The sequence below is a fragment of the Pseudarthrobacter sp. genome, from assembly GCF_036675385.1.
Taxonomy (GTDB): domain Bacteria; phylum Actinomycetota; class Actinomycetes; order Actinomycetales; family Micrococcaceae; genus Arthrobacter.
In genome coordinates this window covers 1-53,970 of sequence record NZ_JAKFFD010000136.1, presented here as the reverse complement: position 1 = coordinate 53,970, position 53,970 = coordinate 1, and the positions used below count along the sequence as shown (strand labels likewise).

The following is a 53,970-nucleotide window of genomic DNA, read 5'->3' as shown; positions in this document are numbered from 1 at the left end:
TCCTGCAGCTCGACGTAGGCGCTCATGCCTTCACGGGCGTAACCGTGGGCGAGATCGAACATCGAGTAGTTCAGGGCGTGGAAGCCGGCCAGGGTGATGAACTGGAACGTGAAGCCCATGGCGCCGAGTTCACGCTGGAACTTGGCGATCGTGGCGTCGTCCAGGTGCTTGCGCCAGTTGAACGACGGCGAGCAGTTGTAGGAGAGCATCTGGTCCGGGAAGTCAGCCTTGACGGCCTCGGCGAACTTGCGGGCCAGCTCCAGGTCCGGGGTGCCCGTCTCCATCCAGATGAGGTCGGAGTACGGTGCGTAGGCCTTGGCGCGGGCGATGCAGGGTTCGATGCCGTTGCGGACCTTGTAGAAGCCTTCCGGGGTGCGTTCGCCAGTGACGAATTCCTGGTCGCGGGGATCGACGTCGGAGGTGATCAGCGTGGCTGCCTCGGCGTCGGTGCGGGCGATGACCACCGAGGGGGTGCCGGCGACGTCGGCCGCCAGGCGGGCGGCGTTCAAGGTCCGGACGTGCTGCTGCGTGGGGATGAGGACCTTGCCGCCGAGGTGGCCGCACTTCTTCTCCGAGGCGAGCTGGTCTTCCCAGTGCACGCCTGCCGCGCCGGCCTGGATCATGGATTTCATGAGCTCGTAGGCGTTCAGCGGGCCGCCGAAGCCGGCCTCGGCGTCGGCAACGATCGGCACCATCCAGTCCTCGACCGTCTGGATGCCTTCGGAGAATTCGATCTGGTCCGCACGGAGCAGGGCGTTGTTGATGCGGCGCACCACAGTCGGAACCGAGTTGGCCGGGTAGAGGGACTGGTCCGGGTAGGTGTGGCCGGAGTTGTTGGCGTCGGCGGCAACCTGCCAGCCGGAGAGGTAGATGGCGCGGAGGCCGGCCTTGACCTGCTGCACGGCCTGGTTGCCGGTCAGGGCGCCCAGGGCGTTGGTGTACCCGCCGGTCTTGTGCTCTTCGGTGAGCTGCTTCCACAGCTTCTCGGATCCGCGGCGGGCCAGCGTGTGCTCTTCGGAGACGCGGCCGCGGAGCTTGACGACGTCCGTTGCCTTGTAGTCACGGGTCACACCTTCCCAGCGGGGGTTGGCGGCCCACTCAAGCTCCAGGGCGGCGGCCTGCTGTTCGGGCGTCTGCTGGGTGGGCTCAAATGCTGCAGTCATCGTTGTCTCCTTGATTGAGCTCCGGGTGTTTATCGGCCGGCCGAAGCTGCTTCCTTGCAGCTCCGACCAGCTTCCCGGTGCGGTGTTTCTTTCCGTGATTACTACTTTTCAGCACTTCACAACACTTCTCTAGGGGAAAACCATGGAAAGAAATGCATTTCTTCGCGTATGCTCAAGAAATGACGCCTGGAAGCTGGAACCGCGAAGTCGCCCTACCGCCGTCGTCCGCTGCCTCCCCGGAACTGGACGTCATCAGCCTGGGCCGCCGCGTGCGGCATCTGCGCAAGCAGGCCGGGTACACACTCGATGACCTGGGCGCCGCCGTCGGGACGGCCCCCAGCCAGTTGAGCCTGATCGAAAACGGCAAGCGGGAGCCCAAACTTTCCCTGCTGCAGGGGCTGGCCGCGGCCCTGAACGTGAGCATCGACCAGTTGCTTGGCGCCGAGCCGCCGAGCCGCCGCGCGGCCCTGGAAATTGAGCTGGAACGCTACCAGCGCGGGCCCCTGTACGAGTCCCTTAATCTGCCCAAAATCCGCATCAGCTCGCGGCTTCCGGTCGATGTGTTGGAGGCGCAGGTGGGGCTGCTGCATGAGCTCGAACGCAAGTTGAACGAGCAGGTGGCGACGCCGGAGGAAGCCCGCCGCGCGAACGGTGAGCTGCGTGCCATGATGCGTGAGCGCGGCAACTACTTCCCGGAGTATGAAGCCGAGGCCCAGAAGGTCCTGGGACTGGTGGGGTACACGGCCGGGCCGCTGAGCCAGCACGTCATCGCCGACATCGCCGAGAAGCTCGGATTCACCCTCCATCACGTGAGCGATCTGCCGCATTCCACCCGTTCAGTGACGGATTTGAAGAATCACAGAATTTACCTGACGCAGAGCCAGCGGCAGGACCACGACCCCCGCTCGGTGCTATTGCAGGCGCTGGGGCACTACGTCCTGGGGCACGAGACGCCGAAAAACTACGGCGACTTCCTCGGCCAGCGGGTGGCCACCAACTACTTCGCGGCCGCGCTCCTGCTGCCCGAGCAGGCCACCGTGGACTTCCTGCAGAAGGCCAAGGCGGCCAAGGAAATCGCGGTTGAGGACATCCGGGATGCCTTTGCCGTGTCCTACGAGACCGCCGCGCACCGCTTCACCAACCTGGCCACGAAGCACCTGGGCATCACCACCCACTTCCAGAAGACCCACAAGAGCGGCATCATCTACAAGGCCTACGAGAACGACGGCGTGACGTTCCCGATGGACCACACCGGCGCCATCGAGGGCCAGCCGTCGTGCAAGGCGTGGACGTCACGGGCGGTGTTTGATGTGCCGGACAAGTTCAGCGCGTACAGCCAGTACACCGACACTCCGTCCGGCACATATTGGTGCACGGCCCGGACCGAGCGATCGGCCAACGGCGAGTTCTCCCTGAGCATCGGGGTGCCGTACCAGCACGTGAAATGGTTCCGCGGCCGGGAAACCACGGCGCGCGAAAAGTCCACATGCCCCGACCCGAACTGCTGCAAACGGCCCCCGGCAGCACTGGCCTCCGAGTGGGCTGGAAACGCCTGGCCGGCGGCTCGCGCCAACACGCACCTGCTGGCCGCGATGCCGCCCGGCGCGTTCCCCGGCGTGGACGAGACCGAGGTCTACTCGTTCCTGGCTGCGCACTCGGGGAGCTGACCCGCAGGACGCTCTCTCACTTAAGGCGGGTTTTTCCCGGACGCTCTCTCACTTTCTTGGAGCAAGTGATAGAGCGTTCACGTATTTGCCGCAGCAAGTGATAGAGCGTTTCCTTACCCGTGGAGCTCCCGGTACGCCGCGACGGCGCCGGGGTGCAGGGGCAAACCCGCGGTGTTGATCAAGGATTCGGGGCTCAGGAACTGGACGCCCAGGCTGGAGCGCGGGATCAGTTCCTCGGCATGGCCCACCAGCAGTTCGACGGTCCGCCTGACGGTCCGGTCATCAAGATCGCTCCGGCACAGCAGCAGGTTCGCCACGCCCACGGTCCAAACAGCCGGAATGCCCGCGTAGGCGCCCGCCGGGATCAGCACCCGGTCGTAGAAGACGCCGTATTTCGCCCGCAGTGCCGGCAGCAGCGGCGACAGATCCAGGAAACCCAGCCCGACGTCGTCGTTCGCGGCGGCAATGGCCGCAGTCGGCACGCCGCCCGACCAGAACAACGCGTCCACCGTTCCGTCCCGCAGTGCCGCGAGGCCCTCATTGAGGCCGAGGCTCAGCACCGTAACGCCGCCGGCGGTGCCCGCAGTGGTGCTCAGCCCGGCAGCCTCGAGCAGCCGCGGAGTGGTCAGCGACGTCCCCGAGCCAGGCTCGCCGACAGCCACGGTCCGGCCGGCAAGCCCGCTAATGTCCCGGATTTCGCTGTTGTGCCGGATGACGCAGTGGACGTAGTTCTCGTACACCTTTCCGACGGCGGAAAGTCCGACGGCGGGCGGCTCACCCGCCGCTGTGCTTTGGGCAGCCGAATCCGCGAGCGCGACGGCGAACGTGGCTTTGCCGGTCAGCAGATGTTCGAGGTTGTCCAGGCTGCCGCCGGTAGTCAGCGCCGTGGCTTGGCCTGCAACGCCGTGACGCTGGAGGGACGCCGCCAGCAGCTCGGCGAACTCGAGGTAGAAGCCTCCGGGCTCGCCCCCGGCCACGGTCACGGTGCCCGGGCGGTCCGTCGGCGTACACGCACCCAGGCCCGGCAGCAGCAGCCCGGACAACCCGGCCGCGAGTCCGGCCTTGAGGACGGTCCGCCGCGGGGGATCAGGGGGAAGCGGGGGACTCGGGGGCAGGGCCCGTGCTCCGGACAACCGCCCCCCGAACACGTCACCCACGCGGAGCCGCCTGCTCCGGCCCGGTCTGCTCCGGCCCGGCAAAACTTCCCGGCAGCTCCGCGGCCCACGGAAACTCGAGCCGCGCAATCAGGCCATGCGGCGAGGCCTCGGCAAGCACCAGCCGGCCACCGTTGGCCGCTGCCAGCTTGTCCACGATGGTCATGCCCAGCCCGGTCCCGCGGATGCTCCTGTGCGCCGGGGACCGCCAGAAGCGGCTGGTGGCCGCTGCCCGTTCGTCGGCGGAAAGCCCGGGGCCGTCGTCGGACACTTCGATGATCACCATGCTTTGGCGCTCGCGGGCAGCCACCGAGATGTGGGCGCCGGGAGCGTACTTGATGGCGTTGTTCAGAAGTTCGCCCACCATCTGGGCCAGCTCTGCGGCGCTGCACGCGATGTGCACGGCGGGGGCCGGCGGACCTGCCAGCAGGATCGATGCTCCGCCGAGCTGGGCGGCGGGGCCCGCCCGTTCGGTTTCTTCCTGCAGGACCGGGTACGGATCAAGCGGCGCCTGTGCCGCGGGCGCCGGGGTTCCCAGCGGGCCCCGGGCGGAGTCCTCGGATGCCCGGTGCTCGGCGGCCGCCAACCGAAGTACTCCGTCCAGGATCTCCTCGACACGTTCAAGCTCGGCCAGCACGCCAGCGGCGGCGTCGTGCTCCCGGGCGGTCCTCAGTTCCAGCTGCAGCAGGTCGATCCTGAGCCGCAGGGCGCCCACGGGATTGCGCAGTTCGTGCGATGTGTCCGCTATCAGTTGCCGCTGCGAATCGAGGCTTTGGCTGACGGTCTGCGCCATGGTGGTGAATGAACGGCTCAGTTCCCGAAGTTCCGGCGGCCCGGCTTCGGGAAGCTGGCCGGTCCGGCCTGTTGCCTCAAGCTCCGTCACGGCCGCGTTCAGGCGGTGCACAGGCCGGAGGACCCACTCGGTCACGCGGGCCGCACCAAGCAGGAGCACAGCGGCCAGGACCGCCGCCGCCAATGCCACCATGAGCCACCGTTCCCGCAGTTTCTGCCGGGCCGGGTCCAGGTTGACCTCGAGGACGGCCTCGCCCAGGACCTGGCTCGCGCTGCCGAAGGAGCGGGAGATCACCTCGGAGGAGGGCCCGAACGGCTGCAGCGGGCTGAGCGTGGTGTCGCTGAGGTTCAGGTTCGCCCTGGCCACGGCGTCACGGACGTCCGGCCGGTCCTCGCTCAGGCCGCCGGAGCGTAGGGTGCCCTGCTGGAGGCGGATCAGGACTCCTTCGCCGTAGAGCTCGGAATACCGGTCCATCTCCGTCTGCAGTTGTGCGGTCTCGCCGGCGGAGGCTGCGTCGAACGCCACCTGTGCCAGGCGGTTGAGCGACGCGGCCCGGTTGATCTGGAGTTCCTGCGTCAGTTCCCGGCCGGCCGAGGTCAGGATCACGTTGGACGTGATGATGACGATAAGTACCGCCAGGACACTCAGGATGCCCAGGACGCGCAGTTTCACGCCGGGTCCGCCTCGACCCGGTAGCCGACGCCGCGGACGTTGATGATGAAGCCCGGTAACTGGAGCTTCGCCCGCAGCGCGGTCAGGTGCACGTCAAGGGAACGGGAAGAGGCCACGAAGGCGTCGCCCCACAGCGCATCCAGGATCTGTTCGCGGGTGACCACGGAGCCGGCGTGGCTGGCCAACAGTGCCAGCAGGTCGAACTCGGTGGCCGTCAACGGCAGCACCTCGGAACGGAGGGCGGCCACGCGCCGCTCGAGGTCGATCTCAAGATCACCCAGCACCACGCTCTGCTGCCGCGAGCCGCCATAGCGGCCGGCACGCCGGGTGACGGCTTCGATGCGGGCAAGAAGTTCCACGAGCTTCACAGGCTTAACGAGGTAGTCGTCCGCTCCCGACCGCAGGCCGAGCACTACGCTGCGTTCGTCGTCGCGCGCGGTGAGAATCAGGATGGGCACCGGCGTGACCTGGCGCAGTTTCCGCAGCACCTCCAGCCCGTCCATATCGGGAAGGCCGAGGTCCAGCAGGATCACTTCGAACTTCCGGTGGACCAGCAGGGCGTCTGCTCCGCGGGCAACCCGGGTGGGGTTGTGCCCCGCGGTCGCGACGGCGGCGGCGAGGGCGGACGCCATGGCGTCGTCGTCCTCGACGATGAGCAACTCCATGGCCTGGTTCCCTTATTCGCTGAGCGGGCAACGCAAACTGCCCGCTTTGGAGATTACCCCGTCTCCCGCCGAAACCTAAGGAAGTGTTAGGAAATGCCCTCCCACGTTGGATGTGCCTTGCATCACGCATAACTTGGATGAGGCCCTCGGCGTTTGAGGGGGGCCCGTCAACGTCGAGGAGGAACCATGGGCAACGTAGCCATGGACAGCACGAAAGCAAGAACAGCGCCGCAACCCGGGGAGGTTCAGCGATGAGCGCCCAGCACGCGGTCCAGAGCGAGGCCGCACAGACCCGTCGGGCCGTGAGCAACATCCTCAAGGGTTCAGCGGGCAACCTCGTGGAGTGGTACGACCTCTACGTTTACACAGTCTTCGCGGCGTACTTCCAGTCGCACTTCTTCAATTCCCAAGACGACCTGCAGGCCGGGCTCGAGGCCATGGCCGTCTTCTCGACGTCGTTCCTGATGCGTCCGGTGGGCGCCTGGTTCTTCGGCCGCTATGCCGACCGCAAGGGCCGCAAGGCGGCCCTGACGCTCAGCGTGACGATCATGTCCGCCGGTTCCTTCGCCATCGCCATCCTGCCGACGACCCAGCAGATAGGCGTCTGGGCGCTGATTCTGCTGATCCTTGTGCGGCTGGTCCAGGGCTTCTCCGTGGGCGGCGAATACGGCACCAGCGCCACCTACATGTCCGAGGCCGCCACGTCCAAACGCCGCGGCTTCTTCTCAAGCTTCCAGTACGTCACGCTGATCGGCGGCCAGATGCTGGCCCTGCTGGTGCTCGTCATCCTGCAGAACACCATGGACAAGGGCGCCCTGACTGAGTGGGGCTGGCGCATCCCCTTCGCGATCGGCGGCGTCGCCGCGCTCGTGGTCCTGTGGCTGCGGCGCTCGATGGAAGAAACCGTGTCCGCCGAGCAGGTCGAGGCCGCCAAGGTTCCGGCCGTGGCCGGCGTTGCCCAACCCGGCACCATGAGGTTGCTGTTCACCCAGCACTGGAAGCCGCTGCTGATCTGCATCGGCGTCACCCTCGGCGGTACCGTGGCGTTCTACACGTACACCAACTTCATTCTGAAGTTCATGAACGATACCTCCGGGATCGCCAAGACCGACACCTCCGTGATCAACTTCTGGGCGCTGTTCATCTTCATGCTGCTCCAGCCGGTCTACGGGATCATCTCGGACAAGGTCGGGCGCCGGCCGCTGCTGCTCTGGTTCGGCATCACGGGTGTGTTGTTCACCTGGCCGCTGCTATCCACCCTGTCCAACACCAAGGACCCGTTCACGGCATTCCTGCTGATGCTGGGCGGCCTGCTGATCGTCGGCGGCTACACCTCGATCAACGCCCTCGTGAAGGCCGAGCTGTTCCCGGCCTCCATCCGCGCCCTCGGCGTCGGCCTGGGCTACGCGATCGCCAACTCGCTCTTCGGCGGCACCGTCCCGCTGCTTGGTGCGGCGTTCCAGAAGGCCGAGCGCGTGGACCTGTTCTTCACGTACGTCACGGTTGCCATCGCTATTTCGCTGTTGGTCTACATCTTCGCCCTGAAGAACAAGAAGACCACCCACCTGGACCGCGAACAGGGCGACGCCTGGAACCGCCCGGCCAAGGACGACGACAAGGACAAGGACCTCATCAACGCCTAGCGCTGTGGGCAGCTCCAGTGGGCGTACGACGGCGGGTGGCCACCCGCCGTCGTACGCCCACCGCGCCGCCCCCGCACCCCGGACGCTCTCTCAGATAATGCGGCAAATCCCGGGACGCTCTCTCACTTTCTTGAGGAAAGTGAGAGAGCGTCCCGGGTTTTCTTGCGGTAAGTGAGAGAGCGTTTGAATGAGACCAAAATGAGTGCAAAGCGTGACCGTTCAGGCATCGTCTCGCGCCGCCGTCGCTGGTTCACTGGGAGCAGGCGGATTCCCGCCCTTGTGTGCCGGGGGAGGCGACAGTGGTGTTTCGTTTTCAGCGGGCGGTGGCCTTGGGTGCGGTGCTGGGACTGGCAGCATGTGCGGCCCCGGCCCCTGCGCCTCCGGAGCTCCTGACGGCCGACGGCGTGGAGCGGGTTTCGGTGGACCGCGCGGCTTATGCCGCTGAACTGCGCTCCTTCCGGGCTTCCGCCCTGGGCCTTGGCGAGGCGCTGCTGGCGGACGGCGGAGACGGCGCCAACGGGAACGTCGTGTCCTCGCCCGGGAGCCTGCTGATTGCCCTCGCGATGCTTCGCTCCGGCGCGTCGGGCGAGACCGCGGCGGAGATGGACAGCGTCCTGGGACTCCCCGCAGAGAATCGCGACGAGGCCATGAACGCGGTCCTCAGCTCACTTGCGAAGTTCGACGGCGACCCCGGCGCAGTGGATGAGGACAACCCGCCGCGGAAACCGGTCATGCATGCGGCCAACGGGCTGTTCGTGGACAAGGGTGTGCCCACCGGCGAGTCCTTCCTGGACACGCTGGCCCGGCACTACGGAACGGGCGTGTATCCCGTGGACTTCAGCGATGAGGGTGCCACGAAGCCCGCCATCGATGCCTGGGTCAACAGGAACACGGGTGGCCGGATCAAGGAAGCCCCGGCAGAGTACGACCGCCGGAACACCTTCAGCCTCCTCAATTCCCTGTATTTTGCCTCCGCCTGGAGCGCGCCGTTTGACCCGAATGCCACCTCGGACCTCCCCTTCACCACAGCTGCCGGCGAGGAAATCGATGCGCCTGCCATGCACAACGAGGCGGAGATGAAGTACGCGGAAGGTGCAGGCTGGCGGGGCGTGGACCTTCCCTACGCCGACGGTTTCGTCATGCGTCTGGTCCTGCCGGGGGCCGGATCCGACGCGGTCGCCGGGGCCGGGTCCCGCCCCGCCTCGGCTGCCTTCGGTGCGGAAACGCTAGCGGAAATCGCGGACGCCTTCGACACCGCAGCGCTGGAGACAGTGCAGATCCAGCTGCCCCGTTGGGACCACAAGTGCAGCTTTGACCTGCGGAAGGTGTTTGGGTCCCTGGGACTCAAGAAGACGCTCGACACCACGGAGGATTTCAACAACATCCAGCCCAGGATGGCGATCACCCAGGCCGCGCAGGCTGCCAACATCACGGTCGCCGAAAAGGGCACCATCGCAGCCGCGGTGACCCAGATCAACGGAGCTGTCACCAGCGCTCCGCCGCAGCCTGAGCGGTCCATCAGCTTCGACCGGCCGTTCCACTACCAGATCGTCCATGTGGAAACCGGCCTGCCGCTGTTTATGGGAACGGTGGCCGACCCGCGCTCGTGACCGCGCCTCCCCGGGCTGAGCCTAACTAACTGGTCCTGCGGGAATTGCGGCGGCGCAGCAGGGCGCCATAGCCGGCAAAGAGCCGCGGCACCACGATATAGACAGCAACCGGAACCACCACGAGCGTCAGGACGAGTGCCCGGAGCGCTGGATGCCAGCCCTCGGTCAGGGGTGCCACAACCATCATGCCCACGGCCACCAGCGGAAAGATGGCCAGCCACGTGATGACGGCGCGGACGTGGATGGACGGCGCCTGCGGCACCGGTCCGTGAGAAGTGACCGAAGCCTGAGTTGGGGCGGCTGGCGCGGGAGCAGTTGCTGTGGGGCCGAGGGTGCTGTTCATGGCTAACTCCAACTAGTTGGTTGCTTTTGATGAAAGCGAGACTAGTACGGGCTCCGTAAAAGTGCAACTAGTTGGTTGGAAACGGGTAGGATCGTGACATGGCCTGGAACACTGACCGCACCAAAGCGCTGCTGCTGACTGCCGCCACCGAGGAGTTCAGTGACAAGGGCCTTGCGGGGGCGCGCGTGGACCGCATTGCTGCCGCGGCGGGCGTGAACAAGGAACGCATCTACCAGTACTTCGGCAAGAAGGATGAGCTGTTCGACGCCGTCCTGGCCGCTGAACTGGTGCGGGTGATGTCCGAGGTCCCCATCGAAGGTCATGGCGCGGCGTCCATCGGAGAGTACGCCGGCAAGCTTTTTGACCGTCACACGAACGACGGCGCCCTGGCCCGGCTCCTGTTCTGGGAAGGCCTGGAGCGCGGGAGGAATACCGTGGACCGGGCCACACGCGCGGACCACTGCGCCACAAAAGTGGACCAGATGCTGGCAGTTCTGCCCGGAATCGACCGCACGGATGCGGCCGACCTGGTCCTCACCATCGTGACCCTGTGCGACGGCTGGACGGTGCTGCCCCAGATCGACGCCCTCTTGGCGGGCTCCGCTCCGGACCGCCTGGACCGCCGTCGGGCCTTTATTGTGCGGACGGCCACGCTGGTAGCCGACGCCCTGCTGGAAGAGGCCCGGCTGGAAAAGACGCCGTTGGAAGACTCAAGAAGCTAGCGCGCGCCGCCCTGCCAGAGGGCGTCGAACGGCGCACCGGAGGCCACACGGTTGCGGATACCCGCGGTGACAAAGTTCTTGGCGGTCCGCGCAGCCTCCAGCGGCGTGGCGCCCTTGGCCAGCTCGGCCGTCACCGCCGCGGCGAGGGAGCAGCCGGCACCGGACACGGCCACCTCGCCCACCTTGGGAGCGCTCAGGACCTCAAGGGTCTCGCCGTCGTAGTAAACGTCGACGGCGTCCGGGCCTGCCAGCCGCACCCCGCCCTTGGCCAGGACCGCGGCGCCGCTGAGCTCGTGGATGCGGACTGCTGCGGCTTTCAGGGACTCGACGTCGGTGATCGCCAGGCCGGACAGCGATTCGGCTTCGAAGTGGTTGGGTGTGACAAATGTGGCCAGCGGCAGGATCTGCGCCTTCAGGGCCTGGTCCGTGTCCAGTGCGTGGCCCGGCTCCTGGCCCTTGCAGATCAGCACCGGATCCAGCACTACATTGCGGAACCGGCCCGTTTCCAGCGCCGCGGCGACCGTGCTGATGGTGGCCGGGCTGCCCAGCATGCCGATCTTCACGGTGTCCAGGATCGGACGGCCTGGAGCTGACGGCTCGCCCGAAGCACTCTCGGAGGCGGCGCCCGATGCCGGACCGTAGGCCGCCGTCGTGGCTTCCAACTGGTCCACCGGCACAAAACGGTGGTTCCAGTTGTCGCTCGGATCGAAGGAGACGATGCAGGTCAGGTTGGCGATGCCAAACACACCCAGCTCCTGGAACGTCTTCAGGTCGGCCTGGGCTCCGGCGCCACCCGTGGCTTCGGATCCCGCGATGGTCAGGACGACGGCGGGAGCGGACACGGGGGACTGGAGGGCAGCTGAAGCTAAAGTCATGGCACTATCCTGCCATCCGGCGTCGGGCCCTATTGTTCGGTGGGAGAATGGCGTGACAGTGCTAATACAGCCAGCGGCCCGCGCAACTTTCGTTGCGGGAACGGTACGCCGAGCGAACCACTACGAATGGAATCCCCATGCCTTCCTCCTCAGGCCCTGACGCCCAGCCCATCGCCGACTCCGCCCGGACGGCGCCGAAATTCGCATCGATCGGTTCGCCGTACTTCGGCATCATGCTGGCGTTTATGGCCGTGGTGCTGATCCTGTCCAACATCGGGGCGTCCAAGGGCGTCGCGATCGGTCCGATCATCACCGACGGCGGCTTCTTCCTCTTCCCGCTCGCCTACATCCTGGGCGACGTCATCAGCGAGGTCTACGGTTTCAAGGTGGCGCGCAAGGCCATTTTCACCACCTTTGCACTGTCCGTCTTCGCCTCGGTTTGCTACTGGGTGATCATCGCACTGCCCGGCTTTGATGACGATTTCGGCACGGCCAAGCAGGCCGCCCTTGAGGGGGCCCTTGGTCCGGTGCCGCAGATTGTGCTCGCCTCGCTGTTGGCATTCCTGGCCGGCCAGACCATCAACTCGTGGATCCTGGTGAAGATGAAGGCCCGCTCCGGGGAGAAGTCACTCTGGGCGCGGCTGATGGGTTCCTCAGGCGCGGGCGAGTTCGTGGACACCCTGATTTTCTGCAGCATCGCCGCCTCCGTCATCGGCATCACGGACTTCGGCACGTTCCTGAACTACGTGGTGGTGGGCTTTGTTTACAAGACACTCGTGGAGTTCCTGTTTGTGCCGGTAACGTCCCTCGTGATCGGCTGGATCAAGAAGCGCGAACCGAGCTACGGGGTCTGAACGGGCGGGCAGCGGGCCGGGCACGCACTTAGCGGTAGTACTGCGCCAGGGTTTCGGCCTTGAACTCGAAGAAGGACCCGGCTTCGATGGCCAGCCGGGCATCGTCCACCATCTTCACCACAAAGCGCTCGTTGTGGATGGAGATCAGCGTAGCCGAGAGCATTTCCTTGGCCTTGAACAGGTGGTGGATGTAGGCCCGCGAGTAGTTGGCGCAGGCGTAGCAGTCGCAGCCGTCCTGGAGCGGGCCGAAGTCGCGCTTGTACTTGGCGCCGGAGAGGTTGAAGCGGCCGGCAGGCGTGTAGAACGCGGAGTTGCGGGCCACGCGGGTGGGGGAGACGCAGTCGAAGGTGTCCGCGCCGTTCTCGATGGCCGTGAAGATGTCGTCCGGCTCGGAGATGCCCAGCAGGTGCCGCGGCTTGTCCTCAGGCAGTTCCTCGTTGCACCAGCGCACAATCGTGCCCAGGTTTTCCTTCTCCAGTGCCCCGCCGATGCCGTAGCCATCGAAGTCCATGGCGCCAAGGTCCCGGCACGCCTTCCGGCGCAGGTCCTCATACTGGGCACCCTGGATCACGCCAAAGAGTGCCTGGTACGGCTTCCCCACACGAGACGTGGTCAGCCGGAAATGCTCCTCCAGGCAGCGCAGGGCCCACAACCGCGTGCGCTCCAGCGATTCCTCCTGGTAGCCGCGGGAGTTCTGCAGCGTGGTCAGCTCGTCGAAGGCGAACATGATGTCCGCGCCGATCTGGTGCTGGACCTGCATCGAAATTTCGGGGGAAAACCGGTGGCGGTCGCCGTTGAGATGCGATTTGAACCAGACACCGTCGTCGTCGATGTGGGCCAGGCGTTCCTTGCCCGGAGCCACGGCGTCGTCCGGCCCGGAGGTGTCGACCGACTTCATGTCGATGACCTTCTTGAACCCGGACCCCAGGCTCATCACCTGGAACCCGCCGGAGTCCGTGAACGTGGGCCCGGACCAGTTCATAAACGCGCCCAGCCCGCCGGCCTCGTCCAGGATGTCCGCCCCGGGCTGGAGGTACAGGTGGTAGGCGTTGGCCAGAAGCGCCTGCGCCCCGAGGTCCGCCATGGATTCCGGCAGGACGGACTTCACCGTGGCCTTGGTCCCGACGGCGATGAACGCCGGGGTGCGGATCTCACCATGGGGCGTGGTGATGGTCCCCGTGCGGCCCAGGAATTTTCCGCCGTTGGCAGCTGCCTGCGCAGCCGACGGCGCACAGCTGTCAGCAAGGCGGGTGCCAACGGTGAAGGAGAACTGCGACTGGTCGGCTGCAGCGGCGGAGCCGGCCGCCGCCGCCGAGGCTCCCGGTGCGACGGAGTCAGCCGGGACTGCCGAAACGGAGACGGATGGCGCGGGGGCGGGGTTGGCTGGCACGGTTCCAGTGTGCCAGCAAACGCCGCCGATCCCTCAGTGGGCCGCTTCCGATGTGGGGTAGTTCTCAGCCCGCCAACTGTCCCAGAGCGATCGGATCGACTCCAGTTTGTGGGCACCCAGATCGAACGTCGACGCGATCACCATGGCGCCACCGTGGGGCCTTACCCCTTCAATGACGGGCTGGTCCGCCACGATCAGCAGGCCGTCCCCGTGCTCCGCGTAGCTGTGGACAGTGAGCCCTACCTGGTGGTTGCTGCGGAACCAGACCTTCCCGGTGATCTCCTCGCCTGTGGACAGCGTCAGCTTGTACGTCTCACCCGGCGCAGGCACGTCCGACAATCCCAGCTTTTCGATGGCGGAAGCCGGCTCGCCGGGAAATTCGAAGAACATCGTATGCCGCTTGCCGTGCGGGTGGTGTTCCAGCGCGAAGCGGAGTTGCTGCAGGAACGTCAGCCAGCCCTGGGTGATGTCCTCGTCCCAGGCCGCCCACTCAGAGTTGTGGTCCAGGGCTGCCCGCGTGACACTGACCAGCGTCCCCGCGGACACCGGTTTCAGGTCGAAAACGTCGCCGCCATTGGTGGTCAGGCTGGTGTGGTCCGGGGCTTCAACCACGTTGCTGCTGAAGTAGATCCCGTCAATCTCATCGGCCAGTTCGTCAGCCTCCCAGCCGTGCCACTGGGCAACTTTGGCCGGTTCACGCAGCATGGTCCAGACCTGCGGCGCATCAGCATTTATCACCACGCTCAGATTGTTCGTCATAGCCCGAATCTACAACGCGGGCGCAGCCCCGGGTAGGGGGCAATTCCCCCACCCCGACTGCTTAGGCCCGGACAGCCTCGAGTTCGTTGCTGATCCGGCGCTGGAGCTCGCCGACGCCGATCGTCTCAGACCCGCCGTGTGCGCGCAGGAACAGCAGGGATTCGAGGCGCAGCAGCCGCCACTCCCGCTCGGCCTCGTGGTTTGAGTTGTCGATCGAGCGGAAGATCTCTTTGTCGTACAGGTTGGGTTCGTTCAGCGAACGCTGGCGCACCTTGGCATTCATCCGCGCCTTGAACGGGTCCGTTTCCTGGGTTTCCGGCAAACGCAGCAGCTTTTCATAGACTTCGGCGCGCTCCTCCTGCCGCTCCTGGCGGCAGATGAAGCTGGACAACGCCAGCGACGCCTCCACGGACGCCCACCGGCCCGGGTTGCCGTCGAACGGGAGGACGTTGAGCAGGTCCGCCACGGTGAGCGCCCCGTCCGGATCCTTGAGCGTGATGAACAGCTCGTGGGCCAGGTCGCTGAGGTCCTTGAGGCAGCTGCCGGACTTGAAGTTGATGCCCTTGGCCAGCTTGTCCGCCAGCAGCAGCACGCCAACGGCGTCCGGGTGGGCTTCCGCGGCAGCCTCCACCACCGCTTCGGGTGTGCCCTGCGGCGCCGGAATCAGCGCCAGTTCTTCCGCGGACGGGCCGCTTATCGCGGGCGGGATGGCCGGCGGGGGAGGTACGACGACGGCAGGAGCCGCCGGGGCAACGTCCGGTTCGCCGGTGTGCTGGGGCTGTTCGGCAGGGGGTTGCGCCGCGACCGTAAGCTGCGTGACGGCGTCGGGCGTTGTGTCCTGAACGGGGGCGCCCCGAACGGTGGTGTCCGGAACCGTGATGACCCGGACTGTTGTGTCCAGGATCTTCACGGTGGAGCCGGCCGCGATGCGGAGGGTGCCGCCGCCGGTGAGGTTTGCCAGGACCACCGCGGGGGTCCCGAAATCATCCGGTTCAAACTCCACGTGCTGGATTTCGGCGGTGCGTTCACCGTCGGGGAGGAGGAGCTGATCGCCGGTGGTCAGAGATCCAGCCTGCTGTTCGCTGTAGTGCCTGGCGGCTGGGGTTTCGGTCATGGGAGTCCTTAAGTTCTCTTGCGGTCCGCCCTACAGTCTACAAAGCGGGGCGCCGGAAGTCGGGGACGCCGGGGAACCCGCGGGCGTCAGTGACCCACTCCCGCAAAGGCCAGCGCCTGGCGGACCAGGGCGCCGCGGCCGCCGCTGAATTCGAGCTGGACGTCGGGGCTTAGCACTTCCGCAGGGGTCATCCAGGTCAGTTCCAGGGCGTCCTGGCGGGGTTCGCATTCGCCGGTCACGGGGATGACATACGCCAAGGACACGGCGTGTTGGCGGTCGTCGGTGAAGCCGGTCTGGGACGGGGCCGGGAAGTATTCGGCCACCGTGAAGGGGACCGGGCTGATGGGGAGCTGCGGAAAGGCGAGCGGCCCCAGGTCCTTTTCCATATGGCGCAGGAGCGCGGCGCGGATGGTCTCGCGGTAGATCACGCGGCCAGACACCAGCGACCGGATCATGTTCCCGTCCTCGTCGGCCTGGAGCAGCGTACCAACCTCGTTCACAAAACCCAGCGGATCCAGCCTCACCGGCACGGCCTCCACGTAGATCATGGGGAGCCTCCCGCGGGCCTCAAAGAGGTCTTCTTCGGAGAGCCAGCCGGGATTGGGGTCAGGAGTGCGAACGTTCATGGTTAAGTTCTACCCCATCGGGCGGCCTCGGACCGCTGAGGGGTGAGCTATCAGCGTAAAGCGGCGCCCAAAGCGCCCCAAAGCGCCGGAATGTCACCCCTCGGGCCGCTCATCCGCAGAGCCAGCCCGGGCACCCCGGTCCGGAATGAAGCGGATCACGGCGCGGCGCGGCGCTGCGAGATCCAGAGGGTGGGCGGGACATGCGGGGCGGTTGTGGCTGCGGCTGTGTCGGCGGTACCTGCGCTGCCTGCGGCGTCGGGGTTGGCCACGTGCAGGGTCCGGCCGAAGGCTTCTTCGGTTTCGCTGACGTCCAGCCCGGCGGCGGTGAGCCGGTCCCGCAAGGCGCCCAGATCGCCGTCGTACTCAAATCCCAGGCCGGACCGCGGTGGCCCGGATGCCGGCCGCACCATCAGCACCCCGCCGTTCTTGGCGGTAAAGTCGGCGGTTTCGTCGGCGTCCGGGACGGGGCGGAACCTGGCGCCGATGTCCTGCAGCGTCACGGCGGCGGCGCCGGGATCCTCCGTAAACCAGACCCCGACGACGGTCAGCGCCGGATCAGCGTCAGCCGCGTTCGTCTCCCGGGCGCCTTTGTCCGCCAGGAAGCTGAAGCCGTCCCGGCCGGTGACGCGGCACGACTCGCCGTGGTCGGCGGCGATGAGCTCGGCGACCGTGTTCCCGGATTCCTCCGCGGCCAGGGCGGTGCGCCGGGCGAATTCCGCCAGATCGCCCACCTCCACGCCCAAGGCAGTGGTGCCGTCGTCCGTGGCGCCGGTGTCGGCCACATGCAGGGCCAGCCGGCCGGAACCGGCGTCGAACTCCCGCCACGGGCCGTCATCGACGGTCTTGGCCAGGCCCAGGGCAGTCAGGAGCTGTTCCCAACTGTCCGGCAGGGAGGTGAAATGGACGGGTCTGACACGCAGCATGGGTTCCTCCTCGAAACCAGGACAGGTCGGCTACCGCCATCATGCCACTTCCAGCAGAAGGCGGGCAGAATAGGGCCATGGCCATTGAACTCGAGGAACTGCTGGTAGCGGATGCGGCGGAGTGGCGGCTGTGGCTGGAAAAGCACCACGCCACCAGCCCCGGCGTGTGGCTGGTGCTGCACAAAAAGGGTGGCAACACCACTGAACTGGACTACGACGCTGCACTGGATGAGGCGCTGTGCTTCGGGTGGATCGATGGCCAGGTGATTAAGCGCGACGCCGACAGCTACAGCCAGCGCATGACCCGCCGCACCCTCAAGAGTCCGTGGTCAGCCCGGAATGTTGGGCATGTTGCCCGGCTTGAAGCCGCGGGAAAAATGACCGACGCCGGCCGCGCCGCCGTCGACGCCGCCAAGGCGGACGGGCGCTGGGAGATCGCCTATTCCGGGCAGGCATCGGCCGAAGTCCCGCCGGATCTGGCCGCCGCCATCGCTGCCGTCCCCGAGGCCCAGGCCATGTTCGACGTCCTCACCTCCGTGAACCGGTATGCCCTGATTTACCGGACGAATTCCGTGAAGCAGGCGTCCACGCGGGAACGGAAAATCTCCGGCTTTGTGGAAATGCTGGCCCGGGGCGAGGCACCGTATCCGCAGAAGAAGAAGCCCGCCGGAGGATAGTAGCGGCGGATTTCGACGGGCTCAATCACCGGTGCGCGACGGGCTCAATCACAAGCGGGGTCCAGCGGGAAGGCGACGGCTTCGCCCACCACCCGCAGGCAGAGTTCCATTCCCGGCCGGGCAATGGAGGCGTTCCAGTGCCGGATGGTGATGACTTCGCCGCCGCCGGGGTAGCGGTGGTCGGCGCGGTCGGCCAGTTCGGGTGGCACAGAGAGTTTGAGGCGCACGGTGGTTTCCGGGCCGAAGTAGTCGGTGTCCACCACCACGCCGCGGATGGGGCCATCCTCGGCAATGCGGATCTGCTCAGGACGCAGCATCAGCTGCACCCGGCCCTGGGCCGGCGGGCGGCGGACAGGAACTTCGCCCAGTGAGCACGTGGCAAGCGAGCCTTCCATCCAGGCGTCCAGGATGACGGCGTCGCCCAGGAATTCCGCGGTGGCGCGGTCGGCGGGGCGGGTATAAACCACAAACGGGTTGCCGATCTGGGCCAGCTTGCCGCCGCGCATCACGGCCACCTGGTCCGCGAAGGACAGGGCCTCGGCCTGGTCGTGGGTGACCAGGACGGTGGTGACGCCGGCTTTGTTGAGGACCTTGGCCACGGCCCGCCGGGTTGCCATGCGCAGGCCGGCGTCCAGGGCTGAAAAGGGCTCGTCCAGCAGCATCAGTTCGGGTTCGCGGGCTAGTGCACGGGCCAGGGCCACACGCTGCTGTTGCCCGCCGGAGAGCTGGTGCGGCCGCCGCTTGGCCATGGAGGCGTCCAGGGAGACCATGTCCAGCAGTTCGCTGATGCGGCCCGCGGCCCCGCGGCGGCCACCCGCGAGCTTGGCCGTGTCCAGGCCGAACGCGATGTTCTGGCCCACCGTCAGGTGCGGGAAAAGCGCCCCGTCCTGAGCCACGTACCCCACCTGGCGCTTGTGCGCAGGCAACCACACGCCGTCGCCCGCAACTTTGGTGCCGTTGAGTGAGATGCTGCCGGTGGCGGGGTGTTCAAAGCCGGCGATCAGCCGCAGGAGGGTGGTTTTTCCCGAGCCGGAGGGTCCCACGATGGCGGTGGTCCCGCCCTTGGCCACGGATAGGTTGACGCCTTTGAGGACGGCCTGGGAACCGAAGTTCTTGGTGACGTCGGTGATCTGCAGATGGCTGTTGGTGGTGGGTGCCACCGACGGCGCGATCCGCGGTTCCGGAAGCCTGGCGGGGGATTGTTCGGTCACTGTCCGGCCACTTTCTTGGACTGCTGGAAGAGAAGGTAGGTCATGGGTGCCGAGAGCAGGATCATCAGCAGGGCATACGGGGCTGCGCCGGCGTAGTCGATTTCGCTGCTCTTGCTCCAGAACGCGCTGGCCAGGGTTCTGGTCCCGTTGGGGGAGAGCAGCAGCGTGGCGGTCAGTTCGGTCACGACGGCGAGGAACACCAGCGCTGCGCCGCCGGCGGCCGCGGGAGCCGTGAGGCGCAACGTGATCTTCAGGAAGGCATTGAACGGAGACCTGCCCAGGGCGCGGGCCGCTTCGTCCAGTTCCTTGGGGGCTTGTGCCAGCCCGGCGCGGATGTTCACCAACGCGCGCGGAATGAACAGCAGCACGTATGCGGCTACCAGCAGCCCGGTGGTCTGGTAGATGTCCGGGGCAACGTTGATGGCCACGGTGACGAAGGCCAGACCCACCACGATGCCGGGCATGGAACTGGTGACGTAGTTGGAGAGCTCCAGGGACTTGCTGAACCACCCTGGATGCCGGACGGCCAGATACGCCATGGGGAAGGCGACGACGGTCGCGGCCACTGCGCCGGCAAGGCCCAGCCCCAGGGTCTGCAGCAGTGCGGGGACAAACTCGTCCACGTCCCAGATCTCGACGCCGCCGGCCACGATCCAGCGGATCACAAACCACAGCGGCAGGCCGAACGCCAGGCCAGTGAGCGCCATCAGTCCCAGCTGGGCGGGAACCTGGTAGCGGTGCAGGGGGAGCCGCAGGGGCTTGGACTGGGCGCCGGAGCCGATCCGCGCGTAGCGGGCCGTGCCGCGGCTACGGACCTCCAACACCAGGAGTATCAGGCAGAAGAACACCAGGACGCTGGCCAGCATGTTTCCGGCCGTGCCGTTGAACGTGGAAGCGTACTGCTGCATGATCGCCGTCGTAAACGTCTCAAAGCGGATCATCGCGAAGGCGCCGTACTCGGCCAGCAGGTGCAGGCCCACCAGCAGGCCACCGCCGGTGACGGCGATGCGCAGCTGGGGCAGCACCACGCGGAAGAAGACCTGCCAGGGGCCCAGGCCCAGGGACGCCGCCGACTGCTCGATGGCCGGATCCAGCCGGCTGAGCGTGGCAGCGGCCGGAATGTAGACCAGCGGGAAGTAGGACAGAGTGGCGATCAGCGCGCCTGACCAGACGCCTTCCAGGGAAGGGATGGCGGACACCCAGGCGTAGCTGTTCACAAACGCGGGAATGGCCAGCGGCGCCGCCAGGAGCACGGCCCACCACTTGTGGCCCCGCAGCTTGGTGCGTTCCACCAGCCACGCGCCGCCCACGCCCGCCACCAGGGTTGCGGGCACCACGATGAGCATCAGCAGGAGGGTGTTGACCAGCAGTTCGCCCACCCGGGGGCGGAAGATCAGCTTAATGCTGGTATCCCAGCCAGTGACCGCCGTCATGTAGATGACATAGCCCAGCGGGATGAGGGCGAACAGGGCCAGCAGTGTGGCCAGGAGCGCAACCGCCAATGGCGGGCGAGGGCTGTTGCCCTTGCCCGCCATCGCCGCTTTGGCGGTTAGTTCTGGGGTTGAAACCAAAAGCTAGAGCAGACCGGCCTTGGTCATCAGCTCCGTGACCTTCTTGGAGTTCAGTTTGGAGGAGTCAACTGTCGGTGCCTGAAGTTCGGCCAGCGGCACCAACTTGTCGTTGGATGCCACGCCGGCGCCCACGGTGTACTCGAAGTCCTTGCCCGTCTGCAGCTGCTCCTGGCCCTTCTTGCCCGTGATGAAGGCGAGGAACGCGTCGGCAGCGGCCTTGTTCTTGGAGGACTTCAGCACGCCACCGCCTGATACGGAGACAAACGCGCCCGGATCCTGGTTCTTGAAGTAGTGGCTGGCCACGTTCTTGGAGTTCTCGCCGGTCTTGGCCTGGTCACCGAAGTAGTAGTAGTGGTAAATAACGCCACCTTCGATTTCACCGGCGTTGACAGCCTTCATGACCGCACCATTGCCCTGGTAGCCCTTGAAGTTTTCCTTCATGGCCGTGAGCCACTTCTCGGTTTCGGCCTCGCCCTTGAGTTCAAGGTAGGCGGATACGATCGCCTGGAAGTCGGCGCCGGACGGCGATGCGCCCCAGCGGCCCTTCCACTCCGGACCGGCCAGGTCAGAGAGGGACTTGGGCAGCTTATCTTCGGTGAGCTTTTCCTTGTTGTACACGAACACGGTGGAGCGGGCTGCGACGCCGGTCCACTTGTTGGTGGACGGGCGGTACTCGGCCGGAACCTGCTTCTTGACCTCGTCGGTGAGATCGGCGAACAGGCCTGCGTTTTCCACCTGGGTCATGGCGGGGGAGTTCTCGGTGATGAAGACGTCAGCCGGGGACTTGTCGCCCTCCTGGATGATCTGGTTGGACATCTCGGTGTCCTTGCCCTGGCGCAGGGTCACCTTGATGCCGGTCTCCTTGGTGAACTCTTCCACCCAGGCCTTGGTCATGGATTCGTGCTGTGCGTTGTAGACCGTGATCTCACCGGACACCTTGGCGTCTGCAGAGGCGGAACCGGTGGCTGCCGGGGTGCCGCCGCCGCAGGCGGTCAGTCCCAAGGCTGCGGTGGCGGCGAGTGCGATGCCGGCCAGAGCGCTGTTGCGGATCTTCATTGAGTGCTACTTTCTGGGGAAAAGTGTGTGGACCGACGGTCCTGGTGAGCTGGGGATAAGGGGTGGCTCACCCGAGAAACTGTAGGTTAGCCAAACCTAAGACACCAAGCGGCACAGCCCTTAAGTGATCAGGATCACATGCATTACGGAACTGTTGCGTGCCCTAATTCATTCGTGGCTTTTGTGGATGGCCGCTGCGGCCTCCAGCGCCATCCAGGCCTGCAGCTGGGTGGAAAGTTCGACGGCGGCACCTGGCGGGTAGGTTGTGTCCGCCGGTTGTGCCGCGTGGATGGAGAACAGGACGTTCCCAGCCGTGGCTGATGCCGCTCCGCGGCCGGCCGGCCGGCGGCCCGCCCAGAAGGCTTCGGCAGTAGCTGTCACGAGCTCCTTCGCGGTGTTCCGGGCGGACTCCGGGAGCCGGGCATCGACGGCCGCGAGTGCCAGGTACCGGCAGAGAATCCCGGTGAAGAGTCCGCCGTCGCCCGTTCCATCGCAGCGGAGGATGGGCTGCCCCGGTACGGTGAGCCGCTTTGCGACCGCGGCCACCAGTGCCGCGGCCCTGGCGAGGTTGACGTCGCCGCCGAGCTCCAGCAAGGCTCCAAGTACGGGGCCTTGGTTGTAGGTGTAGAGGGTGTTCTCCACCAGCACTTCGCCGGCCGGGCTGAGCCGCGCCCCGTCAACATAGAGGCCCCGGGCCTCATCAAAGAGCACGGCATTGAGCCAGTCAACCAGCCGCTGCGCCTTGGCTCGCTGGCCTGTCCGGGCGTAGTAGAGCGCCACGGGGGCGGTGGCCGGGGTGTTCTTGAAGTCGCGCTTTTTGCTCCAGAAAGTCCCGCCGCCCAAGTCATCGGTGGAGGCGGAATCGAACTGCAGGGTGAGGGTCTTCTGGACCCTGGCGTTCCGGCGGCGACCGGGCTGCCGCGTCTCCTCGGCCAGACTTTGCAGACGGTGCGTCGCCAGCGCCAGCCAGGCCATGTCGTCGTAGTAGTTGTTGACGAAGGTGAAGGCGTTGCGCAGCCGGATGCCCGTGACCAGCCAGGACGCGAGTCTGCCGGCGCTGGGGTGGTCCGGGCCGTTGAACCTTGCGGCGGGGGTGGCTCCGTTGCCCAGTTCGCGGCGCCCGGCATCCACCAGGCAGTCCACGTAGTGCGCCTGCCACCAGTAGTGCCAGGGGTGGAGGAGGTTCTTCAGGTGTTTTGACGGCCATTGCACGGCGGCCAGGTGGGTTCCCGGCAGGAACAGCAGCCGCCGGCCGAAGAGTCCGGTGACGGAGCGGGCCGCCACGTTGGCCCGGTCCTGCCAGTGGGCAGGTTCGGCATCCGGCATGGTCATCCGTTCAGCCTAGTGGGTGCGGCCCACAGGATTTTCAGTTAACATGCACTAACTAATGTTCCGCGCCGGTCTTATGGTGTTGGGGCCGCATCAAGGAGGATGTATGGACGTCTTGGGTACTGTCGCGCTGATTACGGGTGGGGCTTCCGGGCTCGGCGCTGCCACAGCGAAGCGCCTGTTCGACGCCGGTGCCTCGGTGGTGCTGATCGACCTGCCGTCCTCTGCCGGTGCAGCCTACGCCGCCGAGCTCAACGCCTCAGCGCTGAACGTGGCAGCGCTGAACGCCGCCGGCGGTTCGGGGGCACAAGCGGCCTTTGTCCCCGCGGACGTCACCAATGAGGCTGAGGTGCAGGCCGCCGTCGACACTGCCGTGGCGCTGGGGCCGCTGCGCATTGTTGTGAACTGCGCTGGCGTCGCCACGCCGGGCAAGGTCCTGGGCAGGGACGGCGTCCTTCCGCTGGACACGTTCAACCGCGTCATCCAGGTCAACCTCATCGGGACGTTCAACGTGCTGCGCCTGGCCGCCGCGGCCATGGTATCCACCGAACCGGTCAGTACTGAGCTCGGCGGCCCCGAACGCGGCGTCATCATCAACACCGCCTCCGTGGCAGCTTTCGACGGGCAGATCGGCCAGCCCGCCTACGCCGCTTCCAAGGGCGCCGTCGCCGCCATGACGCTGCCGCTGGCCCGTGAGCTGGCCCGCTCCCTGGTGCGGGTGGTGACCATCGCCCCGGGCATCTTCGAAACACCCATGATGGCAACGCTCCCGCAGGACGCGCAGGATTCGCTGGGGCGGCAGGTCCCGCATCCGTCGCGCCTTGGCCGGCCCGCCGAATACGCCAGTCTGGTGGCCCACATTGTGGAAAATGCGATGATCAACGGCGAAACCATCCGGCTCGACGGTGCCATCCGAATGGGGCCGAAATGAGCCTGCCGGGCACGTCCGAGCCCTCCGCCACTGAGCTCTCGGCCACTGAGCCCTCCACCACTGAGCCCTCGATCGACGAGCTGCCCACCGCCGATTTTTTCGCGTTCGAGTCACTCCTCAGCTCGAAGGAGCGGGCCAAGCTGGCCGAGCTGCGGGAGTTTCTGGCCACGGAGATCGCCCCCTACGCGTCGGACTGGTGGAACAAGGCGGAGTTCCCGGCGCACATCCTGCCCAAGCTCGCCGCGCTGGAGCTGAGCACACCGGCGCAGCGCGGCTACAGCAACCTGTTCGCCGGACTGGTCATCGCAGAGATGACGCGCGTGGATACCTCGATCGCAACATTTTTCCTGGTCCACCACGACCTTTTTGTGGAGTCGCTCTACGGTTTCGGTTCGGCCGGCCAGAAAGAGCGGCTGCTGGCGGACGCCTCAAGCCTGCGCATCACGGGCGCCTTCGCGCTCACCGAACCCGGCCACGGTTCCGACGTCGCCGGCGGGATGGAAACGAGTGCCCGGCGCATCTCCAGCGCAACGGGAGAGCCCGACGACGACGGCGACGCGTGGGTGCTCAACGGCGCCAAGCGCTGGATCGGGAACGGGACGTTCTGCGACTACATGCTCGTGTGGGCCAAGGACGAGGCCGTGGCTGCCAACGGGCAGGGCGCGGTCCGAGGGTTCATCGTTGATGCTTCCTTGCCGGGCGTGAGCCGGAGCCGGATCGAGAACAAGATTGCGCTCCGGACCGTGCAGAACGCGGACATTGTGCTTAAGGATGTCCAGGTCGCCGAGGCCGACCGATTCGCCGGCATCAGCAGTTTCGAGGACACCAACCAGCTCCTGCGCGGTTCGCGGATCATGGTGGGGTGGCAGGCGGTGGGGCAGCAGCTGGCGGCGTTCGACGTCGCCCGGCAGTACGCCGTCGAACGCCACCAGTTCGGCCGGCCTCTGGCGAAATTCCAGCTCATCCAGCAGCAGCTGGTCACCATGCTGGGCAACGCCGTAGCCAGCATGGCCATGATGGCGCGTATTGCCCAATTGCAGGACGACGGCGTGGCGGTCATGCCGCAGGTGGCCCTCGCCAAGTCCTACACCAGCGCCCGGATGCGCGAGACAGTGGCGCTGGGCCGGTCCCTCCTGGGCGGCAACGGCATCGTGACCGACTACCGGATGGCCAAAATCTTCGCCGACGCCGAGGCCATCTACACCTACGAGGGCTCGTTCGAAATCAACACGCTCATTGTGGGCCGGGCGGTCACCGGCGTCTCAGCGATCGTCTAGGCAGCGAGACCAGGATTTCGACAGGCTCAATCACCGGGCGGGTCGGATTTCGACAGGCTCAATCACCGGGCTCGGCGCTCAATCAGCGAGGAGGCTTTTCGCCGGCCTCGATTCTCGCATCGAGGCTGTTGTTTTTCACGGGCATGGGGCAGGTGCCGAACGGGGTGAAGGCGCTGGGGTAGTTGATGGCGCGGTTGAAGTCCAGGACCACCGTGGCCTTTCCGGCCGCGTCAATGCGTGGCCGGGGCGTGGATACCTTCCGCCACTCATCCGTTGATTCGCCGTTGGTCCCGTCATGGAACGTGATGGTCAGCGCGCCCAGTTTTTCCTCCTCGGCGTGCAGCCGGTACTCATGGTCGGTTCCCGGCAGCCGGAAAACCAGTTCGCCCACCGAATAATGGACTCCGTCCACCAGCGGATTGGCCGTTCCGATCGGGACGGCCACCGGTTCCGGGTACGCCTCGTAGGCTGCTTCAATCACGAGGTCCGGGTTGTAGTCGAAGGTGGGAACGCCGTCGAACTCCGTCAGCACCGGCGAGCCGGAATCGCGGGTTCGGATGGCGTACCGGTCTGCGCGCACGGCGAGTTCCACCACTACCTGCTGCCCGTCCGCGCCGCCGAACTGCACCCACATCAGGGATTCCTCGTTGGCGAGGGAGGCGGTAATGGTCCCGTCAACGGGCTCGCCGGTTTCCACCAGCGTCAGGCCGTCGTGCGCCGCAGCGGTGAGTGTCGCCGTCGTGCCGTCCGTTGACCAGAGGCCGGGGGCGAGTTCGACGCCGGCGGGCCGGGATTCCAGCCACTGGAAGGAGGTGAGCGTCAGCCAGCCGTGGCGGGTGGCGAGGGCCTTGTTCCGGTTCGTGCGGAAACGCTGCCAGCGTTCCAGCTGCGCGGTTGCGGTGGTGTCCATGGTTCCTCCAAAAGGGGTTCTGATTCCCCGGCTACGACGTCAGGGTTTACAACCCGGCGCGGACGCTGTCCATTCCACCACGGACCGCCGCGGAGCACCGCGGACCTCGCGCCGCGTTGCTGCCGCCGCCCTTGTCTTGCCGGCGGCGGAGAGTAACGTCGAAGGCGACGGAACCTCGTTTCCGGACTCCCACGGCTGACCTTGGAGGAACCATGAAAATCGCGGTCCTGGGCACGGGTTTCGCAGGCCGGACCCTCGCAGGCGCGCTGTCCGCGCTGGGACACGACGTGGTGGTGGGCACCCGCGACCCGGGGGAGACTCTCGCCCGCAGCGCGCCGGACGCCATGGGCACCCCGCCCTTCAGCGAATGGCACGCGGCGAACCAGCACATAGCCCTGGAAACATTCGCGGAGGCAGCAGCCGCGGCGGAACTGATCGTCAATGCAACAAACGGAGCGGGCGCACTCAGTGCCCTCAGTGCCGCGCGTTCGGCCAACCTGTCGGGGAAAGTGGTGGTGGACGTTTCCAACCCGCTCGACTTCTCCCAGGGCATGCCCCCGGTGCTGAACCCGGTCAACACGGACAGCAACGCCGAACGGATCCAGCACGCCTTCCCGGAGGCGCGGGTGGTCAAAACCCTGAACACCATGAACGCAGGGCTGATGGTTGACCCCGGACGGCTGGGCGGCGGGGACCACTCGGTGTTTGTCTCCGGCGACGACGCCGGTGCCAAGAACACCGTGACGGCGCTCCTCCGGGAGCTGGGCCACCGCGATATTATTGACCTCGGAGACATCACCACCGCCCGGGGAGCGGAGATGATGCTCCCGGTGTGGCTGCGCCTCTGGTCGGTGCTGGGGACTCCGGATTTCAATTTCAAGATCGTCCGCTGAAGTCCGGCGCGGCAGGGGCGGAGACCTGCGCAATATCTGAGACGGATTCCGCCTTCGCCATCCCGTGCAGGTAGCATCGATAGCTAGTAACGTGGCTCACAGTATCCAGCGCAGTGTACGAGCCAAGTCCGAACCCTCGAAAGACAGTTTCCATGGCTAACACTGCAATGAACTCCTCAACCGACCTCGCCTCTGAACTGAGGGCCGACGTCCGGCGCGTCTCCACGCTGCTGGGTGAATCCCTGGTCCGCCAGCACGGCCCCGAACTCCTTGCTCTGGTGGAGCAGGTCCGCCTCCTTACCAAGGAGTCCAAGGAAGCCGCCCGCGGCGGTGCCGATGCCACCGGCCCATGGAGTGCCCACGACGTCGTCGAGCAGGTCCGCGAACTGCTCGGCTCCCTGCCGATCGAGCAGGCCACAGACCTGGTGCGTGCGTTCGCGTTCTACTTCCACCTTGCCAACGCGGCCGAGCAGGTCCATCGGGTCCGCGGCCTGCGGACCCGGCAGGAGAAGGACGGGTGGCTGGCCAAGGCCGTCACCGAAATCGCCGCCAAGGCGGGGCCCGAAGTCCTGCAGGAAGTGGTCAACGGGCTGGACGTCCGCCCCATCTTCACGGCCCACCCCACCGAGGCTTCGCGCCGTTCCGTGCTTGACAAGATCCGTAAGCTCTCTGATGTCCTGGCCGAGCCCACGAAGGAAGGCACCTCCGCGCGCCGCCGGCAGGACCGCCAGCTTTCGGAGGTCATCGACCAGATGTGGCAGACCGACGAACTGCGCCAGGTCCGCCCCACCCCGGTGGACGAGGCCCGCAACGCGATCTATTACCTCGGCGGCATCCTGACCGACGCCATGCCCGAGATGCTCTCGGATTTCTCGGAACTGCTCGGTGAGCACGGGGTCAGCCTTTCGTCCCAGGACGCACCCATCCGGTTTGGGTCCTGGATCGGCGGCGACCGGGACGGCAATCCCAACGTCACGGCGGCGGTCACCCGGGAAATCCTGCAGATCCAGAACCAGCACGCCGTCCGCATCAGCATCGCGATGATGGACGAGCTGATCTCCATCCTGTCCAACTCCACCGCCTTGTCCGGCGCGGACCAGACCCTGCTGGACTCCATCGACGCGGACCTGAAGAAGCTGCCGGGCCTGGACCGGCGCGTCCTGGAACTCAACGCCCAGGAGCCCTACCGCCTCAAGCTCACCTGCATCAAAGCCAAGCTCATCAACACGGGCAAGCGGGTTGCCGCGGACTCCACGCACGAGCACGGCCGTGACTACAGTTCCACCGAGGAACTCCTCAACGACCTCGAACTGCTGGAGCTGTCCCTCCGCAACCACTCGGCGTCGCTCGCTGCCGACGGCGCCCTGGCCCGGGTCCGCCGCGCCGTCGCGTCCTTCGGCCTGCACCTGGCCACCCTGGACATCCGCGAGCACGCCGACCACCACCACGACGCCGTCGGCCAGCTGATGGACCGGCTGGGCGGCCCCGGCATCCGCTATGCCGAACTGAGCCGTGAGGAACGCTTCGAGGTGCTCGGCTCCGAGCTCGCCTCACGCCGGCCGCTGTCCGGCCACCCGATTAAGCTCGACGGCGTCGCTGACGGCACGTACGACGTCTTCCGTGAGATCCGCCGTGCCCTGCGCACGTACGGTCCGGACGTCATCGAGACCTACATCATTTCCATGACCCGCGGCGCGGACGACGTCCTGGCCGCGGCCGTGCTGGCCCGCGAGGCAGGCCTGATCAACCTGTTCGGCGAAGCCCCCTACGCCAAGATCGGGTTCGCGCCGCTTCTGGAGACCGTGGAGGAGCTGCGTGCCTCGGCGGAGATCGTGGACCAGCTGCTGTCCGTTCCGTCCTACCGCGACCTGGTCCGGCTGCGCGGCGACGTCCAGGAAATCATGCTGGGCTACTCGGACTCCAACAAGGAATCCGGCGTGATGACCAGCCAGTGGGAGATCCACAAGACCCAGCGCAACCTGCGCGACGTTGCGGCCAAGCATGGCGTCCGTGTCCGGTTGTTCCACGGCCGCGGCGGCTCCGTGGGCCGCGGCGGCGGACCCACCTACGACGCCATCATGGCCCAGCCCAACGGCGTGCTGGAAGGCGAGATCAAGTTCACTGAACAGGGCGAGGTCATCTCGGACAAGTACTCGCTGCCGGAGTTGGCCCGGGAAAACCTGGAGCTGTCACTCGCGGCAGTGCTCCAGGGCTCGGCCCTGCACCGGGATCCGCGCACGTCGGACGACCAGCGCGAACGGTACGGGCACGTCATGGAAATCATCTCCGACGGCGCCTTCGACCGGTACCGGAACCTGATCGACCATCCTGACCTGCCCGCGTACTTCCTGGCCTCCACTCCGGTGGAGCAGCTGGGCTCGCTGAACATCGGCTCCCGCCCGTCCAAACGCCCGGACTCCGGGGCGGGGCTTGGCGGCCTGCGTGCCATCCCGTGGGTGTTTGGCTGGACCCAGTCCCGGCAGATCGTCCCGGGCTGGTTCGGTGTGGGCTCGGGCCTGAAGGCTGCCCGCGAGGCCGGAAACTCCGCGCAGCTCGTGGAGATGATGGAGAACTGGCACTTCTTCCGGTCCGTTGTTTCCAACGTGGAGATGACGCTGGCCAAGACGGACATGGACATCGCCGGGTACTACGTGGCCACCCTGGTTCCCGAGGACCTGCACCACATTTTCCGGGCCATCCGTGAAGAGTACGAACTCACGGTCACCGAGATCCAGAACCTGACTGGCGAGAACGTGCTCCTGGACGCGCAGCCGACGCTCAAGCGGTCGCTGGAGATCCGGGACCAGTACCTGGACCCCATCAGTTACCTGCAGGTGGAGTTGCTTCGCCGCGTGCGGGCTGCCCAGAACGCCGAAGGCGGGAGCATCAGCGGCGCCGAGATCGACGAACGGCTCCAGCGGGCCATGCTGATCACCGTCAACGGGGTGGCGGCCGGCCTGCGCAACACGGGATAGGACCCATGTTGCACAGCCAGCAGCCCGCTGACCTCGCCGAACGGATCGCTCTTACGGTTCGGGGCAGTAAACATTCGGGTTGTAGGTTGCCAGGACGCCGTCCGGATTACCTTGCCACAGGTATGCATGGAGGTCGTAGTGGATCGGCATGCCGGGAGCGTGCCCGAGCATTGGTCCGTCGAATGCCTTGCCGAACATGCTCGGCCGGTCTGTGTCGGTCGCCAGGTCCTGGTCGGCGTCGACCTTAAACCACTCCGCTGCGACCAGTCTGAGCTGGCCCGTTTTGTTCGCTGCATACGTCAGTGCGTCCGGGACCAATGGATCCATCTGACCGAACTGACTGAAGTTGACGTAGTGAAAGCCCATGCCTGGAACGCACTCACCCACGGGCTGGTAGCCCGCGGCAATGGCCGCACTAACGTCGTGATATTGGGTTGTGGCCTGTCGCACTTCGGCCAGGGCATTCCGGCTGTCGGCGGAAGCGACGCCGATCCCTAACATTGATGCCAACATGCCTGCCGATACCGCCGCAATCACTCGCATTGTGGTCCGTCTCATGTTCGGTCTTCTTTCTTGATGATTGTCAGGTGTGACTATGAGACCGCGGCCACATCCTAGTCCTGTCCCGCGCGGAAAACCATGGTGGTGCGGTTCCTGACAGACCTCGGCAGCTGCTTGAGGTTCTTTGCCTGCCGCTGGCGCTGTCCCGCTATCCCACAGGGAAGGGACCAGGAACACCCCGTATTAGGGTTGACGCATGCCTTCGTTCCAGACCCGCCTGAAAATCACCGGACTGAAGCCTGGCAACCCGCCGGAAGCCGTGATGGCCGCCGCGGTCGAGGCGTTGGAGACCCGTCACCATGTGGAATCAAACCAGATCGAACTTGCCGCCGGCGTCCCCCAACTGAACCTCCGCTTCCTTGTGGAGGCGACCGAATACAGCGGTGAGAACCAGCAGGCGCGCGAATCGGCAGCGATGATGCGCGACGCCGTCGAACGCGTTGCGCTCACCGGCTCACTGACGGTGCTCCGCCGCAACCGCGGCCGCTGGGCGCCCGTTTGAACTGGTGGTCGAGCTGGGCCCACGACCGCAGGGTTCCCTGTCCGAGCTTGCGAGGATTAGGGAGCGGTTGGGGAGCGAGACCCGATTTCGAGGCTCAATCACCGGCCGCATGCTCACTCGCCGGGGGCAGGCTCGTCCACCGGTGAGCGAGTGCCGCGCCGGCGGGTGACAATGATGCCGACGGCGGCGCCGATCACCAGGCCCAGCACCACGCCTATCAGCGAACTCGCCCAGAACGGCAGCTTGGTTGCCGATCCCGTGAAGTAGCCCAAGCCCACCAGCCAGCTGGCCCAGAGGACCGCGCCGAGGCCGGCGCACAGGCTGAAACCCCGGGCCGAAACGTCGGCAATGCCCGAAGCCGCCGACGTCGCCAGCCGCCCGCCGGGGATGAAGCGGGCGCCGATGATGGCTCCGTAGGTGGAGGAGCGGCCGGCCCTGGCGATGGCCGCATGGATGCCGTGGTGGACTTTCCGGCCCCAGCGCCAGCGGTCCAGGACGTGGCTGAGCCGGCGCTTGAAGAGCTGGAATACCACCATATCGCCGGCCCAGGAGGCTACCGCGGACAGTGCCCCCACCAGGAAGACGTTGGCCCGGCCGTCGGCCGAGAGGGCGCCGCCGGTAATCACCACCATCTCTGAGGGGATGGGCGGGAAGATGGCATCGCCGAGGACCACAGGGATGATCCAGAAGTAGATCGCCGCCCCCCAGCTGTCGGCGTTGCCAAAGTCCATGGCCACAAAGTACCGCATTTTTGCGCGGCAGCACGGCCTGAGCCGGCCGGCGGCACGGACTTGCCGGGCGTTGGGTTCAGCAAGTGCTTCAGTACCCGCTGCCGATGTTCCGACGGCGTGGACCTGGGGCTCCGCCGGGAACTTCCCTGGGGGCGTGGCTGAGGTGCCCGGCCGCGAGGAAATACCAGTACGGCCAGGCGACCCACGCTGTGGCGCCAAAGGCTATTCCCGCCCCGCCGATGCCCCAGCGGATCCAGGCCGGCGCCTGTTCCACCGCGGTCAGCGCCGCCAGGGGCAACGCCACCACCAAGGCGCCGCCAATGAACTGTCCCAGCTTCGCGAGATCCCGGGGGTAGCTGCCCCTCTTGAGCAGTGCCCGGTGGGCCAGCAGGAACCAGCCGGCCTGGACCACCATGGCCCCCACCGAGATGCCAGTGGACACCGTGAAATCGAGCTTCTTCGCGACCAGGAGGAAGGAGCTCGCTGATCCTGCGCCGCTGGCCCCGATCACCAGCCATTTGGCGGCCTCGGAGCCGGGTGTGCGGCGCAGGCGCCGGTGAACCTGGACAATCACCGGAATGATCACCAACTGGAAGACGCCGCCGGTGGCATCGTTGATGGTGCCGAAGACGTAGGGTCCGTTCTTTGGCACTTCGATGGCGTACATGGCGCCCAGTGTTGCCACGCCTACGACGCCCAGGCCGGCGGCCGCGTAGGCGAACTTGGCAGCCGTGCGGTCTCCGGGGATTTCGATGAGGGTATCCATGATGATTCCTCGATCAGTGCAGATGCTTGATCAGTGCGGATGGAACGCGGACACAAGCTCGCTCAGCTGGCTTGAGGGCAGGACGCCGAGTTCGCCCTCCAGGCGGCTGGCAAACATGGTGTAGGCGCGGACCGCGGCGGCCCGGTTCCCGGCGGCCAGATGGGCCTGGACCAGCAGCAGATGGGCCGATTCCCTCAGCGGTTCGATGCTTGCCGCAGACAACGCCGCGATGACAGCTCCGCCGGGTTCGCCAGCCGCCAGATGCTGCCGTGCCATGAGCTCCAGCGCGCTGAGGCGCAACTGCCGCAGCCGCTCCTGTTCGAAGACCACCCAGTCGTCGTACCAGCCGGGAAGCAGGTCAGCGCGGCTCAAGTCGTCCAGATAGCTGTCAGGAATCCGGGCTTCAGGCTGCGACTGCAGGGTGGCGACGTGGTGCTGCAATGCCGTGACATCGACCCTGACCCCCTCGTGAAGCTCCAGAGTGTCCGGGCCGGTCCGGAGAAGGTGCGGGAAGGCGTGGGAGATGCACCAGACGGTGGTGCGCAGGTTCCCGGCTGCCTGCGTTTCGCTGCTTTTGGGCCACAGCAGGCCGGCCAGGAAACTCCGGTGCCTGCAGCCCAGGAGTCCCACACAGGCGATGAGCCGCTGTTCCCGGCTGGCCACCGTCACGGTATTGCTGCCGCGGCGCAACCGCCAGGCCCCCAGCAGGCTTAAATGCCAATCCTGTGCGAGAGCCACCGTCATGCCTATCCCCTTCAACCGACCGGACAACACGCGATACCCCAGATAACCATCGTGGCACTGGGGCGCATCAAGTCAAGCCAATTTAGAAAGAGGGGGTTTTTGGGGTGATATACCGGGAATAGGTCCACATGCCCGTCAATCCATATGGCGCCGGTTGTCATTCAAGATGGGTTTGCTGGAATCAGCCCAGCCGATTAGGGAACTTCGGGTTATGCGCTGGCAGTGCTTTCTGAGGCTTTCAGCACATCGAGCCAACGCTGCACAGCCATAATGATTTCTTCTTCATCGCCGGCCGTCTCCACAATTTCCTGGTCCTGGCCAGGATGACTGGAGATCAGGCGCGCCCTTACGCGGTGGTTCTGGGCAGGCTCCGCCCACGCGCGGATGACCATGGTGCCTTCAATGTCCGCCATGAATCGGCGCCTGCTTTCCTTGTCTGCAATTTCCGTCGTCCAGGAACATTACCGTCCAGTATGACCATCCTAGGCAAAGATTATTCGGCGCCCAAGTCAAGACTGCCACCATATTAGTTTCATGAAACAACGGAAAAATAACAGCCCAGTAACGAAGCCGCAACGGGGCGACGCGTTGACTGATCGAGGGACGTCGAAAGGGGGTGATTGACATGATGAAGGAACTTACCGTTCACGAACTGGAAAGCCAGAAGGTGGAGCTGTTGCCTTCGCGGGAGACCCTGTTTCTGGACACGAACTGGGCGGGTGTTTACGCAAGCAACTCGTCTGTTGCTCTGAACGCTGCCTCGTTCTTTGCGGTAGCACACAGCACTGCGCTTCAGAACATCGCCGTAGTCCAGGGTTAAGTCCGTCTATCATCCGATATCTGGACCCCGGGATTGCCCGGGGGAGGGAGGTGAGGTGCTATGACGGCATCAACCGTGCTATTACCGGTGGATCTCGACGCCGAGGTTGCAGAACTGCTTCCAATGAGGGAAACGCTGTTCTTCAACATCAACGTTGCTCCCGTGATCGCCGTGAACCTGTCGTTCGCCATCAATGCGGCCTCGATCGGTTCAATCGCGAACTCGGCCGCCTGGCAGGAAGTGATCGTCCTGCAGCAGTAGGTCCGCAGGATCAACAGGAAACCCGGAGGGCATGCTTCAGCATCGGAGCATGCCCGCCGTTCTTAGTGGCTCAACCTAGGTGGGGACCGTGACCACAGCACCCGAAGCCGACTTTGTCCGGCATTGGTCGCCGTCACCCGGGCTTGTTTTCCTGGGACCGGTTGAGGGGTCTGGCCTGAAGGACCGCAGCTACCTGCTGCAGCGCGGAGACGGGCAGATTGTCCAGCTGTCGGAGCTTCTCCAGCTGGTCATGGCCACCGTCTCGCCGGTGAAATCCGCTGATGAGCTGGCGCGCGATATCAGCGACGCCTACGGCCGCGAACTCAGTGTGAGCGGACTCCTTCACCTCATCGACACCAGGCTGGCGCCGATGGGCCTCGTTCACGACGCCGATACGGACGCCGCTGATGCCGTGGCCCCGCCAAGGGCGGACCCGTTACTGGCCCTGCGGCTGCGGGGAACCCTGCTGCCGGAAAAGGCGGTCAACACGCTGGCCCTGATCCTGGCCCCGCTGTATTGGAGTCCTGTGGTGGCCACCGTCCTTGTCGGGCTGGCCGCCGTCGACATCCTGGTCTTCGCCAAGGGTGACCTCCTGGCTTCCCTGGAGCAGGTACTTCTCACGCCGGCGCTGCTCCTTGGCATCTTCGCGATGCTGACGGCGGGAGCCGTGATCCATGAACTGGGGCATGCCACTGCGTGCCGGTACGGCGGCGCCAGGCCCGGAGTGATCGGCGTCGGAGTTTATCTGGTCTTCCCGGCATTCTTCACCAACGTCACCGACTCCTACCGATTGGGCCGGGCGGGCAGGATCCGTACGGACCTTGGCGGGCTGTACTTCAACTGCCTGTGCCTGATCGGCCTGGGCGGCGCCTACCTTTTGACAGGGCAGGGCTTTTTCCTGCTGGCGGCGGCACTGATGCATTTCGAGATGATCCAGCAGCTGGTGCCGACGCTGCGCTTCGACGGCTACTTCGTCCTGGCCGACATCGCCGGTGTCCCCGACTTGTTCAACCGCATCCGCCCGGTTCTGCTCAGCCTCATTCCCGGACGCGCGGTGGATCCGCGGGTTGCCGAGCTCCGGACGTTCGCGCGCCGCATCGTCACCATCTGGGTAGTCACGGTGGTGCCGCTCCTGTGCCTGGCGCTTGGCTGGATGTTGCTGAACCTCCCCATGATCGTCGGGCAGACCGCTGACGCCATCCGGCAGCACACGGGGCTCGCCAGCGAGGCCATCGCCGCCGGCGACCCGGCGGCCGCTGCGCTCTCCATCCTGTCCATCCTGATGCTGTCGCTGCCGGTGATCGGCCTGGCCATTCTGCTGTACCGGCTGCTGCTGGTCCTCCTCGACCTGCTTGGCCGCCTCGGCAGGCGCCTGTGGCGAATGACGGCGGAGCCGGAAGCCGTGGTGCCACGGCACCTCCGGGCAGTGAAGCCGCAGAAAGCGAAGCCATTACAGATGGGGCAGCCGTTACAGATGGGGAAGCCACTACAGAAAGGAAGGTCCGCCATGGCAATCGCAGTCCCTCCCGCGGCCATGCCCGACGAGGTCCCCCCGGCGCCATTGCGTGCTCCCGCCCAATTTAAAGCCCGCGCGGCCCTCCCGGCTGGAGCCATTCCCGACGACGTTCCCACCCTCCAGGACTTCCTCGCCGACAGGCCCACCCAGCCCGCCCCGCTCGCCGAATTGGGCTGGCAGGGCGCCGTCCGGCGGCTCAGCCGCAATTCCCTGAGCCTCGGTCCCGGCAGGCGGGAACTCGCCCACCTGGACGCCGTCGAAGAGGTCCAGCGGCGCCTGGACGGCCCCCGCACCGTCGTCGTGGTTAACCCCAAAGGCGGCGCCCACAAGACCACGGCAACCCTGCTTCTGGCCGCGACGCTGGGCATCCAGCGCGGCGGGTACACGCTTGCCTGGGACAACAATGAAACGCGCGGAACCATGGGGTGGCGGGCGCCTCTGGCCGGGCACGCCGGCACTGCTGTTGACCTGATGCGGGAAGTGGACCGCTTCGAAGATCCCGTCCTTGGCCGGATCGGGGACCTGGACCGCTTTGTGCGCTACCAGGGGTCGGCGCAGTTTGACGTGCTGGCCTCGGACGAGGACGCGGCCGGGGCCGCCACCATCGGCAGCCGTGAATTCGACCGGCTGCACACGGCGCTGCGCCGCTTCTACCGGATCATCATGGTGGACACCGGCAACAACATGCGGTCCTCGAACTGGGAAGCCGCTGTGGCGGCGGCGGATGAGCTCGTCATTGTTTCCACGGTCCGCGAAGACACGGTGGCCAGTGCGGTCTGGCTCGTGGATGGGCTGCGTGAACGCGGCTACCAGGACAAAGTCAGCAACGCCGTAACACTGCTGGCCGCGCCGTCACTGCGCACCGATCTGCAGCTTCATGACCGGACCCGGACCCACTTCGAGACGCTGACAAGGGAAGTCCTCGACGTTCCCTATGACAAGTCCCTCGTCTCCGGCGGGCCGCTCAACTACCAGGCGCTGATGCCCGCCACCCGCGAGGCCTGGTTGCGTGCCTCGGCTGCGGTGATGCGGGGCCTATGAGCCGCACCCCGTAAGTGGGAAACTGGCGGCATGCGGATCACCATCTTCCAAGGCGACATCACCACCCGCACGGTTGACGCGATCGTGACCGCGGCCAACTCCAGTTTGCTGGGCGGTGGCGGTGTGGACGGGGCCATCCACCGGGCCGCCGGGCCGGAACTGCTGGCCGCCTGCCGCGAACTGCGCGAAACGGATCTGCCGCATGGGCTGGCGCCCGGAGCCGCCGTCGCCACTCCTGGATTCCGGCTGCCGGCACGCTGGGTCATCCACACTGTTGGGCCCAACCGGCACGTGGGGCAGACCAACCCGTCGCTGCTGGTTTCGTGCTTCAGCGAAAGCCTGCGGCTGGCGGACTCGCTGGGCGCGGCTACCATCGCATTCCCGGCGGTGGGTGGGGGAGTGTACGGCTGGCACGGGCGCCAGGTGGCGGAGGCCGCGTACGACGCCGTCACAGGGTTTGGTGCCTCACATCCGGCCAGCGCGCTCGAGTTGGCGGAGTTTGTGCTGTTCAGCCTCGAGATGGAGCAGGCCTTCAGGACGGTGTTTGGTCAAGACGGTGTTTGATCAGCGCGGTGCTTGAGCAGCCTCGCTGAGGTTCAGCTTGCTGCGGTATTCCACGGGCTTTTTGCTGATGGGATCCACAAAGCGGATGCCGCGGGCCAGGAGCTGGAGCGGTTTGGAGTAGTCGTCCGGCGCCTTGTCCAGCAGGTCCGGATAAAACGAGTCATTCACGATGCCCAGCCCCAGCGAGGCCATGTGCACCCTCAGCTGGTGCGTTTTTCCGGAGTGCGGCTCCAGCCGGTACCGCGCCAGCCGGGCTGGGTTGGTTTCGGCTGCCGTGGCGCCGACGGCAGGGGTGCCAGGCGCGCGGGTGCCGGCGGCACCTGCTGAAGTGCCGCCGTCGAACGTTTCCAGCCGTTCGATCCGGGTCTCCGCGTTCGGCTCGCCCTCGATCACTTCGGCCAGCAGGTAGCTGCGCGACTTGGTCATCCGGTTCCGGACCACCACGGGGAAGTCGACGGCGGGGTGTCCGGCGGCGGGCTCCGCGGCGGAGACGCACTCGTATTCCTTCTGCACCTGCCGCTTCTCGAAGAGCACCTGGTAATTTCCGCGGGTTTCCGGGTTGGTGGACAGCAGCAGCACGCCGGCGGTCATCCGGTCCAGGCGGTGCATGGGGATCAGGTCCGGCAGGCTGAGCTGGTTCCGGAGCCGGACGAGCGCCGATTCCTGGATGTAGGTGCCGCCGGGGGTGGTGGGCAGGAAGTGCGGCTTGTCCACGACGAGGAGGTGGTGGTCCTGGTGCAGGATGCTGATTTCCACCGGGATACGGGTCTCCGGCGGCAATGAGCGGTAGTACCAGATAAAGGTGTGGTCCTCGAGCTTGGTGCGGCGGTCCAACGGGATGCCGCCCTCGCCCACGATCTCGCCGGCGTCGAACCTGTCCTCGATGCCCTGCGGATCGATGTGGCCCCACCGGTGCATCATGTAGTCCATCGCGGTGGTCCACGGCCCCTCGCCCGGGAGGCGCAGGCGGGTGGCGTTCACGCCGTCGCGCACGGGGAGGGGGGATTGCATCACCGGTCCATTCTACTTTGCCGGCTCCCTTGGCCCCGCCCCGCCCCCGTTCCCAGCTGTGCCCCCGTTCCCAGCTGTGCCCTGCCGCGCCCAGCCCGCCCCACCGGCGCCCGTTCCCCACCCGCGCCCGATTCGATGGTTCCCTGCGCAGACGATGGTTCGAATCATCGATCGGGCAGGGAACCATCGAATCGGAGCAGGCCTCCGGCCAAGTCGGCGCCGACGGTATTAAAGTTCTTGACAATAAAAGTTGTCGGTTGGCAAGATGGAAGCATGTTGGACATCGAAGTGATCGAGGACCCGGCCGCGGCGGAAGCGTCGTTGGACCCGATCCGGACGCGCATCCTCCGGGAGCTCACGGAGCCGGGGTCGGCCACGCAGCTTGCCGCCAAGGTGGGCCTGCCGCGGCAGAAGGTCAACTACCACCTCAAGGCCCTCGAGCGGCACGGGCTGGTGGAACTCGTGGAGGAGCGGCGCAAGGGGAACGTCACCGAACGCGTCCTCCAGGCGACGGCGGCCTCGTATCTGATTTCGCCCGTGGCCCTCGCGTCGGTGGCCCCGGATCCGCACCGGTTCTCCGACCGGTTCTCGGCCTTCTGGCTGCTGGCGCTCGCCGGGCGGATGGTCCAGGAGGTGGGCAAGTTGATCGCCGGCGCGGCCGCTGCCCGGCAGAAGCTCGCAACGTTCGCGATCGACGGCGAGATTACCTTCCGGACGGCCGTGGACCGCGCCGCGTTTGCCGAGGAACTCGGCGTCGCCGTGACCCGCCTGGTGGACAAATATCACGACGGCGGCGCGGTCGCCGGCCCGGGCGACACCCCGGCAGGCGGCTCCGCCCCAAGTGGCACTTCGGCGGGTGGCGGACGGAAGCACCGGCTCGTCGTCGCTCTTCACCCCGTTCTCAAAACCCCCATCAAACCCCTTTCAGCGAAGGAGCAGGACAATGACTGACAACCGCGAATTTGAGATCGTGTACGACACCGAACTGCCCGGGACGCCCGAGCGTGTCTGGGAAGCTGTGACAAGTGGAACGCCGGCGTGGATGTTCCCTACGGACCAGTGGCCGGACGTCAAGACCGTGCAGGAGCACCCCACGCATCTCGTATCACGGATGGACGGCCCGGATGGCTGGTTCAACCAGCTGGAGCACATCCTGGAACCGCTCGACGGCGGCCGCACCCGGCTGCACTATGTCCACAGCGGGATCTTCGCCGACAACTGGGACGAGCAGTACGACGGCGCCAGCAAGCACACGGCGTTCTACCTGCACACGCTGGGCCAGTACCTGCAGCACTTTGACGGCAAGCCGGTCGTGTTTACGGACATCCAGTCTCCGGCAGCGTCGCAGACCCCGGACGGTTTCGACCGCCTGAAGAAAGCTATGGGCGTGGATTCTGCGGCGCAGGGTTCCGCTGTTGAGCTGGAGCTCGACGGCGTGGGGCGGCTGTCCGGGGAGCTGGACTTCTCCAACGAGAACTTCCTGGGCCTGCGGACCTCGGATGCGATGTACCGGTTCTTCGGCCGCAACGCATTCGGCGCGCCGGTGGGTATGACTGTGCACGACTTCAGCGGCAGCGGTGACTCTTCAGCGACCGCCGAGGCCTGGGGCGGCTTCCTCGAAAAGGTCTACGCGTAGGTTGGCTTGAGGTCGGCACCCGAATATCGACTCGCACATTGTCTGGCGCACCGGGAAATCCACCTGCGTCAGATAATTTGCGCGTCGTGGGCGGATCGGAGCGTCGGGAAGGTCAGGTCGCGTCAGGCGGCCCAGCCGCGGGCGACGGCGTCGAGGGCTGCGTTGTATGCGGCACCCCAGTCTGCGTCCGGCGGGCCCACCTGGGCCAGTTCCAGGCTCACGAGGCCGTGGACCTGGCCCCAGATTGCGACGGCGACCATTTCCACGGGTGCCTGCAGCACGGTGCCGGCAGACTGGGCGGAGGCCACTGCTTCCATCAGGGGCTCCATGGCATCGGCGGCAGCATCGGGGCTTGGCTGGCAATCGACGTAGGCTGCCAGCGCGCCGCCGAACATCAGCCGGTAGAGCGCCCGATGCTCCAGCGCCCAGGTCCGGTAGGCCTCGCCGAGTCCCCGAAGCCCGCCCGGGGCCGCGGCCACCTGTGAGTCGCGGAAGGACCGGAACCCGTCGTCCACGACGGCCGTCAGGAGCTGGGATTTTCCGCCGAACAGCGAGTAGACGGCCGTAGTGGACGTGCCGGCGGCCGCTGCCACATCCCGCAGATTCACGCGTGCAGGACCGTCACGGTCCACCAGGTCAGCCGTGACGGCCAGCAGGCCCTGCCTGAGGGAATCGTTATGCACTACGGGTCTTGCCATGGAGTCCATTGTTTCATAACCTTGTTTCGTAACGGTGTTATGAAACAAGGTTATGAAACCGCGAACCGAAGGAGTTCCCATGGCGCAGAAGGTATTTCCGGGCCGGTACACCGCTGACCCGGGCCGCGAATCGGTGACGGTCTTCCTGATCGGCATGCGGGCGAACCGATGGTGGAAGGTCGGGACCGTCGGCAAGGTGGCTGCCGCCATGCCGCGGATGCTCCAGCACCTTGCCGCCGACCCCGCGGCGGGAATGCTCGGCTACGAGCAGTGGTTCGGACGCACCACCATCCTGCTCAGCTACTGGGAGAGCCCCGAGCACCTGCGGAAGTTCGCCGCGGACCGGGAGTCCCCGCACCTGGAACCGTGGCGACGATTCATGAAGGAACTCTCCGGGACCGGCGACGTCGGCGTCTGGCATGAGACGTACCAGGTGCCGGCCGGCGGGATCGAGGTTGTCTACAACGGGATGCCGGAGTTTGGGCTGGCCAAGGCGACGGCTCATGTCCCGGTCGGGGCCGGGACCAATACGGCCAAGCAGCGGATGGGCCGGGCCGCAGGCCGCGGTGCCAGCGGCACGTGATCCCGAAAGCCCACGCGTCACGCAATAGCCAGGGCCGGCGCGTTCTTCAGGGTCCGGCGGAGCTGCGGGGCGGCATCGAGCCGGTTCTGGGCTGAGCGCAGGGCCAGAACGGCGGTCTCCAGCTGGTCCGGCGGCAGGGTGAAAGGTACCCGGAGGTAGCGTTCGAACGCGCCGCCGACGCCAAACCGCGGCCCGGCGGCCAGCCGGATACCAAAGTCCGGAGCGATCATCGTCAGCGCCGTGCTGACCGGTGCTGGCAGCCTGCACCAGACGGACAGTCCGCCGGCCGGGCGTGCCGTTTCCCAGTCCGGCAAGTGTCCGGCAAGGAGCTCCAGAAGTGCAGCGCGGTTGTCCCGGAGGGCGCTGAGCCGTGCGGGAAGCGGCTCGTCGAGGGCGCGGACCAGGTGGGCCGCCGCCAACTGTTCCATAAGCGGTCCGCCCAGATCCAGGGACGTCCGTGCCGCCGCAAAGCGCTGGATCATGGCTTCGGAGGCGCGGATCCAGCCTGTCCGAAGTCCGGCCCAATGGGATTTGCTGAGCGAGCCGATGGTGACCACTGCGGGACCGAATGCTGCCACGGGACTGGTTTTGACGCCGTCGAGATTCAGCTCACGGAGGGTTTCGTCCACCACCAGAACTGTCCCCGCCGCCGCGGCCGCCCGGACCAGCTGGCGGCGCTGGACATCAGGCATCAGCTGCCCGGTGGGGTTATGGAAGTCCGGCACCACGTACGCCATCCTGGGTCGCTGCTGTACCAGGGCGGCCTGCAGGGCGTGCATGTCCCAGACCAAGGCGGGCGCACCGCCGTCGGCCTCTTTGGTGCTGTCGCCCTGGGCTGTGGTGAATGCCACCGGGAGGGGCCGGCAGCCGGCCGCGCGGATGGCATCCAGGGCGTTCGGATAGCTGGGGTGTTCCACCAGCACCCTGTCCTGCCGGCCCGCCACGGCGCGGATGACGATGTTCAGGGCGTGCTGCGCGCCCGAGGTCACCAGGATCTGTTCGGCGGTGGTCGGCACGCCGGCCGCCGTATAACGCGCCGCCACCGTCTCGCGCAGCGGGAGCAGACCCATGGCGTCGTAGCCGAATCCTGGCAGCAGGGCGGGAAGTTCGGTGAGGGCTGCGGCGAACGCGCGGTGCACCACCTCGCCGCTGGCGGGCAGCGACGCGTAGGCGAGGTCAATCAGACCCTCCGGCGCCGCGAGCCCGGGAGACGTTGTTCCGGGCGTCCGCCCCGCGGTTGTCAGGCCCGGCTCCGTGAGCACCGTGGTACCCAACGCCGTCAGGCGCGGAATCCGGGTCCGGCCCCTGCTGCCCTGCCCGCTGCTGAGGAAACCCTGCTCGCGGAGGTGGCCGTAGGCGGCTGTCACGGTGGTGCGGCTGACGCCCAGCGCCTCAGACAGTGCCCGCTCGCTGGGCAGGGCCGTGTCCAGGGCCACCCGGCCGTCCAGGACCAGGAGGCGGACGACGTCGGCCAGCTCGCGGTAGGCGGGAGCGACGCCGAGGTTCCACTCACCCAGGAGACGGGCCAGCGCAGGCGGGTTCAGCGAAGGGGACATGATGCCAGTATCTCAGACTGGCTATGTAATTCAATGCCAGTTATCTGTCAGAGTGGTCGTTATGTTGACTCGCAGACTACTCCAGCTCTTTACCGGCCTCGCCATGTACGGCATATCCCTGGCCATGTTCATCCGTGCCGGACTTGGACTGGATCCGTGGGATGTTTTCCATCAGGGAGTGTCCGGCCGGACGGGACTGAGCATCGGGGTGGTGGTCATCATTGTGAGTTTCCTGGTGCTGCTCCTCTGGATCCCGCTCCGGCAGTGGCCAGGGTTCGGCACGCTCTGCAACGCCGTGCTGGTGGGCGTCTTCGCGGACATCGGCCTGGCCTTGATCCCTGCGTTCTCGCACCTGGGCGGGCAGATCGGCATGCTTGCCGGTGCCGTGCTGCTGAACGGCATCGCGTCCGCCTGCTACATCGGCGCACGGTTCGGTCCGGGGGCCAGGGATGGCCTGATGACCGGGCTGGCACGGCGCACCGGCTGGTCCGTGCGGGTCTCGCGCACCCTGATCGAAGTTGTGGTGCTGGGAGTTGGCTGGCTGCTGGGCGGTTCCGTGGGCGTGGGCACGGTGGTCTACGCCCTCGCCATCGGGCCGCTGGTCCAGCTGTTGATGCCGTGGTTTATGGTGCCCGCGGCTCTGCCAGCCGAAGCCGCAGTCCTCGAACAGGATGCCGTTGAGTTCGATGCCGCCGAGTTGGATGCCGGTGAGTTGGATGCCGCCGAGTTGGACGCTGGCGGGTCGGACACGGACGAGCCGGTCGCCGTCGAACGCGTGGCCAGGACTTTCTAGGACTCCCTAGGACCGCTCAGGACATGACGCCTAGGGCAGGACCGGCTGGCACTGCGGGCAGAAGTAGATGTCCCGTTCCTCTTCGCCGTTGGGTTTGCCCAGCACGCCGCGGCGGATGGGGGTCCGGCATTTCAGGCACGGCTGGTGTTCGCGCCGGTAAACCCAGTAGCCCGGGCGGCCCGCCATCCGTCCCACGGGCATGCCTCGCGGGTTGAGGACGGTCACCCGGCGTGCCGGGCCCAGGTTGGCTTCCAGCAGCTGCTTGGCATCGGTCATCAGGGTCCGGACGTCGTGGACAGCTGAGACCGGAGTCGCCGGGTGCACCCCGGACAGGAAGCACGCCTCGCAGCGATAGATGTTGCCGATGCCCGCCAGGTTGCGCTGGTCCAGCAGGGCGACGCCGATGGGCACGTCGGGTGCCGCGCGGATCCGCTGCTCCGCTTCGGCCGGGTCCCAGTCCGGACCCAGCAGGTCCGGACCCAGATGGCCCACTATGGTGTCCTCGTCCGCGGTGCGGACCACTTCCACGATGCCCAGGGAGAACCCGACGGCGTCCGCTGCCGCCGTGCGCAGAACGCACCGGGCGGTGAATCCCGGCTTCCGCCATCGCCCGCCCGGCGGATAGACCTGCCAGGTGCCTTCCATCTTCAGGTGCGAATGGATGGTGAGCTTCCGCTCCTCCGGTCCATTCCCGTCCGGTCCCAGCACGCGCATCAGCAGGTGCTTGCCGCGCGGGACCACCTCCGCCACGGTCCAGCCGGCCAGGTTGAGCGTGGCGAACCTCGGCACGCGGAAGTCCGATGCCGTCAGCGTTTGCCCAGCCAAGGCCTGGTGGAGTTCGGCGGCGGCCCGCCAGACGGAGTCGCCCTCAGGCACGGATCCTCAGACCCTTGGGCGTTGAGTATGCCCCGGCGGCCGCGAGTGCGGCCGCCACGGGCGTGTCCAGGATGCCGTGGCCGTTGACCTTTTCCATGATGAGCTTGTCCACGGCTCCCCGGGTGACGACACCTACCAAAGCCGCCCCGGCGGCTGACAGCACGGCTGTGTCCTCGCTGAAGGCCAGCAGCGTTTTCCCGCCCCGTTCCACGTAGAGGACCAGGGCACCGTCCACCATGACCACCAGGGCCCCGGCTTTCCGCCCAGGCCGGTGGCCCGTTCCTGCCTCTACGTCGAGGGCAGGCCAGGACAAAGCAGCCCCATAGGGGTTGGCGGGATCCGTGGCCGCAAGGGCCAGCGCCATTGGTTCGGGCTTGGCCAGCTGGGTGTCCTCGGAATAGGAGCGCAGCCGGTCCACGGTTGCGGGGACCGCGAACTGGGCGGCCCCGAGGTGCTCGATGAAATACCCGCGGCGGCAGCGGCCGGCCTCCTCCAGCCGGGCCAGCACCTTGTACATCAGGCCGAACCCGCCCAGGATCTGCTCCGCCATGACCGATCCCCGCGTCACCACGCCATACCGGTCCAGCAACAGCTCAGCCGTGGCACGGGCATGGATGGTGGCGTCCAGCTCGGGCGAGGGCAGGGCAGACCAACGCCCCGCGGCCAGCGGAGGTGTGGCCGCCGTGCCCGACAACGAGCCGTACCGTCCGCCGCCCAGCGCAGGGGACCCCAGCCCAGTGGAACCCAGCCCGGGCGATCCCAGGAGGCCGGTGCCGTGCGAGCGGCCGAGCCGGCTCAGCCTGGGGGCACGGGCGCGGGGCGGGCGGGCCACCTGGCGATGCGCCGTGTGGCCGCCGGCGATGAGGGCACGGACCGGGGCGAAAGTGTCGCCGGTGATGCGGCCCGCCCATGCTAGATCCCACAGCGCGGACACCACTTCCTGGTCGCTGAGTACCGAGTCCATGCCACCGGCCACGTCCTTCAGCTGGCGGAAGAAGTAACCGCCGCCGTTGTTCCTCAGGTGGTCAAGCAGGCGTTGCTGCGCGTCGCCGGGTTCGTATTCGACGGCGGGATTCAGCGTCAGTTCGGCGGAATCGGCCAGGTGGAGGCTGACCCAGCCGTCGTTTCCAGGCAGCGCCCCCGCCCCGGACCAGAGGACCTCGCCGGCGGCCATAAGCTCGTCGAGCATGGCGGGCTGGTAGTTCGAAACCCTGCTGGCCAGGACCAGCGGCTCCCACGCCGAAGCCGGTACCGGCACGCCGGAAAGCTGGTCGATCGCGGTGACAATACCGTCCAACCCCCGCAGTGACGGCTGCCCGCGCCCGGCTCCCGGAGTGCGGACATGCTGCCAGGCCGGCAGGAAGCGCCCATAGGCGGCGGCGTCCACCGGTTCCACTTCGGCGCGCAGTGCTGCGAGCGAACGACGCCGGAGCTTGCGGAGCACTTCGGCGTCGCACCATTCGCTGGTGGAGGGGGCGGGAAGATGCGTCTGCGGGGGCTCTGCCGCGAGCGGCTGACCCGTTTGGACATCCTCAACCGGTGTTTCGTCCGGTGGCCCATAGCTCGCCGTCTGTTCCGCTGGAGCGGCGTGCGGCCGGAACTCGCCTTCCACCACCCGGCCGTCCGCGGCGAGCCGTTTCAGTGCGGTGCCGACCACGGCGACGCCGAGCCCCAACCGGGCCGCGGCTTCCGCCGACGTGAACGGTCCGTGCGTACGCGCGTACCGGGAAACCAGGTCGCCCAAGGGGTCTGCAACCGGTTCGATGAAGGCCAGGGGAACGCCCATGGGAAGCGGAACGCCGATGGCATCACGAAGCCGGGCGGCATCCTCGACGGCGGCGTAGCGTTCGGCCCCGCCGATGTTGACTCTTATGGCCCGGTTGGCCCGCAGCAGGGCGGTCAGGTGCGTTATGGCCAGAGGAACGTCGGCATGCGGGGTTTCGGCAGGCTCAACCACCGGCGTTTCGGTGGGCTCCGGGGTTTCGACAGGCTCCACCGCTGGCAGCGGCTCGACCACCACCACAGGCTCCAGGCGGGCGGCGACCTCTTCCGGGGTCAGAGGGCCCAGCAACCTGAGCAGATCGGCGACGCCTTCCATGCCGCGGGCCCGGCGGTCCGGCGCAAGGCGCTGGAGTTCAAGCTCGGTGGCCTCGATGACCTTGGCGTCCAGCAGTTCACGGAGCTCAACGCGGCCGAGCAGCTCGTTCAGGAGTGTCGAGTCCAGGGCCAGGGCTGCGGCCCGGCGTTCGGCCAGGGGCGAGTCCCCTTCGTACAGGAACTGGGCCACGTACCCGAACAGCAGGGACTTGGCGAACGGCGACGGCTGCTGCGTGGTGGTCTGCACGATCCTGAGTTCGCGGCGTTCCACCGAGGCCGCAATGTCCTTCAGGGCCGGAAGATCGTAAACGTCCTGGAGGCATTCGCGGACGGTTTCCAGCACGATGGGGAACGTGGGGTATTTCCGGGCGACGTCGAGCAGCTGCGCCGACCGCTGGCGCTGTTGCCAGAGCGGCTGCCGCTTGCCGGGCGTTTGCCGGGGGAGCAGCAGCGCACGCGCGGCACACTCCCGGAAACGCGAGGCGAACAGTGCGCTGCCGCCCACCTCGGCGGTGACAATCTGCTCCAGCTCGTCGGGATCAAACAGGAACAGCTCGGCACCGGGCGGCTCGTCCTCCATCATGGGGACCCGCAGCACAATTCCGTCATCGGCGGCCATGGCAGACCCGTCCAGGCCGTACCGCTGCTGCAGGCGCTGCCCGACGGCGAGTGCCCAGGGAGCGTGCACCGGCATCCCAAACGGGCTGTGCAGGATCACCCGCCAGTCGCCCAGTTCGTCGTGGAAGCGCTCTACCACCAGCGTGGTGTCGCAGGGGACCACGTCGGTGGCGAGCTTCTGTTCACTGAGGTACTGGATCAGGTTGTTCGCGGCGAATTCATCCAGCCCGCTGGCCTTGCAGCGTTCGGTGGCAGGGCCGACGTCGGACGCGGACAGTTCACGCACGAAGGCGCCCAGCGCGCGGCCCAGGTCAACGGGCCGCCCCAGCGAGTCCCCCTTCCAGAAGGGGAGTTTGCCCGGCTGGCCGAAGGCGGGGGAGACCAGGACGCGGTCGTGGGTGATGTCCTCGATTTTCCAGCTGGTGGCGCCCAGCGCAAAAATGTCACCCACCCGTGACTCGTAGACCATTTCCTCGTCCAGCTCGCCCACGCGGCGGCCGCCTTTTGCAGGTGACGCGGCGGGTTTGCCGTCCGAGCCCGGCGTGCCGGAGCCCTCCACCTCCGTGCCGATGATGTAGACACCGAAAAGGCCGCGGTCCGGGATGGTGCCGCCGGACGTCACGGCAAGCCGCTGGGCCCCGGGCCTGCCTTCGATGGTGCCGGCGTTCCGGTCCCAGATGATCCGGGGCCGCAGTTCCGCGAATTCATCGGACGGGTACCGGCCGGCCAGCAGGTCAAGGGTTGCCTCGTAGGCGGACCGGGGGAGGGACGCGAACGGGGCGGACCGCCGGACGGTGGCGAACCATTCCTCCACATCGATGCTGCCCAGGGCGGTGGCCGCGACGGTCTGCTGGGCCAGGATGTCCAACGGATTGGCCGGGACAAAGAGCCGCTCAATCTTCCCTTGGAGCATCCGCTCCACGGTGATGGCCGTGTGCACCAGGTCTGCGCGGTGCTTGGGAAACAGCACTCCTTGCGAAATTTCCCCCACCTGGTGCCCGGCACGGCCCACACGTTGGAGCCCGCTGGCCACCGACGGCGGTGATTCCACCTGCACCACGAGGTCCACAGCGCCCATGTCGATGCCGAGTTCCAGGGACGAAGTGGCCACGACGCAGCGCAGCCGGCCGGACTTGAGATCGTCCTCAATGAGCGCCCGCTGGTCCTTGGAAACCGAGCCGTGGTGGGCGCGGGCCAGCAAAGGATCGGCTCCCGCCGTGCTGCCGGCCTGCGCCATCATGTGGGCCGGCGTCGCGGTGGACGCAGGCGTGGAAGCCGGGGTGAAGGCAGGACTGAAGGCAGGACTGAATGCCCCGTCGCTGGACGGAAAACCTGGATCTGCGGCACCGGCGTCAGGCGAGTCCCAGCCGCCGCCGACCGCGATCAGTTGCCGTTCGGCGTAGATCTCGTTGAGCCGCGCGGTGAGCCGTTCAGCCAGGCGACGGGAGTTGGCGAAGACGATGGTGGACTGGTTGGCCAGCACCAGGTCAACGATCTTTTCCTCCACATGGGGCCAGATCGAGGCCTGGGGCTGCAGCCCGGATGCCGGACCGGAGTCGAAGGCGCCTGCGGCGCCCGGGAGGTCGGACATGTCCTCCACCGGGACGGATACGGTGAGGTCCCAGTTTTTCCGTGACGTCGGGGCCACGATTTGCACCGGCGCAGCACCGGCCAGGAACTGGGCCACTAACTCGCGCGGCTCCACCGTTGCGGAGAGGCCGATCCGCTGGGCAGGCTTGGACAGCAGCGCATCCAGCCGTTCCAGCGAGACCGCCAGGTGCGCGCCACGCTTGGTTCCGGCGACGGCGTGGACCTCGTCAACGATGATGGTGTCCACCTCGGTGAGGGTCTCGCGCGCCCTGGAGGTGAGCATCAGGAACAGCGATTCCGGCGTGGTGATGAGGATGTCCGGCGGGTTGCTGAGCAGCGCGCGACGGTCCGCCGTCGTGGTGTCACCGGACCGGACCCCCACGGTGATCAGGGGCGCCGGAAGTCCCAGCCGCTTGGCAGTCTGGGTGATCCCGATCAGCGGCGAGCGGAGGTTGCGTTCCACGTCCACACCGAGGGCTTTCAGCGGCGAGATGTACAGGACGCGGGTCTTGCGTTTGGGCGGGCGGGGGCGTCGTCCTTTGGCTTGCCCTTTCACCGCCCCTTTGACCGATACAGCATCCACGCCCGGCAATACAGGGTCACCCAGTTCCGGACCAGGGGAAGGAGCCTCAACAAGCAAACGATCCAAAGCCCAGAGGAACGCCGCGAGCGTCTTGCCGGACCCGGTGGGTGCCACCACCAGCGCATGCGAGCCGGACGAGATGGCATTCCAGGCGCCGGTCTGGGCAGGGGTGGGCTCCGCAAACGCGCCCAGGAACCAGTCCCGCGTGGGCCGGCTGAAACGGCCCATGGGTTCCTCTTTGCGCCCGGCCGGGCGGGCTGCGTGGCCCGCTTCCGCTGGCTGATCCTCCTGCATTCCTCCATCATGCCCTACCCCACCGACAGTATTGCCAGCACGGTTGGAGGCGCGGATCAACCCTGCTCGAGCCTCGGAAGATCGTTGGTGGCGGGTCCTTCGAGGAGCTTGCCGTCGGGGCTGAAGCGCGAGCCGTGGAGCGGGCAGTCCCAGGTCAGTTCGCTGTCGTTCCAGTGGACAATCCCGCCCAGATGGGTGCAGACGGCGGAGAGCCTGCACGTGGTGCCGTCCACCGTGGAGACCGCCGCCGGCCGGGCGCCGTCGCGGTAAACCGTCGCGTCGCCGTCGGCCGGTACAGGACCTCCGGGGGGTGGGCCCGTCGGCACCCCGGTTCCGGCAGGCTCAACGGCAGGCTCAACCACCGCCCTGCCACTCACCGACTTGCCAACCGCCAGCTTCCCCCAGTCGGCGGCCAGCCGCGCAGCCACGCCAGCGTTGACGGCGACGGCGGTCATTGCCCCGCCCGGAGACGTCACGCGGTGGTGGATCGTGTTGGCCCAGCGGAGGCTGCCGCCGAGGATGTCCGCGGAGATGCCAAGGGCGGCGGCCACCGCGTTGGTCATGCCCCACTTGTTGTAACCGGTGCCGAAGAAGATGTGGCCCCGGCCCCGTGGCAGTTTGCCAAAGAAGGGCATCAGGTTGGTGGCCTGGTAGTCCTGGGCCGACCACGTGTGGGTGGTAACCGCACCCGGGAAGTGCTCCGTGGCCCAGTCCAGCAGCCCCGACAGATGGGACTTTTCCGATCCGGTCCGCCCCACCTGATGCCCGTGCCCTCCCACCAGTACGTACTTGCGGCCGTCAGCCTCATATTCCCGCAAGGAGTGGGTGGGTTCCTCGGCCGAGAGGTACATTCCGGGCGGCGCGGTGACTCCGGCAGGCAGCTCCAGGGCCGCGGCGTAGGAGCGTAAGGGCTTGAGCTTGGTGAAGTAGAGCCCGCGGTCCAGGACCGGGATTCCGGTGGCGAGAACAACGTTGTTGGCGGTGACGGTGCCCTGGTCGGTGTGGACAGTTAGCGGCCCGCTTCCGGAGACATTCCGCAGCCGGGTCCCGCCGACCACGCAACCGCCGCGGGCGCGGACGTCCCCGAGTAAGGCTTGCACGACATCCATGGGATTGATCTGGGCCTGATTGGTCAGGAGCAGGGCGCCCTGGATGGGGAAGGGGAGGCGTGCGTCGCGCACGTACTCGACGTCCAGGCCGGTGGTGGTCGCCGCGCCGAGTTCCTCAAGCAGCCGCTCCGTCCCCTGGGCGGTGGTGGCGTACGTGTAGGCATCCCGGCGCTGATACGGCACGTGGTGATCGTCGAGATAGCGGAGCAGCCAGGACTGCCCCTCCCGGTTGGCCTCAACGTAGGCGCCAACCTGCTTCTGCGCATACTGCCTGGCCAGGGCAGCCAGGACGGTCCCCTGCAGCAGGCTGACTTTCGCCGTTGTGTTTCCGGTGGTTACAGCCCCGGGAAACCTGGCCTCCAGGACCAGGACTCGCTGCCCCGAGCGCGCCAGCAGCAGTGCGGTGACCAGCCCCGTCAGCCCGGCTCCTGCCACTACGGTGTCGTAGCTGCTGCCTGCCTCGAACGTGTCAGTCTCGAACGTGTCAGTGCTGAAGGATTGCCCGCGGTCCAACCAGAGCGACGTCATGGAAGCTAAGTGTAATTATCATGACTCGTCAGGCCCAGATCGTCGGGCCTTGAGCATCAGGCCGGCTGGAAGGCTCCAACGCTCAGGAGCGTGATGTTCGCGTTGCTGCACGCGCTGGTGGGCTGCGGCAGGAACAAGGATGCTGTGTCCTCCGGCGGGTAGATGCGGTAACCGGCCGCGTCCGTCAGCGTGCAGTCGCTGTAATTCGCGGCCTGGGTGTAGCGGAGCACGGCGGTTCCGGCCTGGCCCGGCGCCAGCAGGACGTCCGCGACGGGGGTGGTTTCGTCGCGGGTCGCCGCCGCGCCGATCGGTGCACCGTCGGCGTTGGCGGTCAGCGATACCCCCGGGTAGCCCTTGAGCAGGCAGGGCGCCGTGCCCGTATTCGTGAGGTTCAGCTTCATGTAGACGCTGCCCGCCGCGCCCCCGCCGGACGCATCGGTAGCCGCCGACAGGGTGGCCGCTTTGCAGAGCGCGGGACCGGCCGGAGTTGCGGCGGACGACGACGGCGACTGGGACGCGCCCGGAGACGCCGGCGTGGTGGACGGGCTGGCGGAGTTGGTCCCCGGCGTCGTCGTCCCCTGCGTCTGCGGCTGGCCCGGTCCGCAGGCGGTGAGCATCAGCGCCGCCGCCGCGACCGCCGTCGTAAAAACAAACCCTTGGGAAATGCGCAGAGACGTCATGGCATAACCTTTGTTGCTGCTGTGACGGGAGTCAACGATGCCACGGGCCATCGGGAAGATTTGATGCCCGGATCGTGATCATCCGGGCATCAAATCCCGCGATGTTACGTGGCGGAGTCCTGCCGGCGCTTTGAGTTGCTGCGCGCGAAGGCCACCCCGCCCAGGGCGAGTCCGCCGAGGCCGGCGGCAAGCCCCGCCCAGCTGCGGGCGTCCGCGCCGCTGTCGGTCACGGGGGCTGCTTGCTCGGTGGCCGGGGTTTCGGTGGTGTGCGCCGCGGAAGCAGCGCCGTGGCCGTCTGCGCTGGCCGGCTCGGTGATGGTGATGGAAGGCGCCGGCGCCTTCAGCGAATGCGGGTCCTGGCCGTCCTTGGCGATCTCCGACCAGTCAGTCTGCCCCGTTTCGCACGACTGCAGCGTGGGGAAGTACAGCGTGGAGCCGGCCGCGTCAGGCAGCTTGACCGACAGCACCAGGGCATCGCGAAGCTCATGCTCCAGCGGGGCTTTTGCCGTGTACACAATCTGGCTGGTGCGCTTGGTGATGGACGTGCCGTCGGCCAGTTTTTTCGGCTCGGCGAGCTGTTCGGTCACCTTTTCCACGGTCCAGTTGGGGTTCACCGTGGGCTGGGCGTCGTTGAGTTCGGCCGGCAAGGTGATGGTCACCTTGATGGTGCCGGACTCCTCGCAGCCGTGCGGGATTCCGAAGGTCAGCAGGGCATACGAGTTGGCGTCAGTCTTGTCCGGCTTGACGCCGACGTGGGCGGACGCCCCTGCTGCTGCGGTCAGGATCAGGACAGCTGCGCCGCCGGTGGCTGCCGCTGCGGTGAGGGTGCGGCGAAGGAAGGTGGTGGTCATGGGGTTGCCTTTCGGACGCACGCCGGGTGGGGGCGTGCGGAAGTACGGGGTGGGGCCCGCGGCCTGCGGAAGTGCGGTGCGGGCGGAGTCAGGAAAGTACGACGGCGGAAGGCGGGCCGCGTCGGCTGTGTTGCCTGAGGTTCCGCCAGGGGCGGAGGGGGAGAACCGCTGGAGGGCCGGGCGCCGTACGCGGTGTGCCGGCGTCGGGCGTTACTGCTTCGGGGAGCCGGACGAGGGGCCTCAGCCACGCGGCCAGTGCCCACAGCGCGGCCTCGCCCTTGGCAAGCAGGAGGGCGCACGCGCCGGTGGCGAGTGCGTGGGTCAGGAGCATCAGGATCCCCGCTGAGCCGGAATCGTGGACGTGTCCGACGGCCGCGATGGCGGGGGCGGCGGCGCCGGACAGGTGGGCGTTATGGAGCCCGGGGGCAGCAGTGCTCACAGCGGTACCTGAGGAACTGAAAGCCGTGAAGGCTTCGTGCAGGATGAACTGGCCCGCGCCGAGGACGCCGAGCAGAGCTGGAAAATTGAGCCGCAGCCTCGTGGCGGAGGTGGCTGCCAGCACTGTCAGTGCGAGCACCGCCAACATGATGCCTGGGGCGGGAAGGTCGCCGCCGCCGGCCACGTGGGCGCCGGCGGCAAGAGTCAGGACCCCCGTGGAGAGGGACGCGGCGCGAAGGAAATGGAAGGGTGGCCGGGCGTGGTTGGTGCGCACGGATCCTCCTTATTTCGGTCGCCGGTGACGTTTTCAGTCGCGTTCTTCCAGTGGTCTTCGGCGACGTTCAGATTCTACCGGCCTTTGGGCGGGCCACCGGTGTGTGACGGTCCGTGCAGCGCGATCACGTTGGACGGATATTCTGTCGTTTCGGATGGCTCGGCTGGCAACTTCAAGAAACCCATGGCCATGTCGAGGCACTGGATGGCGACCGGGGGAACGCGGTAATCGGCCGCCGCCTCCACCAATCCGAGTTCGGCGAGAAGGGTCAGCTTCTGCTGTGCCTTCAGGGCCGCGAACGACGCGTAGATCTCTTCGAGGCCCGTTTCTTCGAGTTCCGTGTCTTCAAGGTCTATGTCCTGAAGCAAGGCGCCCTCAAGGTCCGGCGACGCCATCCGTTCGAGTTCCGCCACGGGCATCGGTTCATCGGTGGTGCCATAGGTGAG

At 66.8% G+C, this 53,970-nt stretch carries 50 protein-coding genes; 19 read left to right on the top strand and 31 right to left on the bottom strand.

What is annotated here, in order from left to right; all coding sequences use genetic code 11:
- Nucleotides 1-1,163, bottom strand: a 1,163-nt coding sequence (gene aceA / locus V6M49_RS10720) for an isocitrate lyase (RefSeq protein WP_332761095.1), incomplete at its 3' end; no start/stop codon positions are given.
- A gap of 152 nt (nucleotides 1,164-1,315) precedes the next feature.
- Here aceA and V6M49_RS10715 point away from each other — a divergent pair.
- The gene (locus V6M49_RS10715; protein ID WP_141139367.1) at nucleotides 1,316-2,830 is read left to right on the top strand and encodes an XRE family transcriptional regulator; all 1,515 of its coding nucleotides are present in this window, start codon (nucleotides 1,316-1,318) and stop codon (nucleotides 2,828-2,830) included.
- A 113-nt stretch (nucleotides 2,831-2,943) separates the two neighbouring features.
- Here the strand turns inward: V6M49_RS10715 and V6M49_RS10710 are convergent, their stop codons facing one another.
- Genes V6M49_RS10710 through V6M49_RS10700 form a run of 3 tightly spaced genes read right to left on the bottom strand, consistent with a single transcriptional unit; the run spans nucleotide 2,944 to nucleotide 6,114 of the window.
- On the bottom strand, nucleotides 2,944-3,945 hold the full coding sequence (locus tag V6M49_RS10710; RefSeq protein ID WP_442959715.1) for a TAXI family TRAP transporter solute-binding subunit: 1,002 nt from the start codon (nucleotides 3,943-3,945) through the stop codon (nucleotides 2,944-2,946).
- A 34-nt stretch (nucleotides 3,946-3,979) separates the two neighbouring features.
- A complete protein-coding gene (locus tag V6M49_RS10705; RefSeq protein WP_332761094.1) occupies nucleotides 3,980-5,449 on the bottom strand; it encodes a sensor histidine kinase in 1,470 nt (489 codons plus the stop codon).
- Nucleotides 5,446-6,114: a response regulator transcription factor gene (locus V6M49_RS10700; RefSeq protein ID WP_141139369.1), complete on the bottom strand. Its 669-nt coding sequence runs from the start codon at nucleotides 6,112-6,114 to the stop codon at nucleotides 5,446-5,448. Before V6M49_RS10700 ends, V6M49_RS10705 begins: the two co-directional genes overlap by 4 nt.
- A gap of 251 nt (nucleotides 6,115-6,365) precedes the next feature.
- Between V6M49_RS10700 and V6M49_RS10695 the strand changes: the two genes are divergently transcribed.
- Together V6M49_RS10695 and V6M49_RS10690 are read left to right on the top strand one after the other, a co-directional pair.
- Nucleotides 6,366-7,757, top strand: coding sequence for an MFS transporter (locus tag V6M49_RS10695; RefSeq protein WP_332761093.1), 1,392 nt, complete (start codon nucleotides 6,366-6,368; stop codon nucleotides 7,755-7,757).
- A gap of 299 nt (nucleotides 7,758-8,056) precedes the next feature.
- On the top strand, nucleotides 8,057-9,367 hold the full coding sequence (locus V6M49_RS10690) for a serpin family protein (RefSeq protein WP_332761092.1): 1,311 nt from the start codon (nucleotides 8,057-8,059) through the stop codon (nucleotides 9,365-9,367).
- 25 nt (nucleotides 9,368-9,392) lie between these two features.
- Here V6M49_RS10690 and V6M49_RS10685 read toward each other — a convergent pair whose 3' ends face one another.
- Nucleotides 9,393-9,710 (bottom strand): hypothetical protein, encoded by a 318-nt coding sequence (locus tag V6M49_RS10685; protein ID WP_210412478.1) that lies wholly within the window; start codon nucleotides 9,708-9,710, stop codon nucleotides 9,393-9,395.
- Between the two features lie 98 nt (nucleotides 9,711-9,808).
- Here V6M49_RS10685 and V6M49_RS10680 point away from each other — a divergent pair, with 98 nt between their 5' ends.
- Nucleotides 9,809-10,432 carry a TetR/AcrR family transcriptional regulator gene (locus V6M49_RS10680; RefSeq protein WP_141139371.1) on the top strand — a complete coding sequence of 208 codons (624 nt, stop codon included), beginning with the start codon at nucleotides 9,809-9,811 and terminating at the stop codon, nucleotides 10,430-10,432.
- Here the strand turns inward: V6M49_RS10680 and V6M49_RS10675 are convergent.
- Nucleotides 10,429-11,307: a hydroxymethylpyrimidine/phosphomethylpyrimidine kinase gene (locus tag V6M49_RS10675; protein ID WP_332761091.1), complete on the bottom strand. Its 879-nt coding sequence runs from the start codon at nucleotides 11,305-11,307 to the stop codon at nucleotides 10,429-10,431. The genes V6M49_RS10680 and V6M49_RS10675 overlap by 4 nt on opposite strands.
- Before the next feature lie 137 nt (nucleotides 11,308-11,444).
- On the opposite strand from V6M49_RS10675, the gene V6M49_RS10670 reads away from it, so the two are divergent.
- Nucleotides 11,445-12,161: a queuosine precursor transporter gene (locus tag V6M49_RS10670; RefSeq protein ID WP_141139373.1), complete on the top strand. Its 717-nt coding sequence runs from the start codon at nucleotides 11,445-11,447 to the stop codon at nucleotides 12,159-12,161.
- A gap of 28 nt (nucleotides 12,162-12,189) precedes the next feature.
- Here V6M49_RS10670 and tgt read toward each other — a convergent pair whose 3' ends face one another.
- The 5 genes from tgt to V6M49_RS10645 form a co-directional block, all read right to left on the bottom strand.
- Nucleotides 12,190-13,551 (bottom strand): tRNA guanosine(34) transglycosylase Tgt, encoded by a 1,362-nt coding sequence (tgt, locus tag V6M49_RS10665; RefSeq protein WP_332761090.1) that lies wholly within the window; start codon nucleotides 13,549-13,551, stop codon nucleotides 12,190-12,192.
- A gap of 33 nt (nucleotides 13,552-13,584) precedes the next feature.
- Complete coding sequence (locus V6M49_RS10660) at nucleotides 13,585-14,310, bottom strand: SRPBCC family protein (RefSeq protein ID WP_141139375.1); 726 nt, start codon at nucleotides 14,308-14,310, stop codon at nucleotides 13,585-13,587.
- A gap of 61 nt (nucleotides 14,311-14,371) precedes the next feature.
- Entirely contained in the window at nucleotides 14,372-15,424 is a 1,053-nt protein-coding gene (locus V6M49_RS10655; protein WP_332761089.1) for a DUF6707 family protein, read from the bottom strand.
- 86 nt (nucleotides 15,425-15,510) lie between these two features.
- The gene (locus tag V6M49_RS10650; RefSeq protein ID WP_056349560.1) at nucleotides 15,511-16,050 is read right to left on the bottom strand and encodes an NUDIX hydrolase family protein; all 540 of its coding nucleotides are present in this window, start codon (nucleotides 16,048-16,050) and stop codon (nucleotides 15,511-15,513) included.
- Between the two features lie 155 nt (nucleotides 16,051-16,205).
- Nucleotides 16,206-16,973, bottom strand: a complete 768-nt coding sequence (locus V6M49_RS10645) for a VOC family protein (RefSeq protein WP_332761088.1) — start codon at nucleotides 16,971-16,973, stop codon at nucleotides 16,206-16,208.
- A gap of 77 nt (nucleotides 16,974-17,050) precedes the next feature.
- Between V6M49_RS10645 and V6M49_RS10640 the strand changes: the two genes are divergently transcribed.
- Nucleotides 17,051-17,650 (top strand): YdeI/OmpD-associated family protein, encoded by a 600-nt coding sequence (locus tag V6M49_RS10640; RefSeq protein WP_332761087.1) that lies wholly within the window; start codon nucleotides 17,051-17,053, stop codon nucleotides 17,648-17,650.
- A gap of 44 nt (nucleotides 17,651-17,694) precedes the next feature.
- Here V6M49_RS10640 and V6M49_RS10635 read toward each other — a convergent pair whose 3' ends face one another.
- From V6M49_RS10635 to V6M49_RS10620, 4 genes are all read right to left on the bottom strand, one after another.
- Entirely contained in the window at nucleotides 17,695-18,861 is a 1,167-nt protein-coding gene (locus V6M49_RS10635; protein ID WP_210412391.1) for an ABC transporter ATP-binding protein, read from the bottom strand.
- The gene (locus V6M49_RS10630; RefSeq protein ID WP_104062708.1) at nucleotides 18,858-20,396 is read right to left on the bottom strand and encodes an ABC transporter permease; all 1,539 of its coding nucleotides are present in this window, start codon (nucleotides 20,394-20,396) and stop codon (nucleotides 18,858-18,860) included. The genes V6M49_RS10635 and V6M49_RS10630 overlap by 4 nt, the downstream gene beginning before the upstream one ends.
- A 39-nt stretch (nucleotides 20,397-20,435) precedes the next feature.
- Nucleotides 20,436-21,488 (bottom strand): iron ABC transporter substrate-binding protein, encoded by a 1,053-nt coding sequence (locus V6M49_RS10625; RefSeq protein ID WP_332761086.1) that lies wholly within the window; start codon nucleotides 21,486-21,488, stop codon nucleotides 20,436-20,438.
- 168 nt (nucleotides 21,489-21,656) lie between these two features.
- The gene (locus tag V6M49_RS10620) at nucleotides 21,657-22,820 is read right to left on the bottom strand and encodes a glycoside hydrolase family 76 protein (protein WP_332761085.1); all 1,164 of its coding nucleotides are present in this window, start codon (nucleotides 22,818-22,820) and stop codon (nucleotides 21,657-21,659) included.
- Nucleotides 22,821-22,923: 103 nt separating this feature from the next.
- Between V6M49_RS10620 and V6M49_RS10615 the strand changes: the two genes are divergently transcribed.
- Complete coding sequence (locus tag V6M49_RS10615) at nucleotides 22,924-23,748, top strand: SDR family NAD(P)-dependent oxidoreductase (RefSeq protein WP_332761084.1); 825 nt, start codon at nucleotides 22,924-22,926, stop codon at nucleotides 23,746-23,748.
- Nucleotides 23,745-25,025, top strand: coding sequence for an acyl-CoA dehydrogenase family protein (locus V6M49_RS10610; protein ID WP_442959714.1), 1,281 nt, complete (start codon nucleotides 23,745-23,747; stop codon nucleotides 25,023-25,025). Before V6M49_RS10615 ends, V6M49_RS10610 begins: the two co-directional genes overlap by 4 nt.
- Before the next feature lie 82 nt (nucleotides 25,026-25,107).
- On the opposite strand, the gene V6M49_RS10605 is transcribed toward V6M49_RS10610, so the two are convergent.
- Nucleotides 25,108-25,935 (bottom strand): DUF1684 domain-containing protein, encoded by an 828-nt coding sequence (locus V6M49_RS10605; protein WP_332761083.1) that lies wholly within the window; start codon nucleotides 25,933-25,935, stop codon nucleotides 25,108-25,110.
- 212 nt (nucleotides 25,936-26,147) lie between these two features.
- Here V6M49_RS10605 and V6M49_RS10600 point away from each other — a divergent pair, with 212 nt between their 5' ends.
- Entirely contained in the window at nucleotides 26,148-26,828 is a 681-nt protein-coding gene (locus V6M49_RS10600; RefSeq protein WP_332761082.1) for an NADPH-dependent F420 reductase, read from the top strand.
- Nucleotides 26,829-26,980: 152 nt separating this feature from the next.
- A complete protein-coding gene (gene ppc / locus V6M49_RS10595; protein ID WP_332761081.1) occupies nucleotides 26,981-29,803 on the top strand; it encodes a phosphoenolpyruvate carboxylase in 2,823 nt (940 codons plus the stop codon).
- A 51-nt stretch (nucleotides 29,804-29,854) separates the two neighbouring features.
- Here ppc and V6M49_RS10590 read toward each other — a convergent pair whose 3' ends face one another.
- On the bottom strand, nucleotides 29,855-30,361 hold the full coding sequence (locus tag V6M49_RS10590) for a hypothetical protein (RefSeq protein WP_332761080.1): 507 nt from the start codon (nucleotides 30,359-30,361) through the stop codon (nucleotides 29,855-29,857).
- Between the two features lie 199 nt (nucleotides 30,362-30,560).
- On the opposite strand from V6M49_RS10590, the gene V6M49_RS10585 reads away from it, so the two are divergent.
- Complete coding sequence (locus tag V6M49_RS10585; RefSeq protein ID WP_058930109.1) at nucleotides 30,561-30,866, top strand: hypothetical protein; 306 nt, start codon at nucleotides 30,561-30,563, stop codon at nucleotides 30,864-30,866.
- A 113-nt stretch (nucleotides 30,867-30,979) separates the two neighbouring features.
- On the opposite strand, the gene V6M49_RS10580 is transcribed toward V6M49_RS10585, so the two are convergent.
- From V6M49_RS10580 to V6M49_RS10565, 4 genes are all read right to left on the bottom strand, one after another.
- Nucleotides 30,980-31,597 carry a DedA family protein gene (locus tag V6M49_RS10580; protein WP_141139386.1) on the bottom strand — a complete coding sequence of 206 codons (618 nt, stop codon included), beginning with the start codon at nucleotides 31,595-31,597 and terminating at the stop codon, nucleotides 30,980-30,982.
- 88 nt (nucleotides 31,598-31,685) lie between these two features.
- Entirely contained in the window at nucleotides 31,686-32,363 is a 678-nt protein-coding gene (locus V6M49_RS10575; RefSeq protein ID WP_332761079.1) for a hypothetical protein, read from the bottom strand.
- Nucleotides 32,364-32,393: 30 nt separating this feature from the next.
- On the bottom strand, nucleotides 32,394-33,107 hold the full coding sequence (locus tag V6M49_RS10570) for an AfsR/SARP family transcriptional regulator (RefSeq protein ID WP_141139388.1): 714 nt from the start codon (nucleotides 33,105-33,107) through the stop codon (nucleotides 32,394-32,396).
- 209 nt (nucleotides 33,108-33,316) lie between these two features.
- Nucleotides 33,317-33,520, bottom strand: coding sequence for a hypothetical protein (locus V6M49_RS10565; RefSeq protein ID WP_141139389.1), 204 nt, complete (start codon nucleotides 33,518-33,520; stop codon nucleotides 33,317-33,319).
- 212 nt (nucleotides 33,521-33,732) lie between these two features.
- Between V6M49_RS10565 and V6M49_RS10560 the strand changes: the two genes are divergently transcribed.
- The 4 genes from V6M49_RS10560 to V6M49_RS10545 all read left to right on the top strand — a co-directional run bounded on the left by V6M49_RS10560 (nucleotide 33,733) and on the right by V6M49_RS10545 (nucleotide 37,309).
- On the top strand, nucleotides 33,733-33,927 hold the full coding sequence (locus V6M49_RS10560; RefSeq protein ID WP_205630648.1) for a hypothetical protein: 195 nt from the start codon (nucleotides 33,733-33,735) through the stop codon (nucleotides 33,925-33,927).
- Between the two features lie 60 nt (nucleotides 33,928-33,987).
- On the top strand, nucleotides 33,988-34,188 hold the full coding sequence (locus V6M49_RS10555; RefSeq protein WP_332761078.1) for a hypothetical protein: 201 nt from the start codon (nucleotides 33,988-33,990) through the stop codon (nucleotides 34,186-34,188).
- Between the two features lie 88 nt (nucleotides 34,189-34,276).
- Entirely contained in the window at nucleotides 34,277-36,745 is a 2,469-nt protein-coding gene (locus tag V6M49_RS10550) for a MinD/ParA family ATP-binding protein (protein ID WP_332761077.1), read from the top strand.
- A gap of 30 nt (nucleotides 36,746-36,775) precedes the next feature.
- Complete coding sequence (locus tag V6M49_RS10545) at nucleotides 36,776-37,309, top strand: O-acetyl-ADP-ribose deacetylase (protein WP_141139392.1); 534 nt, start codon at nucleotides 36,776-36,778, stop codon at nucleotides 37,307-37,309.
- Here V6M49_RS10545 and V6M49_RS10540 read toward each other — a convergent pair whose 3' ends face one another.
- The gene (locus V6M49_RS10540) at nucleotides 37,310-38,320 is read right to left on the bottom strand and encodes an RluA family pseudouridine synthase (protein ID WP_332761096.1); all 1,011 of its coding nucleotides are present in this window, start codon (nucleotides 38,318-38,320) and stop codon (nucleotides 37,310-37,312) included.
- Nucleotides 38,321-38,593: 273 nt separating this feature from the next.
- Here V6M49_RS10540 and V6M49_RS10535 point away from each other — a divergent pair, with 273 nt between their 5' ends.
- Both V6M49_RS10535 and V6M49_RS10530 read left to right on the top strand, forming a co-directional pair.
- Complete coding sequence (locus V6M49_RS10535; protein WP_332761076.1) at nucleotides 38,594-39,271, top strand: helix-turn-helix domain-containing protein; 678 nt, start codon at nucleotides 38,594-38,596, stop codon at nucleotides 39,269-39,271.
- Nucleotides 39,264-39,956 (top strand): SRPBCC family protein, encoded by a 693-nt coding sequence (locus tag V6M49_RS10530; protein WP_332761075.1) that lies wholly within the window; start codon nucleotides 39,264-39,266, stop codon nucleotides 39,954-39,956. The genes V6M49_RS10535 and V6M49_RS10530 overlap by 8 nt, the downstream gene beginning before the upstream one ends.
- A 122-nt stretch (nucleotides 39,957-40,078) precedes the next feature.
- On the opposite strand, the gene V6M49_RS10525 is transcribed toward V6M49_RS10530, so the two are convergent.
- Nucleotides 40,079-40,654: a TetR-like C-terminal domain-containing protein gene (locus V6M49_RS10525; RefSeq protein WP_332761074.1), complete on the bottom strand. Its 576-nt coding sequence runs from the start codon at nucleotides 40,652-40,654 to the stop codon at nucleotides 40,079-40,081.
- A 79-nt stretch (nucleotides 40,655-40,733) separates the two neighbouring features.
- On the opposite strand from V6M49_RS10525, the gene V6M49_RS10520 reads away from it, so the two are divergent.
- On the top strand, nucleotides 40,734-41,237 hold the full coding sequence (locus V6M49_RS10520) for a DUF4188 domain-containing protein (protein WP_332761073.1): 504 nt from the start codon (nucleotides 40,734-40,736) through the stop codon (nucleotides 41,235-41,237).
- A gap of 17 nt (nucleotides 41,238-41,254) precedes the next feature.
- On the opposite strand, the gene yczR is transcribed toward V6M49_RS10520, so the two are convergent.
- Nucleotides 41,255-42,793, bottom strand: coding sequence for a MocR-like transcription factor YczR (gene yczR / locus V6M49_RS10515; RefSeq protein ID WP_332761072.1), 1,539 nt, complete (start codon nucleotides 42,791-42,793; stop codon nucleotides 41,255-41,257).
- Between the two features lie 61 nt (nucleotides 42,794-42,854).
- On the opposite strand from yczR, the gene yczE reads away from it, so the two are divergent.
- Nucleotides 42,855-43,586, top strand: a complete 732-nt coding sequence (yczE, locus tag V6M49_RS10510) for a membrane protein YczE (protein ID WP_332761071.1) — start codon at nucleotides 42,855-42,857, stop codon at nucleotides 43,584-43,586.
- A 30-nt stretch (nucleotides 43,587-43,616) separates the two neighbouring features.
- On the opposite strand, the gene V6M49_RS10505 is transcribed toward yczE, so the two are convergent.
- The 7 genes from V6M49_RS10505 to V6M49_RS10475 all read right to left on the bottom strand — a co-directional run.
- Nucleotides 43,617-44,462: an Fpg/Nei family DNA glycosylase gene (locus tag V6M49_RS10505; RefSeq protein ID WP_141139397.1), complete on the bottom strand. Its 846-nt coding sequence runs from the start codon at nucleotides 44,460-44,462 to the stop codon at nucleotides 43,617-43,619.
- A complete protein-coding gene (locus V6M49_RS10500) occupies nucleotides 44,455-49,578 on the bottom strand; it encodes a DNA glycosylase AlkZ-like family protein (protein WP_332761070.1) in 5,124 nt (1,707 codons plus the stop codon). The genes V6M49_RS10505 and V6M49_RS10500 overlap by 8 nt, the downstream gene beginning before the upstream one ends.
- 122 nt (nucleotides 49,579-49,700) lie before the next feature.
- Nucleotides 49,701-51,281 (bottom strand): FAD-dependent oxidoreductase, encoded by a 1,581-nt coding sequence (locus tag V6M49_RS10495; protein ID WP_332761069.1) that lies wholly within the window; start codon nucleotides 51,279-51,281, stop codon nucleotides 49,701-49,703.
- 56 nt (nucleotides 51,282-51,337) lie between these two features.
- Nucleotides 51,338-51,961, bottom strand: a complete 624-nt coding sequence (locus V6M49_RS10490; protein ID WP_141139399.1) for a DUF4232 domain-containing protein — start codon at nucleotides 51,959-51,961, stop codon at nucleotides 51,338-51,340.
- 104 nt (nucleotides 51,962-52,065) lie between these two features.
- Entirely contained in the window at nucleotides 52,066-52,812 is a 747-nt protein-coding gene (locus tag V6M49_RS10485) for a YcnI family copper-binding membrane protein (protein ID WP_332761068.1), read from the bottom strand.
- A gap of 88 nt (nucleotides 52,813-52,900) precedes the next feature.
- Nucleotides 52,901-53,524: a hypothetical protein gene (locus tag V6M49_RS10480; RefSeq protein WP_332761067.1), complete on the bottom strand. Its 624-nt coding sequence runs from the start codon at nucleotides 53,522-53,524 to the stop codon at nucleotides 52,901-52,903.
- A 74-nt stretch (nucleotides 53,525-53,598) separates the two neighbouring features.
- Nucleotides 53,599-53,970: hypothetical protein (locus V6M49_RS10475; RefSeq protein ID WP_332761066.1), on the bottom strand; the 372-nt coding region annotated here is incomplete at its 5' end.

Bases quoted from the DNA above. Each gene is read 5' to 3' on its own strand.
- V6M49_RS10605 (WP_332761083.1), bottom strand. From the start codon at position 25,935: ATGGACACCACCGCAACCGCGCAGCTGGAACGCTGGCAGCGTTTCCGC.
- V6M49_RS10625 (WP_332761086.1), bottom strand. From the start codon at position 21,488: ATGAAGATCCGCAACAGCGCTCTGGCCGGCATCGCACTCGCCGCCACC.
- V6M49_RS10650 (WP_056349560.1), bottom strand. From the start codon at position 16,050: ATGAACGTTCGCACTCCTGACCCCAATCCCGGCTGGCTCTCCGAAGAA.
- V6M49_RS10695 (WP_332761093.1), top strand. From the start codon at position 6,366: ATGAGCGCCCAGCACGCGGTCCAGAGCGAGGCCGCACAGACCCGTCGG.
- V6M49_RS10540 (WP_332761096.1), bottom strand. From the start codon at position 38,320: ATGCAATCCCCCCTCCCCGTGCGCGACGGCGTGAACGCCACCCGCCTG.
- V6M49_RS10655 (WP_332761089.1), bottom strand. From the start codon at position 15,424: ATGACCGAAACCCCAGCCGCCAGGCACTACAGCGAACAGCAGGCTGGA.
- V6M49_RS10560 (WP_205630648.1), top strand. From the start codon at position 33,733: ATGATGAAGGAACTTACCGTTCACGAACTGGAAAGCCAGAAGGTGGAG.
- yczR (WP_332761072.1), bottom strand. From the start codon at position 42,793: ATGTCCCCTTCGCTGAACCCGCCTGCGCTGGCCCGTCTCCTGGGTGAG.
- V6M49_RS10580 (WP_141139386.1), bottom strand. From the start codon at position 31,597: ATGGACTTTGGCAACGCCGACAGCTGGGGGGCGGCGATCTACTTCTGG.
- V6M49_RS10495 (WP_332761069.1), bottom strand. From the start codon at position 51,281: ATGACGTCGCTCTGGTTGGACCGCGGGCAATCCTTCAGCACTGACACG.
- V6M49_RS10500 (WP_332761070.1), bottom strand. From the start codon at position 49,578: ATGGGCCGTTTCAGCCGGCCCACGCGGGACTGGTTCCTGGGCGCGTTT.
- V6M49_RS10615 (WP_332761084.1), top strand. From the start codon at position 22,924: ATGGACGTCTTGGGTACTGTCGCGCTGATTACGGGTGGGGCTTCCGGG.
- V6M49_RS10530 (WP_332761075.1), top strand. From the start codon at position 39,264: ATGACTGACAACCGCGAATTTGAGATCGTGTACGACACCGAACTGCCC.
- V6M49_RS10485 (WP_332761068.1), bottom strand. From the start codon at position 52,812: ATGACCACCACCTTCCTTCGCCGCACCCTCACCGCAGCGGCAGCCACC.
- V6M49_RS10630 (WP_104062708.1), bottom strand. From the start codon at position 20,396: ATGGCGGGCAAGGGCAACAGCCCTCGCCCGCCATTGGCGGTTGCGCTC.
- V6M49_RS10680 (WP_141139371.1), top strand. From the start codon at position 9,809: ATGGCCTGGAACACTGACCGCACCAAAGCGCTGCTGCTGACTGCCGCC.
- V6M49_RS10645 (WP_332761088.1), bottom strand. From the start codon at position 16,973: ATGCTGCGTGTCAGACCCGTCCATTTCACCTCCCTGCCGGACAGTTGG.
- yczE (WP_332761071.1), top strand. From the start codon at position 42,855: ATGTTGACTCGCAGACTACTCCAGCTCTTTACCGGCCTCGCCATGTAC.
- V6M49_RS10640 (WP_332761087.1), top strand. From the start codon at position 17,051: ATGGCCATTGAACTCGAGGAACTGCTGGTAGCGGATGCGGCGGAGTGG.
- V6M49_RS10590 (WP_332761080.1), bottom strand. From the start codon at position 30,361: ATGAGACGGACCACAATGCGAGTGATTGCGGCGGTATCGGCAGGCATG.
- V6M49_RS10600 (WP_332761082.1), top strand. From the start codon at position 26,148: ATGAAAATCGCGGTCCTGGGCACGGGTTTCGCAGGCCGGACCCTCGCA.
- V6M49_RS10700 (WP_141139369.1), bottom strand. From the start codon at position 6,114: ATGGAGTTGCTCATCGTCGAGGACGACGACGCCATGGCGTCCGCCCTC.
- V6M49_RS10490 (WP_141139399.1), bottom strand. From the start codon at position 51,961: ATGACGTCTCTGCGCATTTCCCAAGGGTTTGTTTTTACGACGGCGGTC.
- V6M49_RS10545 (WP_141139392.1), top strand. From the start codon at position 36,776: ATGCGGATCACCATCTTCCAAGGCGACATCACCACCCGCACGGTTGAC.
- V6M49_RS10535 (WP_332761076.1), top strand. From the start codon at position 38,594: ATGTTGGACATCGAAGTGATCGAGGACCCGGCCGCGGCGGAAGCGTCG.
- V6M49_RS10610 (WP_442959714.1), top strand. From the start codon at position 23,745: ATGAGCCTGCCGGGCACGTCCGAGCCCTCCGCCACTGAGCTCTCGGCC.
- V6M49_RS10670 (WP_141139373.1), top strand. From the start codon at position 11,445: ATGCCTTCCTCCTCAGGCCCTGACGCCCAGCCCATCGCCGACTCCGCC.
- V6M49_RS10620 (WP_332761085.1), bottom strand. From the start codon at position 22,820: ATGACCATGCCGGATGCCGAACCTGCCCACTGGCAGGACCGGGCCAAC.
- V6M49_RS10575 (WP_332761079.1), bottom strand. From the start codon at position 32,363: ATGGATACCCTCATCGAAATCCCCGGAGACCGCACGGCTGCCAAGTTC.
- V6M49_RS10585 (WP_058930109.1), top strand. From the start codon at position 30,561: ATGCCTTCGTTCCAGACCCGCCTGAAAATCACCGGACTGAAGCCTGGC.
- V6M49_RS10520 (WP_332761073.1), top strand. From the start codon at position 40,734: ATGGCGCAGAAGGTATTTCCGGGCCGGTACACCGCTGACCCGGGCCGC.
- V6M49_RS10565 (WP_141139389.1), bottom strand. From the start codon at position 33,520: ATGGCGGACATTGAAGGCACCATGGTCATCCGCGCGTGGGCGGAGCCT.
- V6M49_RS10525 (WP_332761074.1), bottom strand. From the start codon at position 40,654: ATGGCAAGACCCGTAGTGCATAACGATTCCCTCAGGCAGGGCCTGCTG.
- V6M49_RS10555 (WP_332761078.1), top strand. From the start codon at position 33,988: ATGACGGCATCAACCGTGCTATTACCGGTGGATCTCGACGCCGAGGTT.
- V6M49_RS10570 (WP_141139388.1), bottom strand. From the start codon at position 33,107: ATGACGGTGGCTCTCGCACAGGATTGGCATTTAAGCCTGCTGGGGGCC.
- V6M49_RS10715 (WP_141139367.1), top strand. From the start codon at position 1,316: ATGCATTTCTTCGCGTATGCTCAAGAAATGACGCCTGGAAGCTGGAAC.
- V6M49_RS10685 (WP_210412478.1), bottom strand. From the start codon at position 9,710: ATGAACAGCACCCTCGGCCCCACAGCAACTGCTCCCGCGCCAGCCGCC.
- ppc (WP_332761081.1), top strand. From the start codon at position 26,981: ATGGCTAACACTGCAATGAACTCCTCAACCGACCTCGCCTCTGAACTG.
- V6M49_RS10675 (WP_332761091.1), bottom strand. From the start codon at position 11,307: ATGACTTTAGCTTCAGCTGCCCTCCAGTCCCCCGTGTCCGCTCCCGCC.
- V6M49_RS10660 (WP_141139375.1), bottom strand. From the start codon at position 14,310: ATGACGAACAATCTGAGCGTGGTGATAAATGCTGATGCGCCGCAGGTC.